Origin of the sequence: Streptomyces sp. NPDC047525 (assembly GCF_040643025.1) — a bacterium.
Taxonomy (GTDB): domain Bacteria; phylum Actinomycetota; class Actinomycetes; order Streptomycetales; family Streptomycetaceae; genus Streptomyces; species Streptomyces durmitorensis.
In genome coordinates this window covers 1-50,280 of record NZ_JBEYTL010000031.1, presented here as the reverse complement: position 1 = coordinate 50,280, position 50,280 = coordinate 1, and the positions used below count along the sequence as shown (strand labels likewise).

At 70.5% G+C, this 50,280-nt stretch carries 63 protein-coding genes; 22 read left to right on the top strand and 41 right to left on the bottom strand.

All coding sequences use genetic code 11. From position 1 onward, the window contains the following. The first annotated feature begins 88 nt into the window (after window positions 1-88). Both ABZ833_RS44090 and ABZ833_RS44085 read left to right on the top strand, forming a co-directional pair. Window positions 89-448 carry a hypothetical protein gene (locus tag ABZ833_RS44090; RefSeq protein WP_361059300.1) on the top strand — a complete coding sequence of 120 codons (360 nt, stop codon included), beginning with the start codon at window positions 89-91 and terminating at the stop codon, window positions 446-448. Window positions 449-852: 404 nt separating this feature from the next. Continuing rightward, complete coding sequence (locus ABZ833_RS44085; RefSeq protein ID WP_361059298.1) at window positions 853-948, top strand: DUF397 domain-containing protein; 96 nt, start codon at window positions 853-855, stop codon at window positions 946-948. Window positions 949-965: 17 nt separating this feature from the next. On the opposite strand, the gene ABZ833_RS44080 is transcribed toward ABZ833_RS44085, so the two are convergent. The 9 genes from ABZ833_RS44080 to ABZ833_RS44040 are packed head-to-tail and all read right to left on the bottom strand — an operon-like array spanning window position 966 to window position 5,600. Beyond that, the gene (locus ABZ833_RS44080; protein WP_361059296.1) at window positions 966-2,279 is read right to left on the bottom strand and encodes a 3'-5' exonuclease; all 1,314 of its coding nucleotides are present in this window, start codon (window positions 2,277-2,279) and stop codon (window positions 966-968) included. A 30-nt stretch (window positions 2,280-2,309) separates the two neighbouring features. Continuing rightward, window positions 2,310-2,498: a hypothetical protein gene (locus ABZ833_RS44075; RefSeq protein ID WP_361059294.1), complete on the bottom strand. Its 189-nt coding sequence runs from the start codon at window positions 2,496-2,498 to the stop codon at window positions 2,310-2,312. Beyond that, window positions 2,495-3,256: a hypothetical protein gene (locus ABZ833_RS44070; protein ID WP_361059292.1), complete on the bottom strand. Its 762-nt coding sequence runs from the start codon at window positions 3,254-3,256 to the stop codon at window positions 2,495-2,497. The genes ABZ833_RS44075 and ABZ833_RS44070 overlap by 4 nt, the downstream gene beginning before the upstream one ends. 2 nt (window positions 3,257-3,258) lie before the next feature. Then, the gene (locus tag ABZ833_RS44065) at window positions 3,259-3,633 is read right to left on the bottom strand and encodes a hypothetical protein (RefSeq protein ID WP_361059290.1); all 375 of its coding nucleotides are present in this window, start codon (window positions 3,631-3,633) and stop codon (window positions 3,259-3,261) included. Window positions 3,634-3,637: 4 nt separating this feature from the next. Continuing rightward, a complete protein-coding gene (locus ABZ833_RS44060) occupies window positions 3,638-4,012 on the bottom strand; it encodes a hypothetical protein (RefSeq protein WP_361059288.1) in 375 nt (124 codons plus the stop codon). Between the two features lie 4 nt (window positions 4,013-4,016). Next, entirely contained in the window at window positions 4,017-4,385 is a 369-nt protein-coding gene (locus ABZ833_RS44055; RefSeq protein ID WP_361059286.1) for a hypothetical protein, read from the bottom strand. After that, the gene (locus ABZ833_RS44050) at window positions 4,382-4,723 is read right to left on the bottom strand and encodes a hypothetical protein (RefSeq protein WP_361059284.1); all 342 of its coding nucleotides are present in this window, start codon (window positions 4,721-4,723) and stop codon (window positions 4,382-4,384) included. The genes ABZ833_RS44055 and ABZ833_RS44050 overlap by 4 nt, the downstream gene beginning before the upstream one ends. Continuing rightward, window positions 4,720-5,109, bottom strand: a complete 390-nt coding sequence (locus ABZ833_RS44045; protein ID WP_361059282.1) for a hypothetical protein — start codon at window positions 5,107-5,109, stop codon at window positions 4,720-4,722. The genes ABZ833_RS44050 and ABZ833_RS44045 overlap by 4 nt, the downstream gene beginning before the upstream one ends. Continuing rightward, entirely contained in the window at window positions 5,106-5,600 is a 495-nt protein-coding gene (locus ABZ833_RS44040) for a hypothetical protein (RefSeq protein WP_361059280.1), read from the bottom strand. Before ABZ833_RS44040 ends, ABZ833_RS44045 begins: the two co-directional genes overlap by 4 nt. A gap of 203 nt (window positions 5,601-5,803) precedes the next feature. Between ABZ833_RS44040 and ABZ833_RS44035 the strand changes: the two genes are divergently transcribed. The 6 genes from ABZ833_RS44035 (at window position 5,804) to ABZ833_RS44010 (ending at window position 8,964) form a co-directional block, all read left to right on the top strand. After that, complete coding sequence (locus tag ABZ833_RS44035; RefSeq protein WP_361059278.1) at window positions 5,804-5,992, top strand: hypothetical protein; 189 nt, start codon at window positions 5,804-5,806, stop codon at window positions 5,990-5,992. After that, window positions 5,989-6,336, top strand: coding sequence for a hypothetical protein (locus ABZ833_RS44030; RefSeq protein WP_361059276.1), 348 nt, complete (start codon window positions 5,989-5,991; stop codon window positions 6,334-6,336). The genes ABZ833_RS44035 and ABZ833_RS44030 overlap by 4 nt, the downstream gene beginning before the upstream one ends. Beyond that, entirely contained in the window at window positions 6,333-6,695 is a 363-nt protein-coding gene (locus ABZ833_RS44025; protein WP_361059274.1) for a hypothetical protein, read from the top strand. Before ABZ833_RS44030 ends, ABZ833_RS44025 begins: the two co-directional genes overlap by 4 nt. Before the next feature lie 76 nt (window positions 6,696-6,771). After that, window positions 6,772-7,452, top strand: a complete 681-nt coding sequence (locus tag ABZ833_RS44020; RefSeq protein ID WP_361059272.1) for a hypothetical protein — start codon at window positions 6,772-6,774, stop codon at window positions 7,450-7,452. 34 nt (window positions 7,453-7,486) lie between these two features. Further along, entirely contained in the window at window positions 7,487-7,711 is a 225-nt protein-coding gene (locus ABZ833_RS44015) for a hypothetical protein (protein WP_361059271.1), read from the top strand. Beyond that, window positions 7,711-8,964, top strand: coding sequence for a hypothetical protein (locus ABZ833_RS44010; RefSeq protein ID WP_361059269.1), 1,254 nt, complete (start codon window positions 7,711-7,713; stop codon window positions 8,962-8,964). Before ABZ833_RS44015 ends, ABZ833_RS44010 begins: the two co-directional genes overlap by 1 nt. A 254-nt stretch (window positions 8,965-9,218) precedes the next feature. Here the strand turns inward: ABZ833_RS44010 and ABZ833_RS44005 are convergent, their stop codons facing one another. The 17 genes from ABZ833_RS44005 to ABZ833_RS43925 form a co-directional block, all read right to left on the bottom strand. Beyond that, complete coding sequence (locus ABZ833_RS44005) at window positions 9,219-9,458, bottom strand: hypothetical protein (RefSeq protein WP_361059267.1); 240 nt, start codon at window positions 9,456-9,458, stop codon at window positions 9,219-9,221. Window positions 9,459-9,704: 246 nt separating this feature from the next. Further along, window positions 9,705-9,941: a hypothetical protein gene (locus ABZ833_RS44000; protein WP_361059265.1), complete on the bottom strand. Its 237-nt coding sequence runs from the start codon at window positions 9,939-9,941 to the stop codon at window positions 9,705-9,707. A 45-nt stretch (window positions 9,942-9,986) separates the two neighbouring features. Then, on the bottom strand, window positions 9,987-11,714 hold the full coding sequence (locus tag ABZ833_RS43995; protein WP_361059263.1) for a hypothetical protein: 1,728 nt from the start codon (window positions 11,712-11,714) through the stop codon (window positions 9,987-9,989). A gap of 863 nt (window positions 11,715-12,577) precedes the next feature. After that, window positions 12,578-14,128, bottom strand: a complete 1,551-nt coding sequence (locus tag ABZ833_RS43990) for a hypothetical protein (RefSeq protein ID WP_361059261.1) — start codon at window positions 14,126-14,128, stop codon at window positions 12,578-12,580. Window positions 14,129-14,394: 266 nt separating this feature from the next. After that, window positions 14,395-14,622 (bottom strand): hypothetical protein, encoded by a 228-nt coding sequence (locus ABZ833_RS43985; RefSeq protein ID WP_361059259.1) that lies wholly within the window; start codon window positions 14,620-14,622, stop codon window positions 14,395-14,397. A 144-nt stretch (window positions 14,623-14,766) separates the two neighbouring features. Next, a complete protein-coding gene (locus ABZ833_RS43980) occupies window positions 14,767-14,940 on the bottom strand; it encodes a hypothetical protein (protein ID WP_361059257.1) in 174 nt (57 codons plus the stop codon). Window positions 14,941-14,944: 4 nt separating this feature from the next. After that, window positions 14,945-15,559, bottom strand: coding sequence for a hypothetical protein (locus ABZ833_RS43975; RefSeq protein WP_361059255.1), 615 nt, complete (start codon window positions 15,557-15,559; stop codon window positions 14,945-14,947). Continuing rightward, complete coding sequence (locus tag ABZ833_RS43970) at window positions 15,556-15,834, bottom strand: DUF6211 family protein (RefSeq protein WP_361059253.1); 279 nt, start codon at window positions 15,832-15,834, stop codon at window positions 15,556-15,558. The genes ABZ833_RS43975 and ABZ833_RS43970 overlap by 4 nt, the downstream gene beginning before the upstream one ends. 238 nt (window positions 15,835-16,072) lie before the next feature. Beyond that, window positions 16,073-16,231 (bottom strand): hypothetical protein, encoded by a 159-nt coding sequence (locus ABZ833_RS43965; protein WP_361059251.1) that lies wholly within the window; start codon window positions 16,229-16,231, stop codon window positions 16,073-16,075. A 352-nt stretch (window positions 16,232-16,583) separates the two neighbouring features. Further along, the gene (locus ABZ833_RS43960) at window positions 16,584-17,138 is read right to left on the bottom strand and encodes a hypothetical protein (protein WP_361059249.1); all 555 of its coding nucleotides are present in this window, start codon (window positions 17,136-17,138) and stop codon (window positions 16,584-16,586) included. A gap of 78 nt (window positions 17,139-17,216) precedes the next feature. After that, window positions 17,217-17,636: a DUF6409 family protein gene (locus ABZ833_RS43955; protein ID WP_361059247.1), complete on the bottom strand. Its 420-nt coding sequence runs from the start codon at window positions 17,634-17,636 to the stop codon at window positions 17,217-17,219. Window positions 17,637-17,934: 298 nt separating this feature from the next. Beyond that, entirely contained in the window at window positions 17,935-18,600 is a 666-nt protein-coding gene (locus ABZ833_RS43950) for a hypothetical protein (protein ID WP_361059246.1), read from the bottom strand. Window positions 18,601-18,677: 77 nt separating this feature from the next. Continuing rightward, window positions 18,678-19,244 (bottom strand): hypothetical protein, encoded by a 567-nt coding sequence (locus ABZ833_RS43945; RefSeq protein ID WP_361059244.1) that lies wholly within the window; start codon window positions 19,242-19,244, stop codon window positions 18,678-18,680. An 88-nt stretch (window positions 19,245-19,332) separates the two neighbouring features. Continuing rightward, window positions 19,333-20,028 carry an LPD29 domain-containing protein gene (locus ABZ833_RS43940; protein ID WP_361059242.1) on the bottom strand — a complete coding sequence of 232 codons (696 nt, stop codon included), beginning with the start codon at window positions 20,026-20,028 and terminating at the stop codon, window positions 19,333-19,335. Window positions 20,029-20,224: 196 nt separating this feature from the next. Next, a complete protein-coding gene (locus ABZ833_RS43935; RefSeq protein WP_361059240.1) occupies window positions 20,225-21,907 on the bottom strand; it encodes a ParB N-terminal domain-containing protein in 1,683 nt (560 codons plus the stop codon). 88 nt (window positions 21,908-21,995) lie between these two features. After that, on the bottom strand, window positions 21,996-22,499 hold the full coding sequence (locus ABZ833_RS43930; RefSeq protein WP_361059238.1) for a hypothetical protein: 504 nt from the start codon (window positions 22,497-22,499) through the stop codon (window positions 21,996-21,998). A 70-nt stretch (window positions 22,500-22,569) separates the two neighbouring features. Continuing rightward, complete coding sequence (locus ABZ833_RS43925; RefSeq protein WP_361059236.1) at window positions 22,570-22,953, bottom strand: hypothetical protein; 384 nt, start codon at window positions 22,951-22,953, stop codon at window positions 22,570-22,572. A 1,264-nt stretch (window positions 22,954-24,217) separates the two neighbouring features. Here ABZ833_RS43925 and ABZ833_RS43920 point away from each other — a divergent pair. Continuing rightward, the gene (locus ABZ833_RS43920) at window positions 24,218-24,547 is read left to right on the top strand and encodes a hypothetical protein (RefSeq protein ID WP_361059234.1); all 330 of its coding nucleotides are present in this window, start codon (window positions 24,218-24,220) and stop codon (window positions 24,545-24,547) included. Window positions 24,548-24,613: 66 nt separating this feature from the next. Next, window positions 24,614-25,030: a transcriptional regulator gene (locus ABZ833_RS43915; protein ID WP_361059233.1), complete on the top strand. Its 417-nt coding sequence runs from the start codon at window positions 24,614-24,616 to the stop codon at window positions 25,028-25,030. Between the two features lie 113 nt (window positions 25,031-25,143). On the opposite strand, the gene ABZ833_RS43910 is transcribed toward ABZ833_RS43915, so the two are convergent. Both ABZ833_RS43910 and ABZ833_RS43905 read right to left on the bottom strand, forming a co-directional pair. Beyond that, window positions 25,144-25,428 carry a hypothetical protein gene (locus tag ABZ833_RS43910; RefSeq protein ID WP_361059231.1) on the bottom strand — a complete coding sequence of 95 codons (285 nt, stop codon included), beginning with the start codon at window positions 25,426-25,428 and terminating at the stop codon, window positions 25,144-25,146. Continuing rightward, complete coding sequence (locus ABZ833_RS43905; RefSeq protein WP_361059229.1) at window positions 25,425-25,754, bottom strand: hypothetical protein; 330 nt, start codon at window positions 25,752-25,754, stop codon at window positions 25,425-25,427. Before ABZ833_RS43905 ends, ABZ833_RS43910 begins: the two co-directional genes overlap by 4 nt. A 150-nt stretch (window positions 25,755-25,904) precedes the next feature. Between ABZ833_RS43905 and ABZ833_RS43900 the strand changes: the two genes are divergently transcribed. Further along, window positions 25,905-26,384 (top strand): DUF6233 domain-containing protein, encoded by a 480-nt coding sequence (locus ABZ833_RS43900; protein WP_361059227.1) that lies wholly within the window; start codon window positions 25,905-25,907, stop codon window positions 26,382-26,384. Between the two features lie 107 nt (window positions 26,385-26,491). Here the strand turns inward: ABZ833_RS43900 and ABZ833_RS43895 are convergent, their stop codons facing one another. Beyond that, window positions 26,492-26,911 carry a hypothetical protein gene (locus ABZ833_RS43895; RefSeq protein WP_361059225.1) on the bottom strand — a complete coding sequence of 140 codons (420 nt, stop codon included), beginning with the start codon at window positions 26,909-26,911 and terminating at the stop codon, window positions 26,492-26,494. Continuing rightward, window positions 26,904-27,833, bottom strand: a complete 930-nt coding sequence (locus ABZ833_RS43890; RefSeq protein ID WP_361059223.1) for an ATP-binding protein — start codon at window positions 27,831-27,833, stop codon at window positions 26,904-26,906. Before ABZ833_RS43890 ends, ABZ833_RS43895 begins: the two co-directional genes overlap by 8 nt. Before the next feature lie 538 nt (window positions 27,834-28,371). On the opposite strand from ABZ833_RS43890, the gene ABZ833_RS43885 reads away from it, so the two are divergent. After that, window positions 28,372-29,232, top strand: a complete 861-nt coding sequence (locus ABZ833_RS43885) for a helix-turn-helix transcriptional regulator (protein WP_361059221.1) — start codon at window positions 28,372-28,374, stop codon at window positions 29,230-29,232. Between the two features lie 5 nt (window positions 29,233-29,237). Next, window positions 29,238-29,474, top strand: coding sequence for a DUF397 domain-containing protein (locus ABZ833_RS43880; protein ID WP_361059220.1), 237 nt, complete (start codon window positions 29,238-29,240; stop codon window positions 29,472-29,474). A gap of 76 nt (window positions 29,475-29,550) precedes the next feature. Here the strand turns inward: ABZ833_RS43880 and ABZ833_RS43875 are convergent, their stop codons facing one another. The 4 genes from ABZ833_RS43875 to ABZ833_RS43860 all read right to left on the bottom strand — a co-directional run bounded on the left by ABZ833_RS43875 (window position 29,551) and on the right by ABZ833_RS43860 (window position 33,235). Beyond that, window positions 29,551-30,579, bottom strand: coding sequence for a hypothetical protein (locus tag ABZ833_RS43875; protein WP_361059218.1), 1,029 nt, complete (start codon window positions 30,577-30,579; stop codon window positions 29,551-29,553). A 158-nt stretch (window positions 30,580-30,737) separates the two neighbouring features. Beyond that, window positions 30,738-32,126 carry a hypothetical protein gene (locus tag ABZ833_RS43870; RefSeq protein WP_361059216.1) on the bottom strand — a complete coding sequence of 463 codons (1,389 nt, stop codon included), beginning with the start codon at window positions 32,124-32,126 and terminating at the stop codon, window positions 30,738-30,740. A gap of 174 nt (window positions 32,127-32,300) precedes the next feature. After that, the gene (locus ABZ833_RS43865; RefSeq protein WP_361059214.1) at window positions 32,301-32,627 is read right to left on the bottom strand and encodes a hypothetical protein; all 327 of its coding nucleotides are present in this window, start codon (window positions 32,625-32,627) and stop codon (window positions 32,301-32,303) included. Then, a complete protein-coding gene (locus ABZ833_RS43860; protein ID WP_361059212.1) occupies window positions 32,624-33,235 on the bottom strand; it encodes a hypothetical protein in 612 nt (203 codons plus the stop codon). The genes ABZ833_RS43865 and ABZ833_RS43860 overlap by 4 nt, the downstream gene beginning before the upstream one ends. A gap of 477 nt (window positions 33,236-33,712) precedes the next feature. On the opposite strand from ABZ833_RS43860, the gene ABZ833_RS43855 reads away from it, so the two are divergent. Next, window positions 33,713-33,940, top strand: coding sequence for a hypothetical protein (locus ABZ833_RS43855; RefSeq protein ID WP_361059210.1), 228 nt, complete (start codon window positions 33,713-33,715; stop codon window positions 33,938-33,940). Between the two features lie 110 nt (window positions 33,941-34,050). On the opposite strand, the gene ABZ833_RS43850 is transcribed toward ABZ833_RS43855, so the two are convergent. Genes ABZ833_RS43850 through ABZ833_RS43835 form a run of 4 tightly spaced genes read right to left on the bottom strand, consistent with a single transcriptional unit; the run spans window position 34,051 to window position 37,298 of the window. After that, window positions 34,051-35,172, bottom strand: coding sequence for a hypothetical protein (locus ABZ833_RS43850; RefSeq protein ID WP_361059209.1), 1,122 nt, complete (start codon window positions 35,170-35,172; stop codon window positions 34,051-34,053). 17 nt (window positions 35,173-35,189) lie between these two features. Beyond that, the gene (locus tag ABZ833_RS43845) at window positions 35,190-35,822 is read right to left on the bottom strand and encodes a hypothetical protein (protein ID WP_361059207.1); all 633 of its coding nucleotides are present in this window, start codon (window positions 35,820-35,822) and stop codon (window positions 35,190-35,192) included. After that, a complete protein-coding gene (locus tag ABZ833_RS43840; RefSeq protein ID WP_361059206.1) occupies window positions 35,819-36,835 on the bottom strand; it encodes an NlpC/P60 family protein in 1,017 nt (338 codons plus the stop codon). The genes ABZ833_RS43845 and ABZ833_RS43840 overlap by 4 nt, the downstream gene beginning before the upstream one ends. 7 nt (window positions 36,836-36,842) lie before the next feature. Beyond that, the gene (locus ABZ833_RS43835; RefSeq protein ID WP_361059204.1) at window positions 36,843-37,298 is read right to left on the bottom strand and encodes a helix-turn-helix domain-containing protein; all 456 of its coding nucleotides are present in this window, start codon (window positions 37,296-37,298) and stop codon (window positions 36,843-36,845) included. Window positions 37,299-37,461: 163 nt separating this feature from the next. On the opposite strand from ABZ833_RS43835, the gene ABZ833_RS43830 reads away from it, so the two are divergent. Genes ABZ833_RS43830 through ABZ833_RS43795 form a run of 8 tightly spaced genes read left to right on the top strand, consistent with a single transcriptional unit; the run spans window position 37,462 to window position 45,819 of the window. Further along, a complete protein-coding gene (locus ABZ833_RS43830; RefSeq protein WP_361059202.1) occupies window positions 37,462-38,091 on the top strand; it encodes a DUF6668 family protein in 630 nt (209 codons plus the stop codon). Beyond that, window positions 38,084-38,395, top strand: a complete 312-nt coding sequence (locus ABZ833_RS43825) for a hypothetical protein (RefSeq protein ID WP_361059200.1) — start codon at window positions 38,084-38,086, stop codon at window positions 38,393-38,395. The genes ABZ833_RS43830 and ABZ833_RS43825 overlap by 8 nt, the downstream gene beginning before the upstream one ends. Window positions 38,396-38,431: 36 nt before the next feature. Further along, window positions 38,432-39,190 (top strand): hypothetical protein, encoded by a 759-nt coding sequence (locus ABZ833_RS43820; protein WP_361059198.1) that lies wholly within the window; start codon window positions 38,432-38,434, stop codon window positions 39,188-39,190. Beyond that, window positions 39,190-40,533, top strand: a complete 1,344-nt coding sequence (locus ABZ833_RS43815; RefSeq protein WP_361059196.1) for a hypothetical protein — start codon at window positions 39,190-39,192, stop codon at window positions 40,531-40,533. The genes ABZ833_RS43820 and ABZ833_RS43815 overlap by 1 nt, the downstream gene beginning before the upstream one ends. Further along, entirely contained in the window at window positions 40,520-42,028 is a 1,509-nt protein-coding gene (locus ABZ833_RS43810) for an SCO6880 family protein (protein WP_361059194.1), read from the top strand. Before ABZ833_RS43815 ends, ABZ833_RS43810 begins: the two co-directional genes overlap by 14 nt. Before the next feature lie 16 nt (window positions 42,029-42,044). After that, on the top strand, window positions 42,045-43,508 hold the full coding sequence (locus ABZ833_RS43805) for an ATP/GTP-binding protein (RefSeq protein ID WP_361059192.1): 1,464 nt from the start codon (window positions 42,045-42,047) through the stop codon (window positions 43,506-43,508). Next, entirely contained in the window at window positions 43,505-45,313 is a 1,809-nt protein-coding gene (locus ABZ833_RS43800) for a TraM recognition domain-containing protein (protein ID WP_361059190.1), read from the top strand. Before ABZ833_RS43805 ends, ABZ833_RS43800 begins: the two co-directional genes overlap by 4 nt. Beyond that, window positions 45,310-45,819, top strand: coding sequence for a DUF4913 domain-containing protein (locus tag ABZ833_RS43795; protein WP_361059188.1), 510 nt, complete (start codon window positions 45,310-45,312; stop codon window positions 45,817-45,819). The genes ABZ833_RS43800 and ABZ833_RS43795 overlap by 4 nt, the downstream gene beginning before the upstream one ends. Before the next feature lie 69 nt (window positions 45,820-45,888). On the opposite strand, the gene ABZ833_RS43790 is transcribed toward ABZ833_RS43795, so the two are convergent. From ABZ833_RS43790 to ABZ833_RS43780, 3 genes are read right to left on the bottom strand one after another with little or no spacing between them, the layout of a single operon-like run. Then, complete coding sequence (locus ABZ833_RS43790) at window positions 45,889-48,066, bottom strand: hypothetical protein (RefSeq protein WP_361059186.1); 2,178 nt, start codon at window positions 48,064-48,066, stop codon at window positions 45,889-45,891. Between the two features lie 33 nt (window positions 48,067-48,099). Continuing rightward, on the bottom strand, window positions 48,100-49,581 hold the full coding sequence (locus tag ABZ833_RS43785) for a relaxase/mobilization nuclease domain-containing protein (RefSeq protein ID WP_361059184.1): 1,482 nt from the start codon (window positions 49,579-49,581) through the stop codon (window positions 48,100-48,102). Next, window positions 49,581-49,889, bottom strand: coding sequence for a hypothetical protein (locus ABZ833_RS43780; protein ID WP_361059182.1), 309 nt, complete (start codon window positions 49,887-49,889; stop codon window positions 49,581-49,583). Before ABZ833_RS43780 ends, ABZ833_RS43785 begins: the two co-directional genes overlap by 1 nt. Window positions 49,890-50,280 lie beyond the last annotated feature (391 nt).

Sequence of the window (50,280 nt, the reverse complement as noted above, 5' to 3'; positions counted from 1 at the left end):
CCTCTCGCAAGTGGTGACCTGTCACGACTGTGGTCCACTGCGGCGGTTGGCCTGGTGCTCCACCGCTCCGGCTCGCTACGCTGCGGGCATGGCTAAGGAACTGAATCCGGACAACGCGCGTTCTGTCGCCCAGGAACTGCTGAACGGACGCCTGGACGCGGTCGACCGGCACGCGGCGAACCTCCAGCGCGAGCAAGAACGGCGCGATGCACTGACGGCTGCACAGAAGGAAACGGCACAGAGCTGGGCCGACCTGCGTGCCCTGTGGAGCGTTGACGAATTGAGGCGGATGGGGTTCAAGGAACCGGCCGTAAAGGCGCCTGGACGTCCGCGCACCAGGACCGCCCCCACCGGCAAGGCGACGCCTCCCCCGCAGCGCAGCGAGGAACCTTCCCTCTCGCCCTCCGGCCCCCAGACAGAGGCCACCGAGCAGACTTCTGGGGTCTAGGTCTCGTGCACATGCGAAGTGCCCCGCCGAGCTCGGCGGGGCACTTCGCATGCGGCATCGGTGAGCGGTTTACATGGCGGCGATTTGGCCGTCCGTCGGCATCGTCGTTGCGCGCGTGGGAAGTCTGGCGGGGAGGGGTTGGGTACCCGGCGGGGGCTTGTACGGCCGTCTGCGGGGCCCGTGTTGGGCGGGGCGCGTACTCCTGCCGTCGTACCTGCGGGAGCGTGAGGAGACCCTCCACCGGCCGTGGCGGGCGGGGATCTGGATGCTGCCGCGAGGGGGCCGGGGCCGTCATGCTGGTCAGCCCCGCCCGCCTCGTCGTATCGAGCGTCCGTCCGCCTGCCCGAGAAACCTGCTAGCGGCCGTGTTCGCTGCCGCTGCTGCGGTGTGAGGGGGAGGTACGTGTGCGCGACTCCAAGGACCTCACCCGTCCGGCGCTGCGCATCGCCGCAGGACCGTGGGCTGCATTCCTGGGCGGGTCCGTGCACGGGCGCCGCTGACGGCGCCCGAACGCGCCTCACGGGTCGGGAGTTTCGGCAATCTCGCGGATGCGGTCCACGACCGCGAGACAATCGCCCACTGCCCGGTGTCCACCCCTCAAGGGCGGCCATGCCCAGTCGCCGAAGTACTCGTTCCATTCGCCGACGTGGACGGCGTAGGCCTCCATGGCGCACCGGTCCCACTGCTGGGCCTCCATCCACGCGGCGGCGGCCGGGTGCTTCTCGTGTGTCGGCTGCTCGATGCCGTCCAGTGGCGGGGCATGCACGCGGTGGTGACGGTCGAGCTCGTACGCCAGAACACCCGTGTCGTAGCTGCGGTTGTAGATGATGACGCGGCGGCCGCGCAGGGCCTCAGTCAGTCGGGGCAGGACCTCCCCGAACCGGGGGGCGTCGTGCACGTCCTGGTCGTGGATGCCGTGCACGGAACTGGCCTCGACGGGGATAGGCACGCCAGGGTGTACGAGAGTGTCGAGCAATACGCGACCGCTTCCGGTGGTGGCCCCGATTTCCACCACCTTGGCGTCACTGTCGAGCCCGGTCGTCTCGGTGTCGATCACCGCGAAACCCTCCGGGTCGGCGAGGACTTCGCGGGCCCACCGGCGGACCGGCCCGAGCTCGTCCCACCGGTTGCGCTCGCCCTGGCGGCGGACCTCCTCGGCGGCCTGCCGCAGGGCCTCGACGCACGGCTGGCAGGTGCGCGGGAATCCGGCCGCGTAGCTGTAGCCGTGCATCTGACTGTGCGGGTCGGCGGCCTGGGCGGCCTCGACCTCGGCGCGGGTGGCGGTCGGGGTCCAGCACTCGGGGCAGTGCCGCAGCAGCATGCGGCGCATGACTTCCTCGGCGCGCGCCCAGCGCTCGCGGCAGGCCCGGCAGGGCTCACCCTGGCACCACGTGTCACGGAACTCGGTGCGACAGTCGGGGCAGGTGTGCGCCCACTGCTGGTAGAGCCGCAACCGGCACTCTCCGCACAGCAGATGGGACGGCATGCCCGGCCAGGCGACGCCTGCCCGGCCGATCGGCGCATCCTGCATGGTGCCGCATTCTCCGCAGGTGCGGCGGGCCTCCCACGCGACCTGCTGCTTGGGGGACAGCGGCCGCATTGGGGCGGCCTCGGCGGGGTCGTACAGCCGCACGCGGGGCACGTAGCGGCTGGTGGTGTAGGCCCGTGGTTGCTGTCCTTCACTGAGTCTCAGGCGGCGGGCTCTCAGCGCGGTCTCGCTGAGCAGATGGGCGGGTGCCTCCCCGGCCCGGTAGCGCGGAATTCCGGTGATGTACTCCCGTGGCTGGGCGGCGGGGGCCGCCTCCTCCTGGCGGGTGGTGGTTTGGCTCATGCCCGGTTAACTCCGTCCGGTGGGCTGTGGCTACGGGCGGTCGGTGCGGCCGAGTTCGGCGGCCGCGTCCAGGGCGGCGCCGGTGAACGTGCGGTGGTCCTCGGGGGTGCCGTCCTCGACGAGCTGACGGTAGTGGCCAAGGGCCTCGTCAGGGTCGCCGCTGTCAAGTGCGGCGGCGGCCTGGTCGGCGTGGAATTGGGCGTTGGGGCTGAGGGTCATGGGGCGGGCTCCGGTGCGGTGTCGGGGGCGGTGCCGGTGATGCGGGCGACGGCGGCGGGCCACTGTCCGTGTCCGGGCGGTGGGGTGCCGGGGCGGCGCTCCTTGGCGGCGTCGAGCAGTGCGGCGACGGTGCCGCCGGTGAGCGCGTGTACGCGCTCCTCAAGCTCCGGCGAGGGGCGGGTGACGTAGCGGCCGTGTACGGCCTGTCGGGTCTGGTCGAGATCGGCGCCGATGGTGTCCCAGCTGACGGTGTGGGCACGGGCCCCGGCAACCGCGAGGAGTTCGAGGTGGTCGGCGAGCTCGCGCAATTGGCGGACCAGGACCAGGGCGGCGCGCGGGGCCTCGTCGGCGAGCTCACCCAGGGGCGCGGCGAGGGCCTCCAGGCGCTCGGTGTACCCGGGCGGCATCACGGACGACGTGGCGGCCATGTGGTGCCGGTGCCAGGCGGTTTGCGCCTCCTGGCCCTGCACGTCGTGCATCACCGTGCCGCCGGGCGGCGGGGCCGGTGTGCCGTGCGGGTCGTAGGGCACATCCGGGCCGCGCCATCCGCACGAGCAGGCGGGCACCAGGGTGGCGGGCTGTTCGGCGGGGCGGTCGGCCTCGGGCCCTTCCCACCGGCCGCCCGGCCCGGCCGCGTCGTCGGTGAACTGTCGCTCGAAAAGGGCCCGGCCCGCCCGGTAGACGGGGATGGTGCCGGCGGACAGACGGCCGTAGAGGGCGGGCTCATGACGGGGCGCCGGGCTGGGCTTGCGGAACATGCTCATGCCTCCTCGTCGGCGGGGCGGGCGGGCACGGCGCCCATGTCGCCGTCGCGCCACTCGAACTCGCCGCTGTCGTGCACGTCGGCCGGGTCGTGGCCTGGCTCGTCGGCGCACTGCTGCCACACGCCGAGCACATCGGCGGTCACCTGGTCGGCACGGTGCGGCAGATACAGCGCGGTGCAGGTGTCCGGCTCCGGGTCGAGCGGCGGCAGGAACACCCCGATGGCGGCGAGGGTGTCGGTGAGCGCGTCGGCGGGGGAGGCAACGGCGGGGTAGTCGACGTGGCCGCGCAGGGCCTTGAACGCGGCGTCGTACTCGGCGTCGCTGAGAACGCGCATGCCGTCGGGCAGGGGCACGGTCGGGTCGGTTGGCACGTCGTTATTCCTTGTCTGCGGGGTTGGCGGGTACGGCGCCGGGGTTGCTGTCGTGCCATCCCACGGTGCCGCTGGTGTGCTGCGATCCCTCGTGGCGGGGCTCGATCACGCAGGCCTGCCACACGCCGAGCGTCCCGGGTCCGTGCTCGCGGGCGTTTGTGGGCAGGAACTGCGCGGTGCACGTGCCGGGCTCGGGGGCGGGCGGCGGCACGAACACCCCGGCGGCCGCGAGGGCGTCGTAAGAGATCTCGTCGGCCTTGTAGCCCCAGACGCTGACCCGGCGGGCGGCGTCGCGTACCGCGTCGTGCACGGCCCGCATCTGCTCGTGCGTCATCACGCGCATGCCCTCGGGCAGGGTCACGGTCGGGTGTGTGGTCACGTCGTCATTCCTTGTCTGTGGGGTGGGCGGGTACGGCGCCCATGTCGGCGTCGTGCCACGCGAATTCGCCGCTGCCGTGCGCGTCGTCCTGGTGGCCGGGCTCGCCCTCGCACTGGTGCCAGACGCCGCACAGGGCGGCGGCCTCGGCGGTGTGCGGGAGGTACAGCGCGGTGCACGTCTCGGGGTCGAGCTTGGGGGGCGGTGAGTCGAACAGGCCCGCCGCCGCGAGGACGGCGAACGCGATGTGCAGGGGGGCCGTCGGCCCGGTGTGGTGCTGGGCGGTGTCTTGGGCGGCGGCTCGAACGCGGCCGAGTTCGGCGTCGGTGAGCACGCGCATGCCCTCGGGCAGGGGCACGGTCGGGTGCGCGGTCATCGCTCGTCCTCGGGTCGGTGGGTGTGGTTCTGGACGTCGGGTGAGGGCGGTACGTGCCTCCCTCCCAGGGTCTGCGCCTGGACGAGGAGATACGCCGTGACGGCGGCGCCGGTGACGGCGGCCAGGGTGCACAGCGAGGCGGCGGCGGGCGAGCCCAGGAAGGCCAGGGCGGCGGAGAGGGCGAGCCCGGCCAGGAAGACGATTGCGCCTCCGGCCGCCCGGCGCCGCTGGCGCGGGGAGAGCAGGGACCACCCGGTGCGGAGCTCTCCGGGCATCTGCCGCAGGCCTTCGCGGATGCGCTGCGGCCGGGACGGGGGTACCGGTTCCGGTGTCGTCACCGGCTGTCCATACCGTCTTCAAGGTCTGCCATGTTCGGGGGCTCCCGGTCGTAGTCGTCCGGGCTGGTGCATGTGCAGATGCCGCCCTCGTAGACAAGTCGCTCGCAGTGGTCGGCATGGTGGGGAGTGCGGGGCAGTTCCGGCGCGCTGGGGGTCGGCAGGCAAACGGGCACAACTGGTGTTCCGGCAAGTTCGCGTCGGATGTCCTTGAACGTGCGGCCTTCCCAGCCCTTGCACATCTCGCAGCCGCGTCCGCCAGGGAGGGTTCCCGGGCAGTCGTACATGTGCATCTCGGGGTCGATGTCCATCTCAGCTCCCTTCGGTTCACTGGCCGTCTCCGCCTCGTCGGACAGCACCACGCCCGGGACGGGCGGCTGTGTGGTCATCGCTCGGTCTCCGGCTTGCGCACGTCGAACTCGGTCCACTCGCGGCCGTGTTCGTCGGTCCTCGTCGTCTCTTCGAACGGGAGGCCTGCGGCGTGCCTCAGGGCCCGGTACAGGTCGGCCTGGTCGGTCTTGCCCCGCCAGGGCGTTCCGATGCTCAGGTCTGTGCCGCTGGTGCGGCCGGGCTCGGCGGCCTGCTCCCGGGGCTCGGGCTCGTGCGCCATCCACCGGGCGAGGGCCTCGGCGTCGGGCAGCACGGTGTGCGCGCGTCCGGCGCGGGCGATGCGGTCGAGCAGCTGCGGCCCGGTGATCCCGCGCCGCTCGGCGGCGGCGGCCAGTCCCGCGCCGATCTGCTCGGGGGTGACGCCGGGCCGGGCGAGCTCGTTGAGTTCGGAGGCGAGACGCTGCCACTCGTTGCGGGCCCGCAGGAGCTCGGCGGGGTCGGCGGAGGGGTCGGGCCCGTCAGGGTCCTTGTCTGTCGGATTGGTTGACATGCCGTCAGGCTGTCAGGTGATCTTGCGGAGTTCAAGCCTGTCAGCAAATCTTGCCAACACCCTGCGGTGTGGCGGTGTTTACCGCTACCGTGCCCTAGTCGGTAAACTCGCGGCACGGTCCGCGCGGACCCGGAATTGCCCGATCGGGTGGGGGATTCCGCAAGCGCCGGATACGGCCGCCGGAGGAGAGGAACACTCGACGCATGGATACCGGATCGCGTCTGTTCGCCTACGTCGGCTTTGGCTTCGCGCTCGGCTTCGGGGGCGGTGCACTGATCGCCTGGGCGGGAGACATCCCGCTGTTGGCGTGCAGCATCGGCGGCGCCTCCCTGGGCGCCCTCGCAGGCCTGGGGCGCGCCTTCCTCACGCGCGGGGAGAGGGCGGCGGCATGAGCGAGGACCGCATCACCCCGGCCGCCGCACCGCAGGGACCGGACCGCGACCGGCCGGGGGTGGCCCTGCTGGCGACCTACGGACCGGCCGGGCTCGGCCTGGCGCTGCTCTGGCTGTTCACGCAGTCCGGCCCGGCGCTCACGTCGGGCCTCGTGGCGGCCTCCGCCGTCTCCTCCGTGCTGGGCCTGGCGGTGGCGCTCCTGCTGGTGGCGGTCCTGCTGCCGCTCGCGGCGGGGACGGTCTTCTTCGTGATCCGCGCGGCCGTCTACACCCCGGTACTGGCCGTGGTGGTTCCCCTGGCGCTGGCCTCCGCCGTCCGGCGCCGCCGGGGAGCGGGCGCATGACGCCGGGCGGTGCGGGCGACGGCCCCGACTACACCCGCGAGGGCACCGTCTTCGCCTACCGGTGGATGCCCCACCGGGAGGCCGCCGACCCGGCGTCGGCGGAGGTCCAAGCCGTCCAGGCCGAGTTGGCGGCCGCCCTTGCTTTCCAGGCCGAGCGCGAGGGTGCCGAGCTCACCGGGGAGCCGGACCTCGACTTTCCCGATCCGGCCACCCTGCCGCCCGCCGTGCGCAGGGGACTGCTGCGCACGCTGCGCCGCCAGGAACGGCGGCCGTGGCGCTGGCCCGGCATGGTCCTGGTCCGCGCCTGGCAGTACTCCCGGCCCCACACCCCCGACCGCCCCGCAGAGGAGTCCCGGTGATCGACACCCCGGCCCGCGGTCGTCGAACTCGGCCCGCTCGCAGGCCTGTCCGCCCACACCAGGGAGAACCCGCCTCATGACCGAGACTCTGGCGCCTGCCCGGCGCCGCCGCCACGCGCGCGTGATCGCGCTCGCCGCCGAGCTGGTCGGCGAGTGCTCCCGCGCGGCCCTGGACGTCTACGGGCCCATCGCTGAGGCCCCGCCAGGGCAGCAACAGGTCCCGGTCTTCCTGGACGCCGTCAAGGGCCTGGCGGAGGATGCGGCGCACCGCTTCGACACGGCGGCCGCCGAGGACGCCGACCGCTGGCCCGGCGAAGTGGCGCGGGAGACCGCCGTCGACGAGGCCAGTTTTCACCGGCGCTGCGCGGCCCTGGAAGCGGAACGCATCGTGCACAACGCCGAGTTCGGCGAGCCCGCCCCGGGCCCGGCGACGCCGGGCACACTCCGGCTGCCGGACACCCCGCAACTCGCTGCCATGGGCCTGGTCGGCGCGGGGGTGGACTTCCTCGACGCCCTCGACCGCGACCCCACCGAAGCCCTGGACCTGGTCCAAGGGCTCACCAACGGGGAGTTCACCTCCGGGCAGATCCTCGACGACGCGCTGTCCACCGCGGTGGTGGGCGCCGTGCTGCTGCTGCGCAACGCTGCCCGCGAGGACGACCCGAGCACCGCGGCCGAGTACTGCCTGAATGCCGCGCGCGCGTTCGTCAGCGTGGTCACGGTGGCGTCCATCGACCTGGACGGAGAGGACGCATGACCGACGCCGCCCCCGGAACGGGGGAGCCCCACGCATGAGCGAGCACCGGCCCGGGGAACTGGGCCCCCTGCTGCCCCTCGACGCCTACCCGATCGGCGCGGCGGGCGGGCTGTGCCTGCTGGGCGCGCTGCTGGCCCGCAAGGCGGGCGCCGGGCAGACGGCCGCCGTCGTGCTCTACGTCGGCGTGGTGCTGCTGCTCGTGCTGCTGCCGCTGCGCATCTGGCAGTACCGCGCGGGCGGCGGACGGGGCCGGTACTGATGAGCGCGCACCTGACCGACCGCACCGCGCACGGCCTGGCTCCGGACGGGGCCGGGCGGGTGCGTACCCCCTCGGGCCGCACCATCTCGGCGGCCGCCGCCCGGCGGGTACATGATGCGACCCCGGCCAACACGGAGCGCGCACGGACCTCGCGCACCGATCTGTTCACCGCCTGGTGCCGCGAGCACGGGCGGATCGGCACGGACCCGGGCACGGTGCCCGACTACGCCGCGCACCTGGCAGATCTGGGCTACCGCGCGGAGACCGTAGAGACGTATGCCGGCGCCCTCGCCGCGAACCTCGCTGTCTCCGGTCACCCCCTCGATGATGAGGACCGCGCCTATATCCGCGCCATCGTCAACTCGCGGGCTGCGGAGGAATCACGGGACGAGAGCGGCGCCGGGGATGTCCTCCAGGCGAGCCCGATCACCCGCGCCGATCTCGCGGCGATGATCGCCACACGCGGCCGCGACGTCGCCGGGATCCGCGACCGGCTCGCGCTCTGCCTGCACTGGTACATGGCCGGACGGGCCAGTGAGCCCGCCTCCCTGAGCATCCGCGACGTGCGCGAGGTCGTCGCCGAGCTCCTCGACGAGAAGACCGGCGAGCTGCTGCGTGTTCCCGCGCTGGAAGTCACGCTGCGGCGCTCCAAGATCAACCCACACGGCCGGTCGGTCGACGTGATCCGGATCCTGTCGCAGCACGACGACACCTGCCCGGTGCGCTGGTACCGGGCCTGGTCGGCGGTTCTCGCGGCCGCAGAGGTCATCTCCGGGCCGCTGCTGCGGCGGGTGCGGAACAACAAGCTCACGACCGCCGGGCGGCCGCCTGGCGACAAGTCGCGCGCGGGTGGCATCGGTGATCGCAAGATCAGGAATCTGATCGCTGAATGCGCGCTCGCGGCCCGCCTGGCCGAGCCCCTTAGCGACGACGAACGCGCGGTGCTCTCGACCAAGGCCGAGCGCGAGGACCTCGCCCAGCTGCCTGACGATGCGGCCGTACGGGAGGCGTTCCGGGCCGAGCGGCGCCACGCGCGGCGCGAGCTGCGCCGACGGCGGCCGCGCCACAGCGGGCACAGCATGCGGCGCGGCTGCGTACGCCACCTGCAACAGCAGGGCACACCCCGGCATTTGATCGAAACGCACTGCCGCTACACCGCGGGGAGCCGGGCCCTGGCCCGCTACCTCGACGAGACGATCCCCTGGGCGGACAACCCGACCCGGCCCCGGCGTCAGGCGGCCGCCGGGGTCTGACTGCTCTTCCGCTTGGGACGGTCCGGCGTTGCCGGACGACAGAGACGGGGCGGGGGTGGTCATGCCCCCAGGATACGAGGGGAGCGAGCGCATGTTCGGGTACGAGGGACGGGCCGTGTACTGCGAGGCCCGGCGGCTGCTGGCCCGCTGGGCGCGACGCTGCCGACGAGGAGCAACCGGAGGCTGAGCGGTTCCGCGCCGGGCGCCAGACACGAGAGAGGGGCCCGCCCCGTAGGGCGGCCCCCCGGGCCGCGTCAGGTGACGTTGAGCCCGCACCCGGTGCACACCAGCACCGCGGCCTCGCCCTGGCCGATCCACTCGCCCGGCGCGAGCTCGGACACGGGGCACTCGGCAGGCAGCGCCGACCACGTGCGGCCGGGCACCACCAGGACGTACCGCCCGGGGGCCACGTAGCCGCCGCCGTGCGACGCGGTGGGAATCGAGTGGTTCCACGTGCACCCTGCGGGGGTTGCGTTCTGAGAGGTGATCGTCATGGCGGGTCCTCCAAGGGGGCCGGTGCGGTCGAGCTGGCGGGCTCTGCCCGATCACGGTTCTCGGGGGCCGTCCAGGATCGCGCTTGCGCGACCGCGTGCGGCGCCGTAGGCGTCCTGGATGGCCCCCGGGGTTCGTGATTGCCTCCGGCGTCAGGTCGTCCGTACCGGCCCCCGGCGACCGGCCCAGCCACCGCGATGAGAGGCCGTCACGGGCTACACCCCCACCCACCGCACCGCCGCCACGTCCTAGAAGAGGGTGAGCTCCACCATCGGCGCTGCCGACTCGGCGCCTGGCTCGGGCAATTCGTCCTGCCAGCCGATCGCGTCGCTGATCGGGACGTGCACCATGCTGCCCTCGCACAGGACCAGGGCTCGCGGCGTGCGCTTGTGGTCGTGGACGGAGACCATGCCGGTTCGCCGCGTGGGCACCCCGGCATAGGTGTCCTTGCACACCGGGCACTTCACTCGCGGGTTCCTCGCCATGCACTCCAGTGTCGCCGGGCGGGCGCGGCCGGGGAAGGGGCCCCATCACCCCTCTTGCCTGCCCCCAGCCTCGTCGACAGCGGGAGGCGTGCGGCGTTCCGCGTCGACGCGGGCAAGGTCGGCCAGCGCGTGCAGGAGGCGTTCCCCGACGGGATTTTGGGCGATTCCCTTCGGGGGGTGGGAATGCCAGAACTGGGCGAGTTGCAGCACGGCCACGCGGGCCATGCCCAAAGCCTCGACGTCACCCCCGCGGACCACCCGTACGAACTCGGCGAGGGTTTCCCGGGGCCCCTCCTTCATGCCGCGCAAGGTTCCCTGCACAGCCGGGACGGCGGCTTGGACTACCTCGTTCTCGGCGGCGGCCAGGGCGGGGCTGCCTGCCGACAGGGCCGCGAGCAACTGGCCGTGGAGCTCCTCGATGCGGGCGTGCGCCTTGCGTACGTCCTCCTCGTACGGCTGGGCGTGCTCTAGTGCCGCCTGGTCCTGGGCGCGCTGCTGCTTGAGCTTGGCCACCTCCTCGCGCAAGCCCGCGTTGTGCTCCGCCAATCGCTCTTTCTCGGCCAGGGCCTTCTTTGCCCGCTCTTCCTCCGTCCGCCGCTTCCGGTTGGCGTCCGTGAGCTGGTCTTCGGCTGCGCGTTGGGCGTCACGGGCGGTCTTCTCTGCGCGAGCGGCTTCGGTGGCCGCCTTCTTGAGCGCCTCGGCCTCCTCGCGGGCGGTGTCGGCGGCTGTGGCCGCCTCGTCGCGCAGTGCTTCGGCGACGGCGGCCCGTTCGGTCGCCTGCTTGGCCTCTGCCGTGGACCGGTCGTGAGCGTCGCGGAGAACAGTGTTCTGTTCGCGCAGGCTGGCGGCCTCGGTATCGAGCTTGTCCCGCTCGGTGCGCAGGCTCTGGTGCCTGCCGGTGAGTTGCGTGTGGGCGGCCTCGACGTCGGCGAGGCGGCGCGCGGTCACCTCGTGCTGTCCGGTGAGCGTGGCGTGTTGGGTGGTGAGCTCCGCGTGGGACGTCCCCAACGCCTCGTGGCGTCCGGTGAGTTCCGTGTGGGCGGCCTCGACGTGGGCGAGGCGGCGTGTGGTCGCCTCGTGCTGCCCGGTGAGCTCCCCGTGGGCGGCCTCCAACGTGCGGTATTGCGCGGCGAGGGCGGTGTGCTGTTGCGTGGCCGCCGTGGCGTCGCGGTCGGCGGCGGCGGCCTCCCGCAGGGCGGCGGCCGCGTCGGCCTGGGCGGCCTGTGTCTCCTGTTCCGCCTCGTGGGTCGCCGTAGCGCTGTGGGCGGCGGCGATGTGGGCGGCGCGGGCCTCGGCTTCGGCGGCCTCGCGCCGCTCGTCGGCGTCCCGGATCTGCTCGGCGGCTCCCCGCTCCACGCGCGCGATGTGGTCGGCCACGGCGTCCGCGTCGGCGGCGGCCTGGGTGCCGTGCGTGACCTCCTGCAGAGCAGCGAGGAGACGGGGCGCGAGTTCGGCGATGACGCCTTGGTTGTGGGCCCGCCGTGAAAGTACCCGGTCTACCGGGTCCGGCTGGGTCCCGGGCTCCTGCTCTCCTCCCGCCTGGTCTGCCTGGTGGGTCTTCTCCTCGGCCGCCTTGCGAGCCCGGTAGGCGATCTGAATGTCGCGGCGGTTGTTGTGCGTTGGGCAGAACTTGGGCGCCGGGCCCCGCTGGCCCGGCTTGCGCGGCTCGGGGGTGTCCGTGCAGTCGGGGAAGTCGCAGTCTCGCCCGCTGATCCCTTCGGCGAACTTCCGCTCTAGCCACTCATTCCCGGCGGCGGCGGTCTCGGTCGGCATCGGCGGTGCCCCTCACGCTCGGTTCTGCGCGCCCGGGGGAGTTCGCGGGCTTGGTCCGCACCCTATCGAACCCACTTCGCAAACTCAATTCAACTCACCTCTGAGTTTTGTTGAAGTTAATTGAGTGATGTTTTTTATGCTCTGGCGTGCATTGATTCGCTGGACGCCGTTTCTAGGTACGATGCATGTTTAAGCCACTGAAGTGCAGCATCGGCATTTGGGGCGCTTAGAAGCGCTTGTGTTGCGTCGCTGTTTGAGGCTGGGCGGGCGCCGGGGTTCGCCTTCCGCGTGGGTTCTCGCTCGGGGGCCGGGCGCCGTTCAGCGCTGGGCCGCCTGCTGGCACAGGCCGGTAATGGCGCTGTCCACCTGGCCGCGCGACATCCTGCACACCGTGCCCATGTCGTACGTCGGGCGCGGTTGAGTACGGGGAAGCCTGCTGCCCATGCGGGGGGCCGTGGTGTGCGGACGGTCCGGTGCCGGCTGCGGCCGCACTCGGCGAGGCTGCGGCGGCGGGGCCTGGCGAGGCGGGGGAGGTGCGGCCGCGCGGGAGTTCTGCGGTTGCCGTGGCGGGCTGGGCGCGTGGTCCGCCGACTCCGGCGGCTTGGGGCCGGTGCGGGCGAGGACATCGCGAATCTGCGGCTCGGGCACCGGCGGCCGCCGTGCTGTGGGTGCGGACGGCGTGTGTTCGGGGGCCGGGGCGGCTGGCCGGTGCGGGCGCGGGGCGTCGACTGTGGTGCACCCGCCGGTGAACACTGCGGCGGCCAGGAGGAGAGCGAACAGACGGGGGCGCATGGGGCCACCCTGCCGGGCCTCGCCGGCGGATCGGGACGGCTCGCGCGGAGTGCACCGGCACGGGTGATGGCTCACTCTGCGCCCTTTGCCCTGCGGCGGGCCAGTTTCTCGGCGCGGGAGCGTGCCAGAGCCGCGGCGTGCGTCGACTGCGGGGAGGACGCGGGCGCGGGGGCGGCTGGGTAAAGCGCCTCACGCTGGGCTGTCTCCGGCTCCTGGGCCCACCGGCGAAGCTGCCACCGTTCGGTGAGCTGGGCTCGCTCGGCCTCGGCCCTCAACAGCGAGGCCCCGCGGTCGGCCTGGGCCCGGCGCTTGCGCTCCAGCCGGGCGGCGATCTCGGCATCGGTGGAGTCATCCCACGCGGTGACGTGGCTGGCCTGCGGCCGCGTGGTACGGGGCGTGTATTGCGGGGCGTTGGGGTGTGCGTTGATCCAGGTCCAGAGCCGGTGGGCGGCCAGGCGGCCGACGTTGCTCGCCTTCCATGTGACCTTGCCCCACTGGTCATGGCGAACGATGTTCGTCGTCAAAAGCTCGATGAGCAGGGCCGGGGTCGCACCGCGTCGCAGGGCCACAGCGATCACATGCAGCAAGTCATCCCACGCCGAGCCCGTCAGTGACCGACTGGCGGCCTCCGGGTCTGGTTGAGTCAAAATCACCTCACCGTGGCCGAGTTGGGCCCTCCAGGAGTGCCACACGCGCCGCCTGACCCCTGCGGCGTCGGCCGTCAGGTCCTGCGGCAGCAAATCGAGCAGGCTTCTTGTAGGTGCCGCCGAAGGCGTCGTTTTGGTGGTTTCCATGCTTTCGAACCAGCTAAGCCCCCTACGGTCCGCAGAAGAAAGACCAGATAGCTGAAACCCCCTCGCGTAAGAGGGGGACGTTTTGCCATCTGCACCAATCCGCGACCTGACGCGCTCCTCGACGGCCTCGCCCGGGGTCGGGGTGGCGACCGCGAAGCAGCGCAGATCCCGGGGGCGGGCCTCGGGGGGCAGGATGCGGCCGCTCTCGCGGATCGTGCCCGCCACGGCGGCGGCTTTGGAGCCTGCCGGGTGCTCCCACCGGGGCAGGCCTGCGAGCTCGCGCACGGTCTCTGTGCGGGCGGGCACCGGGATGCGCTCGACCGGCACGGCCTGGCGGCCTGTCAGGCGCCCGTGTGCGGTGTCCTCGTGGGCGTCGACAGGCTCGGGGAGGGCCCACACGCGCAGGGCACGAGCAAGGTCCTCCGGGAGGTCCTGGGGGATGGCGTCGGCCCGCAGGCATAGCGCGTAGGCGGCGCGGCGGCCGGGCGCAGGCTTCACGACCTGCTCGGCCCATCCCCCCTGGTACAAGCCCTTGAGGTCGGTCCAAAACCGGTCGTCACCGACGCCGTGGGCGAGGGCGTAGCGGCGCGCGAGATCCATGCCCCCGCTGGTCTGGTCCGTCTGGCGCATGCCGATGACCCGACCGTCGTGCGGGTCGACGTCCTGCCGCTGCAGAAAGTCGAGCAGCCGGAAGCGTTCCGGGTCCAGCAGGCCTCGGGCGTGTGCGAGGGCCGCCACACGGAAGTAGACCGGAAGTGGCAGTTCCGGACATCGGATATAGGTGATTTTTCGGGCGGCGGCGGGGTCGACAAGTCGGCGGATAGACACACCGGTTGTAGGCACACGGGTACCGCCACCGCGGGTCTGCGCTACGATGGCGCTAACTCCTCGGTGCTATGAGGACGCACGAAGGCCCCCGCGCGACGGCCTAGGAAACCGGCGCATCGGTGGTCAGAGTGCTGATCTGTGGATCGGGAGTCTCAGCTAAGTGGCGTAGGAACCGAAGAGGCTGAGACCCCCAGTGACTAGCGCTGAACGATCCGGATAGGAAGTCCGGGCCCTCTCAGAGGGAAGAGTTCACGCAGTCCGTGAAATCAACTGGCCTCCTTCAGGGGAGCCGTGTCCCCGAACTGCTGCGCGTGCAAGGTCCTGAGGCCTTCGCGTAGTACCTCGGTTCCGGAAACGCCCATCTTGGCCAACAGGGCCTCATACATCGGGCGTTCCGCGTCGCCGGGCGCGAGCGGAAGACGCGGGTACACGGTCTTCTCGGGGCGGATGTCATCCGTCCTGCCGCGCTGCTGTGCTCCTCGTCGTCCTGCCATGATCGGATCCTAGACCCTTCCGGAGTTCGTGGTTCACGATATTAGGCGTGTCTCCGGAAGTTTCTTGAGATTCCTGGGGCGTTGTGACCGGTATGGGTGATCCGTTTTAGCGGCGGGGTTGCCCGTGGGCTGGCCGCTGTGCCGTCAGGGAGCCTTTACCGGCCACTCGTTGAGCGGGACGGGGGCGAGGCCTCGGGCGTCGCGTACGGCCTCGGCGGTGCCACAGGCCGAGCAGATCGTGAGGTTCCGCGCGGTGGTGGTGCGCGAGCGGGCGGCGCGGTCGCCGATGGGCCCGGTGCAACGGGGGCATGGTGACATGGCGTCAGTCATCCTCTTCGGTGGTGTGCCGGGCGGTGGTCAAAATCTTGGTCCAGGTCGAGCGGGAGGACGGCGCTTCGGCCAGGCGCTCCAGCCGGTTGGTCAGCTGTGAGTTGGTCTCGTCGGGGTGCTCGGCGAGGACCTGGCGGGCGAGGGTGAGCCGGGGGTCTCCGGCGTACATGTACGCCGGGCCGTTGGGCTGGCCGGTGCGGCGGCCGCGCCTGAGAGGGATCTCGTGCCGGCGTTCTGCGTACTGCTGGGCGGCGCCGCGTTTCCAGATGGGGCGCGGTCCGCGGGGGCCGTCCTCCCACCGGGGGGCGGGGAATCCCTCGGGCGGGGTGCTGGACTGGGCGGTCTCGGCCACCCATTTCGTGTGCTTGTGGTTGAGGATGCGGGCGAACTCGGCGGGGCCGATGTCGTCGCCGGGGCTCTGCTCGGGCGCGTGCCACTGGGCCCATTCCTCGGCGTCCCAGTGGAGCGTGCGGCCCTCGCGGTGGGCGGCGGGGTGGCCGTTGGTCTCGCGCTTGGCCCAGAGACGTTCAAGGGTGGGGACGCTGATGGCGTGCTCGTCGGCGAGCTCGCGGCGGGTGAGGAGTCGGCGGCCGTTACGTGTGATCACGGTTGTTCCTCGGTGAGGGGCGGATGCGTGGCGATGTCCGTGCGGATGATGTCGACGACGTCGGCGGCGGTGATGGCTGCGGCCCAATCCCAGTAGTCGGGGTGGCCCTTCTGGTGCCAGACCTCGAGTACGCCCGGGGCGTGCTCGGCGATGTCGACGACCTCGGCCCAGGTGCCGGCGGCGAGCCCGTGGCGGCCGCCGGGGCGCAAGCGCACAAAGTCGCCGAGCTCCGGGGCTCCGGGCTCGTCGGTGTGGGGCGCGCGGTCGTCTAGCATGGGTGGCGTCTCTTTCCGTGAGGGTGGTTCTGCTGCTCTTGCGGTGTGAAGGGAGATCGACGCCCGGCGGCGGTTGCCAATCCAGCTGCCGGGGGTCACTTGGGGCGGGTGCCATGCACCCGCCCCTCTTTCTATTGAACCACTTAATTCGATGCCTTGACGGAACTTCTGGGGTGCTCGGTGAGCTCCTCGACGACCAGCGGCCCGGCCGTGTGGCCGGGCCGCGGTGGCGGGTTGGTCAGTCCTGCTCGGCGTCGGGGCGCTGCTGACGGGGGAAGTGGACCAGGGCGGCGGCCGCGTCCCAGGTGTCGGCGGGTGGCGCGGGGCGCTGGCCGGGGATGGTCGGGATGGCGCGCTGGTTCCACTCGTCGCGGTCGGCGGGGGTGTTGCGGTCCATGGGGTGGCTCCTTGCTGCTCGGTGTGAAGGGGAGGCCTGGCGGTTGCCTCGCCAGGGCCCGGCTGTGGGCCGGGGGTTCTTGGGGTGCGGCGGCGCGGTCGGGGTCCGGTGCCGGCGGTCGCGGTGGGATTCCGGGCCGGGGCTTGGCCCGGCCTGAACTTGCGCACTTGGCGGCACCACGGGCCCGCGCCCGCCGCCGTGCGGTTCGGCCGCCTGCGGCCGGGCCGTGCGGTGGTGGTGAACGCGCGGGCGGCGGTGCCGCCGCCCCGTAGGGGTGTCCTTTGGCGCGTGCCGAGCCCCGGGGCGGGGGGCGGCCCAGGGCGGGGAGTGCCTCGGGCCGTCCTGCCGGGGGTTAGGCCTTCTGCTTGCGGTACCTGGGGTCGCGGTCGCGGACCTGGTCACGGACCTTGCACCCGGTGTGCCGGAAGAGTGAGGGCGGCTGGTGGTTGCGGCCTCTGAGGTGGGACCAGTAGAGGACTCCGCTCCATCCGTCCTGGCACTCGACCCATACGGGGTTGTCGGTGCCGGGGAAGCCGCTGCGCCGCGTCCAGAGGTGGAGCGCTAGCGACTGGTCGACCTCCCGCGCGTGGTCCCGGTTGGCCTTGGTGTCCTTCATGCGCGGGTGCAACAGCGGTGTGGATGCGAGGGGTTCGAAGGACGCAGGCGGCGGGACGTCGGTGGGGGTGATCAGGCCTTCGGCGGCGCGGGTGGCGAGGTGGGTGGCGGCTTTGTCCTTGCCGGTGACCTTGTCGTCCTTGCCGTTCTTCAGGTGGCGGGTCTCCGCGCTGGTTCCGGCCTCGACGGCCCACCAGTATTTGTGCCACCGGAACACGTACCCGATGTATCCGGCGGGGGCGAAAACCGGGTAGTGAACGAGTGCGTCGGGCTCGCCGAACGTGTATTTCATGGTCGCTCCGTGCGTGGTGTGAAGGGGGAGGTCCGGCGGGCGGGTTGCCGTCGCCCTGCCGGACCTGGTGAGGGTGGGTCAGTTGCGGCCGTAGCGGCTGAGGGTGGCGGCCGCGAAAGCCTCCTCCAGGCCGTGCAGGAAGCGGGCGGCCTGGCGCTGGTGTTCCTGGGCTCCGTTGGCCTTCCCTGCGTCCTGGGCGGCCTGGTAGTGCTCAGTCAGCGTCCAGTACGCGCCGTCGGGCATGTCGAGCAACGTCGTTTGTGCCCGGGTCACCTCGGACGGGAGGACGGTGCGGATGGTGTGGGTGAACTGCGGCTCGCCCTCGGTCCAGAACCAGACGAGACCGAGGTACTCGGTGCCCGACTTGATGGCGCCGATGACGATGGCGGTGCGGAAGGCGGTGCGCGTTGCGCGGGCGGCGCTGGTGGTGAGCTGTACGAGGGTTCCGGGCTGGAAGTCGGCGGGGATGGCGGGGGCCTGGTGGGCGGTCTGCTGCATGCCTGGTCTCCTTGCGGGGTGTGAAGGGGTGGGGTCCGGCGGGGCGGGTTGCCGTCGCCCCGCCGGGCCCGGTGGCGTACTACGCGGCGACGTCGCACGCGCACAGGGTGCGGAATCCGTCCCTGTCGACCTCGATCTCCTCGCCGCAGTCTTCGCATTCGGTGACGCGCATGGGCGTTCTCCTGTCGGTGTGAAGGGTCCGGGGCCGGTGGGCCTCGGGGGTGGTGGTGAGGGGGGTTGCCGTCCCCTCGACCAACAACTCTATTGAACCACGTGACTTGATGTTTTGGTGGGACTTTCAGGGAGTGTCGGGGGTCTTCTGCCAGGTGCAGCGTGTGATGTACGTCTGGGCGATGTCGCCGTGCCGGTCGTGGCACTGCACGGTGCCCGTGATGGTGATGGTGGCTCCCTCGTCGGGCAGGGTGCCGGTCTTGGGGCGGGCGGACCACACGAGCAGCCTGCCGAGCCTGGTGTTCAGGCGCAGGAGGTAGCGGGCCTGGTGCCTTCCCCCGTAGGTGCGGGGGTCCTGGCTGATGCGGGTGAGCACGTCGGCCGTGGTGGTCAGTCGCTGTCCGATGGTGCCGACGTGGTGGGAGCGGCGCCATCCCTCGACGGCTGCGGCAAGGGTGGGGATGTCTCGGCTGGTGACGCGGTCGGCGGCGGCGACGCGGGCGAGGCGGCGGCGGTAGGGGGTCACGGACTGCTCGTCGGCGGGCAGGGCGAGGGCCCATGTGTGCACGGCCGTGACGGTGGCCGGGGGGAGGTCGCTGGCGGCTCGGGCGAGGGCGGCCGCGTCGGGCAGGTGCCCGCGCATGAGCAGTGCCTCGGTCTCGACGGCGGTGGCGGTGCGGGTGGGGTGGGCCTGCGCGTCGAACGGGTGGAAGTGTCCGCGTGCCTGCACGACGGTGAGGGCGGCGCGGATGACGGCGGCGGGGGTGAGGTGGACTTCTGCGGGGGTGAGCATGGCGTCTCCTGACGGTGTGAAGGGGAGGCGGGGCCCGGCGGGGGCGGGTTGCCGTCGCCCCCGCCGGGCTGCGGGGGTCAGTTGAGTTCGCCCCGGTCGCGGAGATAGGCGAGGAACAGGAGGGCGAGGTGGTCGTCACTGACGGCGGGCACCCGGCGGGCGCCGAGGGCGCCGTTGCGGCGGCCGTCGCGGGTGACGGTGAGCGGCTGGCCCATGGGCGGGATGTGCAGGGCGTACAGGCCGTGGGTGGCGGCGACGCGGACGGCGGGGCGGCGGGCCTGCTCGTCGTAGACGGCGGAGCGCTGGGCGGTGGGGATGCCGAGGGGGCCGAGGGCGTCGGCGATGGCGCGGGCCTGTTGCAGGGCGGCCGCGCGGGCGGCGGGCATGGCCACGGGGGCGGCGGGGACGCATCCGCATCCGGCGGTCTCCTCGGTGTCCGTCTCGCGGGGGGCGCCGGTGGCGGCCTGCTGGGCGTACTCGACGGCATCGGCCTGGCTGGTCAGTCGCACGGGGCGGCCCGTGGCGGGGGTGATGGTCCATGACCCGTCGGGGTGGGCTTCGACCTGGCGGACGGCGCCGGTGATGACCAGCGAGCTGACCAGGTCGGGCATGGGCAGGGCGGGTGTGGTCTTGGTGCGGGGCATGGGTTGGTGTCTCCGTGGTGTGAAGGGGAGTTGCCCGGCGGGGCGGGTTGCCGTCGCCCCGCCGGGTGGGTCGTGCCTGCGCGTGGGGCTAGCTGCCGGTGGAGCGGTAGACGCTGAATCCCTCGACCTGCGGCCAGCCGGTGACCTCGCGGCCGTCGATGGTGACCGTGACCCGGTTGTCGGTCTTCTGCCAGACGGGCTCGTCCTCGGCGAAGCCGCGCAGGGGGGCGAGGATCTCCTCCATGTCGGCGCACGTGGGGCCGTCGGTCCAGGAGAGGCTGACCCAGTGCCGGGCGGTGCCCCTGCTGGTGCTCCGGACGCTGAACTTGTGGCCGGGGAACCGGGTCTTGAGCTGCTGGCGCAGGAGGGCGGCCACGGCCTTGGGCTCGATGCACTGGAGCCGGGGGGCGCTGAGTGCCGCGTGGATGAGGTCGGCGATCTTCCCGGTGCGCATGGTGTCGCTCAGGCTGGAGAGGTCGGGCAGGGGGACGGTGTGGCCATCCACGGTCATGGTCGGCTGGGCCTCGTCGCGGAGCTGGCGCACGATCACGCGGCGTCCGTCCACGAGGATCTCGTAGCGCCACGCGCGGTCGTGGGCGGTGGGCTTGATCCGGCCGGACTCGTCGGCGGGAAACTCGCGCGCGAAGCGCTCGTCGCTGGTGGAGTGCTGCCAGCATGCGCGGAGAAGCTGGGTCACACGGACGGCCTCGCGCTGCGGGGGCGGTGCGAGAAATGCGTTGTGGCTGGCGGGGAGGCCGTAAAAGAGGTCCGCGTACTGGCTCATGGTCGCTCCTGCTGGTGTGAAGGGTCCGGGGCCGGTGGGCCTCGGGGGTGGTGGTGAGGGGGGTTGCCGTCCCCTCGACCAACAACTCTATTGAACCACGTGACGTGATGTTTTGGTGGGGCTTTCATGCATGTCGGAGGGTGTTTCTCGGGCGCCCGGGGCGGCTGGATGCCGCCCCGGGGCAGGGGAGTTGGGCCTACTCGGCGGCTTCGTCGGCCTTGGGGAGTTGGGCGGGCTGGGGGGTCTCGGTGGTGGGCTTCGCCGGACGGGCTGCGGTGCTGGGGGCGGCGCTGGGGGTGTAGTCCTCGCCCGCGATCACTGCGGCCTCGATGGGGGTGGGTTCGTACCCGAGCTGCTGAAGAGTCATCAGGTAGCGGGCGGCCTGCTTGCGGTGCGCCCTGAAGGTGTACAGGTCGTCGATGTGGGCGGGCTTGTAGGCGGCGCGCCACACGGTGCGGGGGATCTCCAATTCGTAGCAGGCGGCGTAGTCGGCGAAGAGAAATGCGGGGCGGCGGCTGGCGGCGGCCTTCTCCAGGTGCGTGGTGACGGCGTTCATGTAGCGGCCGGACAGAACGGCGGGGTCGACGCGCTCGCCCTCGGCGGTGGGGGGCTTGATGCCGAGGATCTGGCCGAGCAGTACGGGCCTCCCGGCAACGCCGCGCTTCTTGGCGGGTACGGGGTCGCCGGTGAGCTGGGCCTCGACGGCGATCTTCAGGAACTGGTCACGCTCGGCGGCGGTGTGCTTGCGGGCGATCAAGGCCGTGAGCCACTGCTCGCGGGAGTCGGTGGCGTCGTCCCACGCCGAGTTGCCGGTGAGGATGCGCTTGCGCTCTTCGGGGCTGACGGTGCCGCGCGTGGAGTGACCGAAGGTGAGGGTGTTGGTGCAGTAGCGGGTGTAGGACGCGGTGTCGGCGCTCTCCAGAACCCAGGCGTCGCCCTGGCACTTGGCGTGGTCCTTGGCGCGCTCCACGTCGTCGAGATCGGCCACGGGGGCGGCCTTCTTGCTCAGCTCGCGGAGGGTGCAGATCCGGGCGCCTGCGGCCTCCAGCTTGGCGCGCTGCTTCTCGCGCTCGCCCCGGCGCCACAGCATATTTTCGGCCTGGTTGATCAGGTGCGCGCGGAACCCGTCTTCTTCGATCTGCTTTGCGATTTTGGTGAAGAGCTCGGGGTCCGCCTCCTCGATGGCGGCGAGGCGGGCGGCCTGCTCCAGGTCGAGCCCCTGGACGGCTACGGCCTTGGTGCCGGAGACCTTGACCATGCCCTTAGCGGCCTTCTGGGACACGCCTGCGGCGGCGGCCATCTGGGCGGTGGTGGCGCCCAGTTCGTGCATCTGGAAGAGCGCCTCCGCCTCCTCGGCGAGGGTGAGGCCTTCGCGGTGGCGGGCGGTGGTGATCATGTCGGCGAACTGGTCGGCCTCGCTGGCCTCGTCGTGCTCGATCGGCACGTGAGTGAGGCTGAGCTTGACGGCGGCGGCGAGGCGCCGGTGTCCGTCGATGACGGTGGTGCCCGTGATCTTGATGGGGATACGGATGCCGAACTGCCGGACGTTGGCGAGGAACTCGCGGGAGAGGGCGAGGTCACGGCGGACGTTGCCGGGGTGGGCGGTGAGGGCCTGGGTGCGGATGACCGGGCGCAGGGTGACCGGTACGGACTCCAGGTCGGCGGCGAGGGCGGCGGCCAGGCGCCGGTTTCCGTCGATGACGCGGTAGGTGCCGTCTTCCTGCGGGGTGACGTAGAGGGGGTCAATGATGCCGTTGGCCTGGATGTCGGCGGTCAAGGCGGCGTCCGCCTCGGCGGCGGGGGCGGGGAGGTCGGCGGTGGTGAGGGTCTTCCAGTGCATCGGGGTGACGGTGGCGGCGGTGGTCTTGGTGCGCGACATGCGGTGTCTCCTGGTGGTGTGAAGGGTGGGGCCTGGTGGCGGGGGCGGGTTGCCGTCGCCCCCGCCGGGGGCTGGTGAGGCGGTGAGGTCAGATGCAGCGCTCGAACCGGGCGATCATGATGTACGCCTGGTAGTCGGCTACGGCGGGTTCGGTGGCCGCGAAATCCGCCGGGATGATCACCATGCGGTCGTTGACGGCGGCGTGCACCCCCGGGGACACGTCGATCACTCCGCCGTCCAGGTGGCGGCGGGCGGACTCCACCGCATCCAGGGCATAGCCGTAGTTGCGGATGCTCGCGTCGTCGGCGCGGCGGCCGGGCTTGGTCGGCCGGTAGTTGGACATGTTGTGTCGGCAGTCCCAGCAGGCGGCGAGGTCGTGCTCGGTGGGCTCGGCAAGGTAGGGGAAGGCAAGCCAGCCATCGAAGGCGGCGCCGGTGGGAGCGTCGCCCAAGACGATGTCCCCGGGCTCGATGTCGACCGCGTGCGCGATGCGCACGTACGGGGTGACGGTGTCGGGCAGCTCGAACATGCCCCAGTCCTCCATGGGCTGACGGGGCCAGAGGGTGACGGGGAAGAACTCGACTTCGGTCACGGTGCGTCTCCTGGTGTGAAGGGTGGGGCCTGGCGGTGGGGGCGGGTTGCCGTCGCCCCCACCGGGGCGGCTACTTGGTGAGGGTGCGGTGGATCGCGTAGGCGATGCGGGCGCGGCGCTCGTCGGCGTTGTAGCCGTAGGGGTCGAGCATGTTGACGGGCTCGCCGTCGACGGTGGCCGTCACGGAGTCGGCGAGGCGGGCGGCACAGTGGTGCCGGATGATGACCTGGCGGCCGTCCACGGTGCACTCGGTGCGGCTGTCGGTGGCGCGTCCCCAGAGGGGCAGGCCATCGGCAAGGGGGATCTCCTCGACGTAGCGGGCGGCTTCGACGCGGTGCCCCCATGCCTGGATCGCGGTGATCTGCACGCGGGCGGCGACTGTCGCGCCCAGGGCTCCGATGGCGGCGGGAAGGGTCTCAGGGATCGCGATTTCCTGGTCAAGCGTGGCGGTCATGATCACTCCTGGTGGTGTGAAGGGCCGGGGGTCAGTGGGCCTCCGGGGTGCTGGTGAGGGGGGTTGCCATCCCCTTGACCAACAACTCTATTGAACCACATTGACTGATGGTTTCGTGGGAGGTTCCGCATATTGGACGGGGGTGTTTTGGCTGGTGGGGCTGGTTTTGACGGTATGTCAGGTGGCGGGCTGAGGCACGGTTGGTGTGTCGGAGCGCTCGCGCGCCACGGCGATGCCTGCACCGACGCGGAGCGACCTCACCGGGCTCGGCCACTTCGCGGCAGCTGGTAGCTCCCCGCCCGCCCCGGCCGGTGGGGGGTCTCCTCACGCTCCGGCATCCGTGACGGGGGGAGTACGGCGCCCGGCCCGGCGCTCGTGGGGCGGACGGCGCACCGCTCGCGCGCCGCCCCGCTCCTCCCGCCGCTGCCTGCTTTTGGGACCCCTGACGGGCTGCGGTCGGCCGTGGTGGCGGCTACGCGTGCCATGTGACCTTGGCCGCCCTACCGGTGCCGGCGGGGCGGGAGAGCTGACGGCATGCGGTCGGAGTTGACGGCCTGGTCTGGGGTGCTGGCGGGCGGCGGCCCCTGTCGGGTGATCGCGGCGTGGGGGCCGTGTCGGTCCCGACGCCGGGCCGTTGAGGCGGTATGCGAAAAGTGATCTCCTCGGCCGCTGTCGCGGTCGCCGCGGTGGCCGTTGTGCTGTCCGCTCCGCAGGCATCGGCCGCGCCCTCGGTGAAGCCCTTCGCGCACGCGGTGAGTGCGCCGGGCATCGTGGCTGCGCGGTGTGCCACGTACGTGGTGACGGGCGCGAAGGTGGCGGTGCGCAGGCCGCCGCCTAGCCGGGCCTCGGCCACGGTTCATGACCGGGTGGACCACTACGTGTACAGGGGGGATCGCATCCGCTCGTGTAGGACGACGTTCAACCGGGGCAATGCCCCCCGGTACTTCAAGTGCGGACGGTCCGGGGAGAATTGGAGGCTCACGCGGGGCGGTCAGATCCCGGTCACGTGCCTGAAACGTGCTTAATTGCAACGAAATGCGCGCGCCCGGCCGCGCGTATTGCGACTGAGCCCTCCGCCTGAGCGTGCGACGGGTGTGCCGCGTCTAGATGATCGATTCCTAGGGAGGGTCGGCGATCGCAGGCGGCCAGTGAGCGCAGGACGGGACGGTGGCGCACCCCCTCTTGCGTGCACCCTATTTTAGGGTGCACCATGGGGGAGTGAGGCCAGGGGAGCAGCCCCAGGCCCTTCCGGAGGGAACCGGACATGATCACCACGGGTTACGGCAGCTGGTACAACCACACCGGGTCCAACACCAGCCCCGAGGGAGACATCGCCGACTACATGAACGGCGGCGGCTCCGATTGGTGCGAGCGGATGGACAAGGCTGGTGCGACCGAAGCAATCGCGGACGAATATCGCGAGGCCGTCTGTACCGCGCTTCCCGCCGGGATCTATCTCACCGGCGACGAGTTCATCGGCCTGCACCACAGTGACCCCGACTACACCGACGAGATCGGGGACTTCGACATCCGTGCTGCGATCGAGGAGATCGATCTCGGCGGGATCGTCGCCAAGCACGACATCGGCGCCTGACGAGCCGCCGCCCCGGCCCCGGCGCAGTGCGCCGGGGCTTCCGTCTTTTCTCTTTCTGGAGGCGCAATGTCCGAGACCGAGTACACCGATCCGCCCGGCATGCCCGAGGACGAGCGCATGACGGACGCCGAATTCAAGGTCCTCCGTGAGTACCTCGGCCTGTCCGGCGACTGGCTCGCAGCTCACCTGAAGGTCAACCCTCGAACAGTCCGCTCCTGGGAACAGGGCCGCTACCCCATCCCCGATGGAGTCCGCCTGGCTATGGAAGACCTGGAGCGGCGTACCGGGGAGTGGGTCAACGGCATTGCCGAGAAGCTGATGGACATCCCGGAACCGATCGTCCTCACCTATCGCAATGACGCCGAGTACCACGCGCACCACCCCGAGGTGGAGTTCCCCGCTTCCTGGCATCGCGCCGTGGTCGCCCGGGTCGCCGAGCGAGTCCCGGCTCTGCCGATCGTGTACGCAGATTCCTTGGAATAGATCGTCTAGCGAGAATCATGTTGCCCATGCGTGGGCTCGGCGCCGCATTGCGAAGGAATAGTGCAGGGTCCGAACACTGCCGCTTCACCAGCCAAGCGGGTTTGATTCTGGGGCTAGGGCCCGGACATGACGAAGATGACCTCTACCCGGCCGGGCTCGTCCCCGGCTGGTGGGTGGATGCGGTAGAGGATCGTGATGCGGTCGCCGGTGTCGGCCGTGGGGGCGGTGCTGATCTGGCGGAGTTCGGCGCCCGCGATGGGCTCGCGGCTGCTACTGGGGTTGCGGGGGTCTAGGGCGAGCCAGTCGAGCACGTCATGGACGGCGCGGCGGCCGGGGCCGGAGAGGTGCGCGAACTCGTCGTAGAGCTGTGGGCCCACCTCGACGTTCCATAGGGTCACGCGGAGCTGCCCCGCCCGTCCAGGTGGGCCCACAGCTCCGCGACGGGCCGTGTCTCGGCGCTGCCGTCCAGGGAGGCGGCGATTGCGGTGAGGACCTCGGGGCGGGTGTGCGCGACGGTGCGGCGGGCCTCGGCGAGGACCTCGGCCTGTTCGCGGCCGAACCGGGCGTCGTCAAGGCGCGCGTTGAACGCGGTGAGGGCTACAGGGTCGATCACGGCGAGGGCGGCACGGAGTTCGGCGAGCGTCTGCGGGCCCTCGTGGGCCTCCAGTCGGTGCGGGTCGGCGTAGGCCTGGCGGGGGCTGGGCTCGTGCGGGAGCGCGGACATGGGGGACCTCCTCGTGATGCCGTGTCCACGGTACGCGGTCGGCCCCCCGCGGGGCAGGGCCTCGGGGAAGTACCGGCGCGAGGGTGCGGGCCGTGCTCGGTGGATCCCTCCGTGTATATGCGCTGAGCCTCGATCCCTAGAATCGTACATATGAGCGATGCCCCGGGGGTTGATGTGCTGCTGCCGGACGGGCAGGAGCTGCGGGGGCGTCTGTATGCGCGGGTGCAGCGCGATAACGGGGCGTGGGCGTATCAGGTGGGGTTGGTGCTGTGGCAGACGGCGGAGTCGGGGGATGCGGTGCCGGGGGAGTACCGGGTGTGGGTGGCGCCTGAGCGGTTGCGGCCGGTTCCGGGGGTCTCGTATGAGGCTGTGCTGACGCAGAGGCGGCCGCGGTCCCGTGCCGCTGCGGTGGCGGAGGCGGTGGCTCAGTGGCCGCCGACGTCGGATGAGTGGCGGATTCAGCGGGAGCGGCGGCGGCTGGGTACGCGGCTGTATCCGACGACGGTGCATCACGTGGCGTGTTTCGTGAGCGGCGGGGTGGAGGTGCTGACGGGTGAGCAGGCTCGCGAGGCGCTGGCCCGGCCGCTGGCGCGTGCCTGCGGTCTGTGTGGGGCTGAACGGCTCCTGTGATGCGGGCGCCGGGACGACATACAGCGAGGGCCCGCACCGGGGGAGATGGCCGGTGGGGCCCTCGCTTCCTGCCGATGGTCCGCGACGGGGGCGCGGGCCATCGGGGTCTAGTGCACGCCGTGGGCAGGTCCGTAGGCGGGCGGCAGGGCGCGGATCGCGTCGCGGTGCTGCTCGTAGAGCAGTGCACAGCAGCGGGTGTACTCGGCGAGCTCGGTGAGGTAGGCGAGCGCGTCGGGGGCTGGTGTGGTGGGGGTGGGGATGCGGCGCTCGGTGGTGAGGGCGCGGGCCTGGGCGTGGATGGCGTGGATCTGCGGCCGCTGGGACTGGCCGAGATCGGCCGCGAGCAGGGTGTGTAGGTGCGCGAGCACGGTGTGGGTGTGGTGGTCGACGGTGGGGCGGTCGGCGGCGCTGATGATGTCCAGGGCGGCCTCTATGTCGTGGCGGACGCCGGTGAGGTCGAGCGGTTGCGTAGTGGGCAGGCCGTGGGGCGGTACGCGGTAGAGCTCGGGCAGCAGGGGGTTAGGCATTGAGGCCTCCGGCCTGGGGGAGTGTGACGGCGGCCTCCACTGCGGTGCCTCGGCCTACGGGGCTGCTGGCCCATCGGGCGGCCAGGGCCTCGGCGAGGGCGAGACCTCTGCCGGTCTCCTCGGTGGGGGCGGGGCGTTGGGCGCTGAGCTGCTGGTGGGGTCGGGGCCCCTGGTCGAGCACGCCCACCAGGGCCTCGGTGTCGGTCACGTGCAGCCACACGAAGATCACTGAGCTGTGCGTGTGCCTGATCGCGTTCGTCGTGAGCTCGCTCGTGATCACGCACAGATCGTCCGCAGCGCTCGGGGGGATTCCCTGCTCGCAGGCGGCGCCGTAGACGTGCCTACGGGCTGCGGCGGGGGTGAAAGAGCTTGCCCCCGGGAGGTTCCATTGCGCCGAAAACTGACTGCGGCCTTTCCGAAGCAGGACGGTCATGGGTGGTCCTCCGGGGGTGCTGGTCGTGTGGGGGGCGGGGGCCCGCTGGCCGCCGAGTACGGCGGTGACGGCCTCGCGCAGGCGGTCCGGGTCGGTGGTGGGCCGGGCGCCGGGGACGGGCGGAGTGATCCAGGCGCGGCCGCCTGAGCCGGGGCGGGGACCGGGGCCGGTGGTGACCTCGGGGCCGGGGCACCGGAGTACGGCGTCGGAGACGCATCGGGCGCTGAGAAGGGACGGCCAGGTGTCGACGGTGCCGGCGGGCACGATGAACTCGACCGTCCCGCGGGCGCGTGTATCGAGGACCAGTCCCAGGGGGGTGCCCTCGGCGGCGAGGACGGCGAGCACCGCGGCGGCCAGGGATGAACTGATGCGCAGGACCTCGGCACCCGTGATGCGAACCTCGCCGCATTGGCCGTGGGCCCACGCTCGGCGCAGACCCTCCGGCGGGAGGCGGCCGGGTGCCCAGCACTCTGCCTCACGGGGGCTCACTGGGTGCCGCCCGTGTTCGCGTGGTGTCGGCAGACCTGCACCGGCCACGAGAGGCGGCCGCCCCCGTGGGGACCGCTGGCCGTCTTGGCCATACCTCCGGGCCGTAGGCCGTCGGTTCCGCCGCACCGCGCGCATGCCTGCCCGTACAGACGGCGGGTCTGGTCCGGTGTCATCTGCAAGGGGTCAAGGACGGCGGCCCGGATGTCGGAACCCGCAGGCACCCGCAACGGTGCGGCGGCCGAGGTCCCTACGGCCCGCACAAACGGTGACATGTGCAATCACTCCTGATCACCCGGCGGCCGTTGATCGACATACAGCAATGGGGCCGCTACCTACCGTGTCCAACTGCCCCTACAGTGACGCCGTGCGCACTATCTGCGCAAGTGCGCAGCAAAAATTGGGCAAGTCCCGCACTGCTGTGCGGGCGGACAGAGATAGGGGACCTGCGATGTGTGCAGCTCGGGAGACAGGTACGGCAGACTGTGGCCAGGCAAGTGCGCAAGTGCGAGGCAAGAGCAAGCGAAGGGGGCGGCGCCGCGTGGTGGGGGAGCCGAAGACGCCGACGGTCAACAAACGGCAGCTCGGCGCCGAGCTGAAGCGGCTGCGAACAGGTCGCGGCGTGCTCGCTGCCCAGGCAGCTGCCCACCTGGGCTGTTCAGAGACGCGTCTAAGCCGTCTGGAAACCGGCAAAGGGCGGGTAGCTCCCCGGCCTGACGAGATCGAAAAGCTGTGCGCGCTTTACGGCGTGACAGATGATTTCCAAATTCAGCGGCTCTTGGACATGCTGACCACCACCCGACAACCGGGCTGGTGGGACCCCTACAGGGAAGTGCTACCCAGTGGCCTTGAAGTCTATTTTGGCCTAGAGACCGACGCGCGCGCTGAACGGGTCTGGGAAGCCAGCCTCATTCACGGTCTCTTGCAGACACCCAAATACGCCCGTGCGGTCCTGGCGGCCTACCCGGGCAAGCTGTCAGACATTGACGACCTGGTGTCAGTCCGGACGAAACGGCAAGAGCTCCTGACGTCGTCGGAAATCCGGGACCCCTTGGAGCTTTGGGCAGTACTCGATGAAATGACGATCCGCCGCCCGGTTGGTGGCTGGCCCGTCATGAGAGAACAGATTGAGCACCTGATCGACATGGCCGCTTTGCCCAACATCACCCTTCAGATTGTCCCGGCCCGGAAGGGCGCGAACCCTGGTCTGGGTGGCGCTTTCTCCATTTTGGAATTCGAGGAAAACGACCCGGTTGTCTACGTGGACAGCCCGGCCGGAAATCTCTATCTGGAGAAGAGAACCACTGTGCGGGAGTTCGCCACTTCGTTTGACCTGCTGAGGGCTATGGCCCTTGATCCTGAAGAGTCGACGGCGCTACTCCGTGACGCCGCAGAGGAGTGAAAGAAATGACCAGCAACGCCGGGCGGCCCACGTCGCCCGAATTCCTGCCGGACCTCGACTGGTTCAAGTCGTCGGCGAGCTCCGCCAACGGCGGTTGCCTGGAAGTCGCGTTCATGGACGACGGCCGCGTTGCCTTGCGCGATAACGAGAACCTGACCAATCCGCCGTTCGTCGTCTCCCGGCACGTCTGGGAGTGCTTCCTCGACGGCGCGACAAAGGGTGAGTTCTCGATCCAGGACTAGAAGAGCGTTCACATGCCGATGGGCCGGGCACCCGCTTTAGGGTGCCCGGCCCATCGGCATGTAGTGCTGTGCCCCGTTAGCGGCGGCGGCCTCGGCTCTTCTTCTTGGGCTGGGCACGGACCTTGGGCCGTATACCGCTGGCGGGCGTCGCCTTCGGCACATCCGCTGTCTCGTGTGCCGGAGACTCCTCGATCTGTGCCGGGGTGTGTGCCTGGGCGAGCTGCTTGCGCAGGTTCTCGGCCTCACTCTGTGCCGTCTGTGTCTCCCCCTGTGCCGCCTCGACGCGGCCCGCAGCAACGGCACACGCCGTCATGGCCTCTGCGAGTGCCTCCCGTGCCGCGCCGTGTGCCTGCCGCTCTTCAGCGAGCTGCTCGCGCAGGGCCTCGGCCTCGCTCTGTGCCGTCTGCGCGGTGTGCTGTGCCTGCTCGGCGAGCCGCACCGCGGCGGCACACCGCTCGTCGGCCTGAGCGCGCTGGCCTGCCTCGAACTCGCTCCGCTCCTCGGCACGCCTCACGGACTTCCGCAGCGTCTCCCGCTCCTCGACGGCGGCGGCGAGCTGCTCGCGCAGGGCTGCGGTCTCGGCCTGTGCCGTCTGCGCGGTGTGCTGTGCCTGCTCGGCGAGCTGCACAGCGGCGACACGGCCGCCCTCGGCCTGCTCGCGTGCCGCGTGGTCGTGGCGGGCGCGCTCGTTGGCGCGCTGCTGTGCCTCGCGGAGTTCGGCGAGCTCGTGCTCTGCGGTGTCGAGCCGCTGCCGGAGTTGAGCAGCCTCGGCGTGTGCCTCGGCGCCCGTGTGCTGCGCCTGCCCGGCGAGCTGCACCGCGGCGGCACGGCCGCCCTCGGCCTCGGCGTGCGCGGCGTCGGCCTCGCGGCGTGCGGTGCGTTCTTCGGTGAACTGCTCACGTAGGGCGGCGAGCTGCTCGCGCAGGCGTGTGGCCTCCGTCTGTGCCGTTTTCGCCGCGTGCTGTGCGGCCTGTTCGGCGGCTCGCGCCTGGTGGGCCGCCTCCTGTGCCGTGTGGAGCGCTGCGGTGGCGGCCGTGGTCGTCGCTAACCGGCGCTCGGCGGCGGCCTGGCGCTCGGCCAGCTGAGCATCTCTCGGCGGCGGCACGGTCTTGAGCAGTCCACTCGGGCCTGGGCCGGTAGATGCCGGCTGCGGTGTGCGGGGTGTGTGGGTCATCGATCCCCCAGGGTCTGAGTCGGCACACGGCGTGTGCCGGATGTGTGCCGGGTGTGCGGCCGTGTGCCGCACACCCGGTGTGCCGTGTGTCAGGCGTCTACGAGCCACTCGGGGCGCACCGGGGTGGGCCGCAGTCCGCTGATGGCCTTGTTTGCCGCTCCCCGGTCGTAGGGCTCGCCGAACCACTCACGGAATGCCGTGGTGAGCTCCTGGGCGACGGCGTTGGTTGTGCGTGTGCCGTCGTCGTGGATGCGTGCCCGGTACAGAGCCTGTGCCGCCCTGGCCTTGGTCTCGTAGCTGGCCAGGTCCGCCGAGAGCTCCTCGACGTCCTCGGGGGCATCTGCCTGGTCGTACTGGGGCTGCTGCGGTACGCGGACGTCCACGCGGAGGAGTGTGCCGCCGTGTGCCGCTGCGGCCTTGTCCGCCTCGGCGGGCTCGTCCTCGACGCACGCGGCGGGCTCGTCGCCCTCGTGTGCGTGTGCCTCGGCACGCGCACCGGGCACCGGTGTGCCGACGTGTGCCGCGAGTACGTCGACTGCCTGTGCCGCGAGGCTCTCGATGTGCCGCACACTCTTCTCGGTCGGCCCGGGGATGTGCCACGGCGACTCGTCCGGGGTGATCTCCAGCGCGGTGGCGAACATCCTTTGTGCCACCCGGGCACGGTAGAGCTCGGTCTGTGCCGCGTCTGTGCCAACCCCCGCACGGTCCTGTGCCTTGGCCAAGTCCCGAGCGAGCTTCGGGCCCTTCTTGGCCATGTCCTCCTCGGCGAGCCGGTGGAAGCGGTCGGCCAAGTCGACGGCCTTGTCTAGGGCGCGGGCCTGGGTGATTTCCTGGGCCGTCTTACCGCGCTGTGCGAGTCCCATACGGGCCATGAGGCGCTCGCGCAGGTCCCGCGAGATCTGGGCCAGGGGTGCCTGGGACACGTCACCGCTGCGGTGCTTGAGCTCCAGGCCGAGCGCGGAGTGTGCCGCAAGCGCGCTGCCAAAGCTGCCGATGATGATGCGGAACGCTGTGCCCGTGGTCCAGCCGTTGCCTTCCTGCCAGGCTGGAACGGCGCTGAGGGCCGCGAAGATCCAGACGGCCCCGCCGTACCACCCGGGTGAGGGGTTGCGGGGGTCGGCCATCCGCTCGCGTGCGCCGAGTACGCACATGGCGAGCAACGACTCGAATGCGGCACACGAAAGCACACGCTCAGGCGTGCCGGTCATGCCGAGACCATCGGCAGTGAACCGAAACGAGGTGTTCAGGCTGACCGACGTGCACACGACGAACGCGACCGTGGCCGCGAGTGTGCCCGCGCTGAACTTGCGGCGTCTGGTCGCCGTGTCGGCGTCCTGGGGCACGCTCGCGGACTTCGGCGAGGCGCTGAGCCGTCGCACGGCCACCAGGCCGAGCAGTACGACACCGGCCCCGGCGACGGCGGACGTGACGGCCAGGTGTGCGGTGGTCCATTCGCTGACGGTGCTAAGCACGCTCATCGGGCACCGCCTGGCATCTGGCCGGTAGTCCCCCGGCTGGTGCCTACACGGCCGGTGTGGGCCTTACTGTGGTGGTACATGGGGAGTTCGCTCCTCGGTTCTGGGTGGCCCCGGGTCTTGCTGTGGAAGGCGGTCCGGGGTCGCTTTTTCTTCATGACTTCAAGAGTCTTGAAGTCATGAAATCTTGTCCTCTGGAACTCCAAGAGTCTTGAGGTAGTTCACACGAATGGCGTCCTCGTGGTCGCCCCCTAGCTGTTCTCGCTGGGCAAGAAGAGCGTCGATCGCAACGCGAATCAGACTGTTCGACGTGATCCGGCGGCCCTTCTCGCTCCGTGCGTCCATCAGTTCGCGGGCGAGCTCGTCAAGCTCCGCCCACTGGTCATCACGGATCTGGGTGTACTTCGGGCGGACCTTGCCACTCTTCAAGCTCGGTGCGCCCGCTAGTTGTGACGCTCCTTCACCGAAGAGATTGTTGAAGTCCTGCACTCCCCCGCCAGTCATCGCACGTACTCCTCAAAGCCCTTCCAACCCTCGAACTTCGGGACCTCGTGAGGGTCTCCGAGAGTCCTCAGCACTTCGTCACCGAACATGTAGGCGTCGGCGGCGGCCTTGGCTGCCTGCTCGTCCTGAAGCGCGTTGTGGAACACCGGGTAGCCGTTCAACATCTCGTGGGCGTTGTACATGCGCATCCACCCCGCGAAGACCGGCAACCCAAGGTCCTGAAGAGAGGTCTTCATGGCCCGAGCTCGGCTCTTGTCGATGTGCTTCACCATGGTCAGATGGATGCGGTAGTTCGTGCCGACGAGATGCTCGCGGATGCCGTGCATCACCGACTTCGAGTCGAGCCGCCGGGGCGGAATGGGCGCGATCGTCAGATCTGACTGAGCGGTTTCCTTGAGCTTCGCCGCGTCCCGGTAGGGACCGTGGTCCGTGACTACGTACCGGTACTGCTTGAGCTTGCGAATGCTGGCCAGATCCGCGGCCTTCTCCGTCGCGGTGTAGTCGAAGGGCGCCGGCTCCTTCAGCCCCTTCACCAGCTCATCCACTCCCCCCTCTTGCTGCTTCTTGTCGGCGTTGATCAGAAGCGTGGGACCAACCAGCGCGAGCATGTATGCAAGCTCGAACGCGTCCGTGCTCTTACCGATACCGCCCTTACCGCCCCAGATCGATACGGAGTAGGGCCCCTGAGTCCGGGGCCCAGCCAACCAAGTTGGGGACTCTTGTTGTTTCACTCTCTTGAACCTCCGAATATCAAGAGTCTTGAAGTCATGAACTCAGAAAGTATGAAACTCCCTGAGACCGAACCTCCGGGCCTTCAAGAGTCCCTGACTCCATGTCGCATGTCCCTACGGGAGCGGCATGCCGATGGGGCGAGTCTGGCAGATGTCGACTGAACGACACGCAACACAACCTAACTTCAAGACTCTTGAAGTTCAAGACTCTTGAAGTTAGGTTGTACCTGAGGCCAAGAGTCTCAACGTCCAAGACTGCGGGGCCGGGGTGTGACCCGGCCCCGCAGAGGCGGCCCACGCGGTGGCGGTTTGCGTCTCGTCGCCGGGGGCCTCGATCCCTGTGGAGGATCTGGCATGAGGGTAGTACGCGAAGTGGAGTCGGCGGCGGACTTGCTGCGGGAGGACGCGCAGGCGTCTGCGCTGCGGAATCTGGTGCACCTGGAACCGGGGGAGGTCGTGGACCTCGCGGCGCCGTTCGTGGTGGGGGATCCGCTGGTGACGGTGGCGGCGGCCATGCTCGGCGACCGCTACGTAGATTGGTACGCGGCAGGTCAGGTGCTGGGGGTCTCGACCTCCTCGTAAGGCCGGAGACGTACGAGGGGCCCGGACATCTGTCCGGGCCCCTCGTCGTGTCCCCGTGTGCCGGGCGCCGGTTCGCGTGGACACGTGAACGACGTTGTGTGGCCCCGGTGTCAGTGGGAGGCAGGGTGCCGCAGGCGGTCCAGGCGGCGGGCGGCCTTGCGGTAGGCGCTGCCTCCTGGACCGGGGATGTGGGTCCGCATCCTGACGATGGCCTCGCCGATGGCAAGGGCCTGGTCCCGGTCGGTGATCCGCAACCACAGGGCGTGGGCTCTCCCGGCTGCCGCGTCGGCGGCCTCGTGCTGGCCTTGCAGGGCCCACCGTTCGGCGGCGTCACGGTAGAGGGTGATGCCGCCGGGGAGGTCGCCGGACTCCACGGCGATGTGGGCGCGGATCTCCCGGGCCTCGATGGCGGCGCGGTGGCTGGGCCCGTGGGTACGGGCGGCGGCATCGTCGTAGGCGGCGGCCATGTCCAGGGCCTCGGCAAGCCGTCCGCTCTCGGCGAGGCTGCGAATGCGCAGGGCACTGGGAATGGGCGGCTCCTCGCTGGCGGCCGGTGCCGGCGCGGCTGGTGCTGGTCCAGCGGGGGCCGGTCGGCGGCACTGGGGGATCGGTGCGGCCTGGGCGGGGAGAGCCCTGGTGATGTCCTCGCCGGGGCGCTCGTGCTGTTCACTGACCGGCTGCGGGGTGATGCGCACGCGCATGGTCGGCGGCTCGTCCTGCTCGGCGGGCGGCTCCGGCTGCGGGGTGATGCGCACGCGCATGGTCGGCTCGTGCCGGTCGACGACGGTCGGCACCACGTAGGGCTGTTGCGGCTGAGGGACCGGCGCGGGCTGCGGCACGCTGACCTGCGGTGCCTGCGCCGGGGTCTTCTTCGTCTTCCGTCGCTTGGGGGGCGTCGGGGGAGCCGTCTTCGCCGTCGCCTCCCGCTTCTCGGCCCGTGTGGCCTTGCGGGGCTTCCGGGCGCTGCGCTGGGCGGGCCCGGCCTCCTCGATGGTGCCGTCGGGGTGGATCGCCAGGGGCCAGAGGGTGCCGTCGGCGTCGATGGCTTCGGCGCGGACCGCTCGGGGCGGGGTCAGTCGACCCGCGAGGGTGGCCACCGCGGTGAGGGCCTCGGCGCGGTGGGCGTAGGGGCCCGGCTGCGCGGCTGGGCCGGTGACGGTCACCGGCCCGTCATCGGCGGCGGTGAGCCGATAGCAGGGCCAAGGGGGCACGTCTGCGGGGGTGCGCGGCATGGTCGCTCCTCCTTTCGTCACTGCACGGTGACGGCGGCCAGCCGCCAGGGGTCGTCCGCTGCGGCGCGGGTGAGCGCCACGTATGCGGTGCTGATCTCGGGTGTGCCTTTCCATCCCTTGCGCCCGGTGGGCGTGACGGTGATGGTCCATTGCCGGTAGGCCTCGGTGTCGGTGTCGGCGGGCTGCCCTGACTCCTCAGTCCGTTGCATCGCGGGCTTGGTGTAGGCCTTGTGCTGGGCCCAGGTGGACCATGCCGCGCCGGGGTTGGACCGGCTGGCGGCCTCCCGCAGCTGGGCGGCGTAGGTGCCGGTGCACCATCCGGCGTCTGCGACACGGCGGCCCGCGTCGTTGCGGGAGGTGTCAATAGCCGTGTCGTAGCTGTGCATCACGGTGAGGGCGGCTTTGCTGACCGCGGTGGCATCCTTCTGATCGATGTCCTCCCGGGCGGGGAGGCTGCCGCGCGGTGTGCCCTTCTTGCCTGCGGGCAGCTGCTCCGCCTCGCCCGGGGACGGCTCGGGGCCGGTGCCGGTGGCGGTGGGCGGCTGTTTGGGCGGGGCGGCGTCCTGGCCGTCGTCGCTGCTGCCGCTGCATCCCGCCACCAGGATCACGGCGGCTGTGGCAGCGAGGAGAGTGTGCCTGGTCGTCCTCATGATCCCAACCTCCGGATTTGCATGGGGCGGTTCGCGTAATACGGCTCGTCGAGAGAACTGATCTTCACGACGTCTCCGGTTTTCGGAGCGTGGATGAACTGGCCGCCGCCGATCGCGATGCCGATGTGATCGTAGTTTCCTGCGCCGTTGAGGGCCCAGCCGACGAGATCGCCCGCCCGGACGTCGCGACTGCGTACGCCCTTGCCCTCCTTGATCTGCATCTGACTGGACCTAGGAAGCGTGATCTTTCCCTTTGAGCCCCGGTAGACGGCCCATTGGGTGAGCCCCGAGCAGTCGAACCCGACTGTGCTGGCGCCGTGCTGTATGCCGCGGCTGGGGCCGTGGATGCCGCCGCCGCCCCACGCGTACGGCTCGCCCAACTGCTTCTTGGCCTCAGCGGCGATCCGCTGGCCCATCGGGCCGGACGCCGGACTGAGTTCCTGGGTGTACTTCGGGATGAGGCCGGTGATCCGCTTCACGTACTCCTGCGTCTCGCGGTACGGCGGGATGCCGCCGTACTTCTTGACCGGCCAGGGGCCCGCGTTGTACGCGGCCAGCATCAACTCGACCGGATCGCCCTTCAGCTTGTAGCTCTTGACCTCCTTCATCAGGACGCAGTCATACGCGGCCTGCGTCATGATGTTGTCCGGCCCAGATCTCCAGCTCGCGCCCCCGCCGTCGGCGTCGACCTTGTGCGATTCCCAGGTGCCGGGGATGAACTGGCTGAGGCCTCGCGCCTTGGCCGGTGACTTCGCGTCCGGGTTCCATCCGCTCTCCGCCTCGATCTGAGCGGCAATCAGGGGCGCGGTGACGCCTGCGCACTGGCTGCCCGCCTTGATGACCCACTTGCGGTACTCCTTGGGGATCTTGCTGGTGTCGAGTTCCCCGGCGAAGCCCGCGTCGTCGCCGTTGGCTGCGTCTCCGTCTTCCGACCCGGCCCAGATGGTCAGACCGAACACCATTCCGAAGCACAGGGCGGCTACCGCGGCGGCCCCCTGGGCGGCGGCCTTCATCGCGGCCTCACGGCGTCGTGGGAGAGGGCCCGCCGTGCGCATCCGCCGGTGGCCAGTCCACCAGGGCAACGATCCGGCGCTTGTCGAACCGCCACACGCCACCGCCGTGGGCTGTCTTGAATGCCCCGGGGATCGCACCGGCGGCGGCCATGGCTGCGATCCTCGGCCGCTCGATGCGCAAGAGGTCGCTCAGTTCCTGCGCGGTGAGCACCGGCGGCAATCCCGCGAGCAGGGAGGTCAGTTCGGCGAACGGATCGCGATTCTCGATCACGGCGACGATGCGCCGCTTGTCGAATCTCCATCCCGCCTTGGGACCGATGCCGGCGCGGAAGGCGGGCAGTTCCCGGTTCTGGGCGAGCGAGGCCACGCGGCGCGGGTCGAGTCTGAGGATCGCGGCGACTTCCCCGCCCGTCAGGACGTCCGGGTACTCCGCCAATACTTGCTCTGGTTCGCGATCCGTCATGTTGGCGAATCCTAGCCACACAGTCCCCCCATGCCTCAACGTGTCGACATACCGTCAGGATCGCTATAGATACCCTAAGTTGATGGTCAATGACATCTTGCAACGAGACATGTACTTCGGTCTAGACTGATGCCACATCACGAAGGGTTAGGGGGGAACTACCGTGACGACAGAGACACTTGGCAATGGCAACCCGTGGATCCCGGGACGGCCGCCCACAACTGAGAACGCCACAGTAGCCCCGCCGGTTGCGCCCGCAAATAGGATTTTGGGATCCGTGCGGCCGCAGCCCGGCGCTGTGCCGCCTCCGGCATACGGCGGCCTGCCCATCTCGGCCGTGCCGACCCCGCCCGCACCTGGGTGGCTGTGGCTGGGCGTCCACGGCGGTGCAGGGGTGACCACTCTGCAAAGCGCGGTGCCAGGGGGGCGGGATGCCGGGCGCCTGTGGCCCGCACCGTACGGCGCCATCACGCACCCGGTGGTCCTGGTCTGCCGCTCGAGTTACGGCGGCCTGATGGCTGCGCGGGCGGCCATCGTCCAATGGGCCTCAGGCCAGGTACCGGGCATTGAGCTCCTGGGCCTGGTCGTCGTTGCTGACGCTCCCGGCAAACTGCCGCGTCCCCTGCGCGACCTGATGCGGCTCGTGGCCGGTGGGGTCGCCCGCACCTGGTCGGTGCAGTGGATGGAGGAATGGCGGCTCGGAGAGCCGCCCATGAACCACCCCACCCGCGAGCTCACGGCATTCGGCCGCGAGCTGGCCCGGCTCACAGAGAAGAGAGACCACCATGTCTGACCTTGTTTTCGCGGCGGCAGATGCCGCCCGGCCGCTCGTCGACCTCGCGGCGGACGTGCCCAACCCGGCCAACGGCGGCAAGCCGCTGCCCGGCGGCGCTCAGGACGACCTGATGACCATTCTGGGATGGGTTTTCAAGATCGTCATGATCCTGGCCGTCGCCGGAATCCTCGGCGTGGCCGCGAAGTTGGTTATCAACTTCCGGCGCGGAGAGGGCGGCGAGCACATGGGAGCGCTCGGCTGGGTCATGGGCGGCTGCATCCTCGCGGGCGGTGCCTCCGGCATCGTCAACACCCTGCTCTAAACGCTGCCTGACCAGACACAAGAAGGGGGATCCACCATGGCCCGCGACCAGCGGCCGCCGCACGAAGAGGACGCCCACCCGTTCCGTGCCCGGGGCTTCATCGCCTCGGCCATCGTCGTGGGCCTGGTGGCCGTGCTCGGCGGCGTCGTCCTCGTCACCGGTGACAGCCAGGACACAGACGACAACGCCGCCCCGACCCCCACAGCCAGCAAGACGACCGCCCCGGCACCCGATACCGGCGGGAGTAACGACGGCTGCCCCGCCATGTCCTCCTCGCCCTCCAAGGTTCCTGCGGTGGCACCCGAAGGCGTCACTTGGGAACTCATCGAGGGGTTCGCCGTGCCCGAGTCCAAGACCTCGGGCCCGGCCAAGATTGAGGGCGATGTGGCGCGCTGCTACGCGCATACACCGACCGGCGCGCTTACCGCCGCCGTACAGATCACCGTCCGCAACCTGACGGCCGACGACTGGAAGTCGATTGCCGAGAAACAGGCGGTGGGCGACGGCCGTCAGAACTACATCGACAAGCGAGCCAAGTTCGAGAAGGAAGAGGGCGACACACCAGCCGATCCCTCGCGCTCGAATGCTCAGATCTCGGGGTTCAAGTTCGTCACGTACTCAGCCGAGACCGCAGTCATTGATCTGGTGTGGCAGGCCAAGGGCGGGCAACTGAGCGCGGGTACCGTCACGATGAAGTGGCACGGTGGGGACTGGAAGAACGAGATTGCGCTGAACCCCGCACCAGGCGGCCCCATTGACGACATGAGCGGCTATGCCGCCTGGGGTGGTGTCTGATGCCGTCGGGCTGCGAGAAGATCGCCAATGGCAATCCCATCGATCTATTCAATCCGGCTACTCCGCTCGGGTGTGCGGCCGAACGGACTGCCGAGAAGATCGTAGATTCGGCTTTCTCCACCATCGTGGACAGTTTCGCCCAGGGTGCTGCCCTGGCCCTGAAGAGCATGACCACGGGGTGGATGAACCTCGACGCCCCGGACATCAGCCAGGCCGGGCCGGTCGGCGCCCTCCAGAATTCGCTGTCGTGGGTCACGGCCTGGGTGGCGGTCCTGGCACTGCTTATCGCGGCGGGCCGGATGATCTGGCAGCAAAGAGGGGAGCCCCTCAAGGAAGCGATGGGGGCCGTGATCAAGTTGGTCTTGGTGTCCTCCGTGGGCATCGTGGCCATCCAGACCCTCATGAGGGCGGGGGATAGCTTCAGTAACTGGATTCTGATGGATTCCTTGGGCTGCGGCGGCGAGACGCCAACTAAGGGGTGCTCCACCGCGTTCGGCAAGCGCATTATCAAGCTGGTGGCGAAGGACGCCGAGGCGTCAATGATGGCCATTACCTTGGTGACTGCCCTCCTCATCATGATCAGCAGCTTCATTCAGATGTGTTTCATGATGGCCCGTAATGCCATGCTGATCTTGCTGGTGGGGACGCTGCCGCTGTCGGCGGCCGCTGCCGGAACTGAGGCGGGAAGGGGCTGGTTCCAAAAGACGGCGGGCTGGATCGTGGCCTTCCTGCTGTTCAAACCGGCCGCCGCGATCGTGTACGCGGCCGCGTTCAACGCCATCGGGAAATCAAAAGTCGATGACCTGTGGTCACAGCTTTACGGCGTGCTGCTGCTGATCCTGGCCAGCCTCACGCTGCCCGCGCTCATGCGCTTCATCACGCCCATGGTGGCCGCTGCGGCCGCCGGTGGCGGCGCTGGTGCCGCCATTGCCGGGGGAGTCCGCGGAGCGGCTACCGGCGCCGTGGCCATCAAGTCCATGGGGGCGAGCAAGGCGGGCGGAGCCGCCGCCAAGGGCGCATCCGGTGCCGCACAGGCGGGCGGCGGCAAGTCCGGCGGCCAGCTGCCGGCGCAGCCCTCTCCCTCGTCCGGGCCGCCTGGCGGCGACTCTTCGGCCGGGAAACAGCCGGTCGGGGTCGGCGCGGGCCAGAGTGCACCGGGCCAGGGACAAGCGCACGGCGCCACGCAGGGCGCAGGGCAGGGTGCGGGTCAGGGCGGGAGCCAGGGACCGGGCCAGCAGACGGCGGGCTCGGGTGGCCAGCCCACCGGGGCGCCGCAGGGCGGGCGCGGATCCACCGGGCCCCAGCCGACCAACACCGGGGGAGGGCCCCATGGCAGTAGGTGAAAGCGCACCGCGTCAGCAGCGCACATACGGCAACTGGCGCCGTCCGCAACGCGCCGGGATCGGCAGTTTCGGCCTGGGCGTGACCGTCGTCCTGTTCGCAGGCCTGGTGATGTCCGTCCTGACACTGCTGATCTCGCTGTGGCTGACGCTGGCGGTGCTGGCCCTGATGGTGCTCCTCCTGGTGCCGCTCTCGGTCAAGGACCGCTACGGGCGCACTCTGATGGCGCGGATGGGGGCACGGATCGGCTGGCGTACGACCGTCCAGGCCGGAAGCCACCTGTACCGCTCGGGCCCGCTGGGCCGCACCGGCTACGGCACGTGCACGCTGCCGGGCCTGGCGGCCGCCTCCGAACTGGTGGAAGCGCAGGACTCCTGGGGACGGCCCTTCGCGCTGCTGTCCTACCCGACCACCGGCCACTACGTCGCGGTGCTCTCCTGCGAGGCCGACGGCGCCTCTCTGGTGGACCAGGACCAGGTAGACATCTGGGTCGCGCACTGGGGCCAGTGGCTCGCCAATCTCGCCAATGAGCCGGGTCTCGTGGGCGCCTCGGTGTCCATCGAGACCGCCCCGGACTCCGGTATCCGCCTCGCGCATGAGGTGAACACGAACGTAGTCGCCGACGCCCCCCAGCTGTCCAAGGACGTCCTTGCGGGGATCCTGGCGGAATACCCGGCGGGCTCCGCACAGATCACCACCCGGGTGACACTGACGTACTCCGCTGCGGCCCGTGCGGGGCACGAGCGGCGCACCGCCGACGAGATGGCCCTCCTGATCGGCAACCGGCTGCCGGGCCTGGCCGAACGGCTGGCCATGACCGGTGCCGGGGTCGCCCGTCCCATGACCGCGGTGGAACTGGCTGAGGCCGTACGCGTCGCCTATGACCCGTCGGTGGCCACCCTCGTGGAAGAGGCCCGCAACACCCCGGAAGGCAGCGGCCTGACGTGGGACAACGCGGGCCCGGTCGCCGCCGAGGAGAGCGCCGATCTCTACCGGCACGATGGCGCCTACTCGGTGTCGTGGCTGATGGCCGCCGCCCCGCGCGGCGCCGTCCTCTCCAGCGTGCTGACCGGCTTCCTGCAACCGGCGGAGGACATCGCCCGCAAGCGCGTCACTCTGCTCTACCGGCCGCACGATCCCGCATCGGCAAGCAAGGTCGTTCAAGACGACGTACAGCACGCGGAGTTCCGGGCCGGGCAGAACAAGCGCGGCAAGGCCAGCGACACCGCCGCCGTGAAGTCTGCGCGCCAGTCGGAAGAGGAAGAGGCCACCGGGGCCGGGGTGGTGCGCTTCTCCCTGCTGGCCACCGCCACCGTGATGGACCGGGACGACCTGCCGCGCGCTGAGGCGGCCATAGACAACCTCTCCGCCCCGGCCAGGATCACGCTGCGGCACGCCTACCGCTCGCAGTCCAGCGCGTTTGCCGCTGCCCTGCCGATCGGTCTCGTGCTCCCGCTGCACCTCATGGTGCCCAGCACCGTCCGCGACAGTCTCTAGAAAACGGGGGATCACCATGGCTCGCAGCACCCGCACCCGCACCGCGGCGCCGCGCTCGCGGCCCTCGATGCGCGGCTGGCCCGGCCCCGGCGGCGGCGCACAGCTCTACCTCGACCCGCCGCCGGAGTACCGGGGCACCTCGGTGCAGGTGTGCGGGCTGTGGCCGTTCGGCGCCGGGTCGGGCACCCCCACCATCGGGGTGCCGCTGGGCCGCTCCCTCCAGTCCGGGGCCACGGTCTGCTGTGACCCGATCAGCTGGTTCACCCGGGCCCAACTGATCCTCAACCCCTCGATGTTCGTGCTGGGACAGCCCGCCCTGGGCAAGTCGACGATCACGCGGCGGATGGCGCTGGGCCTGGCCGGGTACGGCGTGCTGCCCATGGTGTTCGGGGACCTCAAGCCCGACTACGTGGACCTGATCCGGGCGTTGGGCGGGCAGGTCATCACGCTGGGCCGGGGGCAAGGGCACCTGAATGTCCTGGACCCCGGCGAGTCGGCAGCCGCCGCCGCCCAACTGACCGGCAGCGCCCGCGAAAGCCTCCTCAAACAGGCCGCCGGGCGCCGCCTCAACATGGTCTCCGCCCTGATCACCGTTCTGCGCAGGGAGCCGCCCACCGAACGCGAGGAGAACATCCTCGCCACCGCACTGGAAGTCCTGGACGACCGGCACACCGGCGTGCCGGTCCTCGGTGATCTGCTCCAGGTCATCACAGAGGCCCCTGACGCAGTGCGGGCCACCGCCCTGGACCGGGGCGACATGGACCGCTACCGGGACATCACCGAGGGCCTGGAATCCTCCCTCACGGGCCTTCTGGGCAAGGGGAAACTCGGCGAGACGTTCGCACACCCCACGACCGAACCGATGCACATGGACCGCCCCGTCTGCTTCGACATCAGCTCTATCAGCGACTCGGAGGAGCAGCTCCAGGCGGCGGCGCTGCTGGCCTGCTGGTCCTACGGATTCGGCGCCGTGGATGCCGCGCAGGCTCTGGCAGACGCCGGACTCGCGCCGCAGCGCCACTATTTCCTCGTCCTCGATGAACTGTGGCGGGTCCTGCGGGTGGGGCGCGGTCTGGTCGACCGGGTGGACGCCCTGACCCGCCTCAATCGGCAACGAGGCGTGGGCATGGCGATGATCACGCACAGCATCAAAGACCTCTTGGCGCTCCCCTCGGAAGACGACCGCATGAAAGCCAAGGGGTTCGTAGAGCGCTCCGGCATGGTCATCAGCGCGGGCCTGCCCAAGGAAGAGATGCCCCGGCTCGGCGAGGTCGTCAACCTCACGGCGAGCGAACAACGCATGATCACCGAGTGGTCCACGCCTCCGGGCTGGTCCACCGCCTCCGGCCCGGAAGCTGCCCCGCCCGGCCGGGGCAATTTTCTGATCAAGGTCGGCGGCCGCCCCGGCATCCCGCTGCACGTCGAGCTGACCGCCGCCGAACTGCACATCAACGACACCAACCGGCGGTGGCACCAGTGAGCGTCACCTCGAAACGGCGCGGCCCCGGCAACGACCTGGGCCCCTACCTGGGGGTGGCGCTGTGCGGCCTGGTCATCGCCGGGGTCGCGGCGGCGTGGACTTCGGCCGCTGCCGGCGCCGCGCTCGGCGGTCAACCGGCGCCCTCGTCCAATCCGTTCGACCTGGTCTTTGCCCTGGCCTCCGGCGCCTACCGGTGGCCCGGCGCCTGGGCGACGGCGGTCCTGGTCGCCGAGCTGCTCGTGCTGGCCGTCGCCGCGGTGTTCATCGGCCGCCTCATCCGCAAGGCCAAGGCCGAGCGCAAGCCCATCGATGCCGCCGCCCGACACCTGGGGCGCGGCGCGGACATCGCCAAAATCACGGAGCGAGGCGCGCGGGCGACCGCCGAACGCCTGGGCACACAGGGCGGCTCGATCGGGGTCTTCCTGGGCCGTACGGTCATCGGCAACACCCCCGTCTATCAGGGCGTGGAAGACACCCAGGTGGCGATCTGGGGCACCCGGACCGGCAAGACGACCAGGGTGGCCATTCCCGCCGTGATGGAGCACCAGGCGGCCCCGTGCATCGCCACCACCAACCGGCGTGACCTGGTCGACGCCACCCGCCTGGGCCGCGCCGAGTACGGCACGGTGCGGGTCTATGACCCGCAGCAGATCGTAGGGGAAGAGCCCACCTGGTATTGGGATCCGCTCTCCTACGTCACCGACGTGACGACGTCGGTCAAGCTCGCCGGGGTCTTCGCCACCAACAGCCGCGAGCAAGGCTCCTCGACCGACGCCTATTTCGGACCCGCGAGCAAACGCCTGGTCGCGAACCTGCTGCTGGCCGCCGCGCTCGACCAACAGCCCATCACCCAGGTCTACCGATGGGTGAACGACTCAACCGAAACTGAGCCGGAACGCATCCTGCGCGCGGCCGGGCCGGAGTACGAGATGGCCGCCGAAAGCCTGAGCGGCGCCCTCAACCTCACCGAACGCCAACGCAGCGGCGTTTACGGCGGCGCACAGACCATTCTCGCGTTCCTGGAAGAACCGAAGATCACCCGGTGGGCCGTCGCCCCAGTCGCTGCGGACCTGGGCAAGCGTCAGCCGTTTTCCCCGCAGGACTTCGTACGCTCCACCGACACGCTCTATCTCGTCTCCCGCGAGGGCGAGGGATCCGCCGCCGCTCTGGTCACGGCCCTGACCGTGGCCATCTGCGAGGCCGCCGAGCAGTACGCGATGCGCTCCCCGAACGGACGGCTGCCGCGCACCCTGCTCGCCGTCCTGGACGAGGCCGCGAACATCTGCAAGTGGGCGGACCTGCCGGACCTCTACAGCCACTACGGATCACGCGGAATCCTGCCCATCACCATCCTGCAGAACTGGGATCAGGGCATCACCACCTGGGGCGAGTCCGGCATGAAAAAGCTGTTCGGCTCGGCCAACGTGGCCACCTACGGCGGCGGTTCCAGAGACCCCGGTTTCCTGGGTCACATGGTCTCGCTGCTGCCGGAGTTCCATCCCCTCGCGCGCTCGGTCAGCCGCCAGGCCGGGACGTCGGGAGCCTTGACCTCCAACCGCTCCACCAGCATCAGCAGCACCAAAGAGGACCTCGTCAACATCTCGGACCTCGTCCAGGTACCCGGCGGCCGGGCGCTCCTCTTCGCCTCCCAGACACACACCACCCTCGTGCGGACCATCCCCTACTGGGAACATCCCTGGGCCGACAAGGTGCGGGCCTCCCTGGACCGCTATGACCCGGGCGGCCAGAGCGCCGACAGCCTCGCCCTGGATGAGCCCGAAGACGACGAACCGGGCACCCCATGACCAGCATCACCGACGAGTGGGCGGAGGACGCCCCCGCCTCCGCCGAAACCACTCCCGCCCCGCCCGCCAAGCCCAAGAGCAAGAAGCCCAAGAAGCCCAAGAAGAAGCCGGACCCGCCGCCGCTGGAATTCCCCACGGTAGATGCCTTCGTGACGGAGTATCTGGCCCCCACCATCCGTCGCAACCTGCTCAAGAACACCCTGACCTGGTGCCCCGACTGGTGGCGTCACCCCGAAGCCGTCTCCCGGCTGACGGCCATCTGGCGGGCCTGGGAAAACCTGCGCCTCGATCCGGCCCTGGGCATCTCCACATGGTGGCTGCACCACTGCGATCCACACCTGCGGGTGCTCATGGACCCCGACACCGGGCCGCTGTCCGGCTGCAACCCGAAGAAGGGGCATACGCGCCACGCATTGGGGCCACTGCCCATCACACCCTCGGACCCGGCCCTGTGGCTCACTCCGGCATTCAGCACGGAACCTGAGCACGAGGACAACGGCGTCTGACGCCAGTACGAAGCGAGAGGGGCGGCCCCGGATCTCCGGGGCCGCCCCTCGTGCGTTCTGCCGCTCAGGTCACCGGCCGAGCTCGGACGTACGCTGCCGTCCCGGAACCTCTGGCGCCGTGCCTGCCCGGCGGCTGTCCGGGGCCTGCGCGGTGGCCGCCTCGGCACCCTCCGGGAATGACCTCTCCGTGAGCCGGATCGCCTCGGCCGCCTCCTCGTCGGCGACCGTATCGAGCGCGGCGAGCCCGGATTCCCGCCGTGCCTCGGACCGCTCCACGGCGCCGTCATCCGTCGCCGCCTCGGCCGCTGAGGACAGCCATTCCACTGCCTTCGCCCCCGGCGCGGCCACCTGTCCCATCACTTCGCCGACACCGGACGCGACGGGCCCAGACTCCGACTGTCCGGTGGAAGCCTGAGCCGTGGTCTCCGCCTCCGGAACACCAGCGGACCGCTGTACGAACTGGCTCGGCACCGAGGTAATCGAAACCGGCTCGGTGGATCCCTTGCCGACCGTGACGACCCACGGCTTGACGCTGTCCGCCTGCTCCTGGACTGCCTGCGGCAACAGGTCGGCCGCCGCGGGGGAGAGGGGGCGCCCCCAACGGGCCTCGAACTCTGCCGCCAACGCAATGACGGCCTCGGCGCTGTTGTCCCGGTACAGCGCCCCTACGGTCTCCGCGCTCTGGCGATCGAGCCACGTCCCCTGATCGAGCAGCCGTGTGCCCTGCTGGCCTCGCTGCTCGGCGCGCTCGATCAACTCGGACGCCGTCTTGTCCAGCTCCTCCCCGTAGCGTGTGCCCGCGTGCTGCTGCCGTGCCTCGTCGGCGAGCCGGGTAGCCCGCGAGAAGTCCTCAAACGCGTCCTCGAAGTGCCCCTGTGCCTGGTCTCGGAGCTGTGCGCCGAGCCCGGTGATCGGGACCGCCGGGCCGGGCATCTCACGGCCGCCGAACAGTGCACTGACCATCTCCGGGGTGGCATCCCGGGGGATCAGCAAACGGTGTTGCTTCTCGATCGCCTGCCGCAGAGTGTCCTGCATCTCCGTGCGGGCCTGCCCCGCCTCCCACTGCCCCACGTGCTCCCACACGCCTGCGATCTCGCCGGCGCTCGCGGTCTGCCACCATCCGTCATCCAGGCTGTCGCTGAGGCGGGCCGCCTCGTGCACGTGACGCGGGTTCTCTCCGCGGACCTCGGCCGCCGTGGCGGCGACCCGAAGGGCCGTGTCCGCCTGCTGCTGGTGCAGCACCGGCAGACCCGCATCGATAGCGGCGATGTTGCCCTCAAGACGCGTGCGATCGGCAGGGGACAGATCCGCGTCCTTGAGCCGGTCGGCATACTCCTCGCGCCGGGTTCCGCGCTGCTTCTCCTCCTCCTCTAGCCGGTCCAGTTCACCGCCCAGGGCCCGCAACAGCTCCGCAGGGCTGCCGGTCTCCGAGCCGTCCACCAGCGCACGCTGACGGGCCTCGGCGGCCTCCAAGACCTCCTGTACCTGCTCGCTGCGCAGGACCGCGGCGGGCACCTGGCTGCCCGGCTCGGCCCCGGTGTTCTCCATCACCTCGACGACGAACGGGCCCGCTCCGGCGGCGCTGTCCGTGCCGTCCCAGACGACAAAGGCGCGGGCCGCTACCTCTTCGGCCCCCACACCCGCCGGGGCCGTCATCTCCGACCGGTGCACGACCCCATAGGGCTCGTTCACGTTGCGGATCAAAATGGCGTACGAGGTACCGGCCTCGGGCCCGGCCCCGAGTGCTGAGCGGGCCTTCTCCAGTAGCTTCCGGTAGGCGGGATCGGCCACCGTGACCATCCGGGCAAGCTCCGCGCCGCCCACCGGCCATGACGGCACCTCAAGGCCGTAATCCTTCTTCAGCCGCTCACGCATCACATCCAGGGTGTGTGCGGCATACGGGTCACCGCCCGCCCATTCGCTCGCGGCCTGCCAGGCCAGGCCCAGCCGTCGGCGATCCTCTTCACGCCCCACATCGAGCGATCGCCAGAAACGCTCTTGGTGCACGGCTCGCAACAGGGGCTCCGCGGCGGCCCGCTGAGCCCGCAGGTGCTCGACGTTCAGCCGGGCACGCTCCTCGGAGTTCGCCCGCTCCGCATCGAGCCTGCGTTCACGGGCTTCGATGACCGCCTCGGCTGTCAGCGTCGCCAGGGTGAGCGCCAGTGCGATCGACTCGGCAACGATCGCCGAAATCTGCCCCGTACCGACGCTCTGAACCTCGTCCGAATCCCGGTCGTACTGAACCATGTCGTTCCCCCTCCAAGGGTGGATGCGAGCGGCCTACCGGCCGTCATCGGGACCACCCCGCTCCGGCCCCTGGGCAGGGCCGGGCCGGTCGTGGTCAACACCCGGCGCCGGGAACGCACCGGGACTCTGCTGGATGGTCTGACGGGCCTGTTGCAGTCGCGCCAGGTCACCGCGGGCCACTTCCTCGATCTGCCGTGCCTGGTCGCGCTCCTGACGTGCCTGGTGCATGTTGTGAATGGCCCGCAGCGTGTTGCGGATAGCCTGAAGGAACGCGGCCTCGCCGTCCGAACTGGCCCCGCCCGTCCGGGAGTACCTGGCAACCATGGCGGCCCCTCTCAACTGGCCGGGCCGCTCTGCGGTATCCCGGCGGGTGACGGTGGTGCGCTGCGCCGACCGTGCCAGCACATCGGCCGCCCGCGCTAGTGGGCCGGGCCGCTGTGGCTCCATGCGGGCGCTGAGAACCGCCATCACCCCGGCGGCATCCTGGGCGGCCTGGGCCCATCGCACCGTGTCGCCCGCCGGAACGGCCGCCAGCCGCTCGCGTACCTGCTGGATCTGCTGAGCCGCCACCTGCCATGCGGACTCGTCCTGAAGCATCACGTTGCCCACGCGGCGGGTGCCCGCACTCTTCTCGCCCCAGACGGTTACGGCCTGCTCGGGATCGTTCTGCGGCCATTGCCCGCGGAGTTTCGACAGGGTGAGATCGCGAGCGAGTTTCCCGCCGGGATACCAGACGGGGGAGTCGCCGCCGTTGCTGTGCAGTGCGACCGAATACCCGACCACTTCCGTACGTCCGCCCTTGCCGTAGCGGGGGCGCGCGATCACACCGGACTCTCGCAGGCCTCGCACGAAATCGCTCTCGTTCTCGGCGGTCGCCGCTGCCGCACGTACGCGGCGGGCGAGCGTCAGGCGGGCGGCCTCAGGCTGCCCTCGCCGGGTGGCCGCCTCCATCTCGCCGCGTTTAATGCCGGGCATACTGCGGCCGTTCGCGCGGCCCTCCACGACGCGCAGGCCCATGTCCCGCTCGATCTGTCCGCACACCTGCTGGGAGCGCCGCTTGAACTGCCACAGATCTGCCTTGGTCCCGTCCGTGCGCACGGCGTCAACGACCAAGTGAATGTGGTCGTTGCCCTTCTTGCTGAGACCGTGGTGGACCGCAACCCAGCGGCACGGCGCCTGGCCGTCGGCGTCGGAAAACCCCATGCCCTCGACCATGCGGGCGGCTACCTCGGCCCACTGCTCGTCGCTGAGCCGCCCCTCGTCCGCTGCCATGGACAGCGAGCAGTGCCAGACATGGCCGTCCCTGACCTCGGTCCCGAAGAGTTTCCGCGGGGCATCGAGTTCGGCGGCCAGGTGCGCGAGGTCACCCGGCTCGGTGCAGTGCGGGCTTCCTAGAAGAACCACATCGTCCGAAGCGGCAATGACCCGTTGGTCAGTGTGCTCGTTCTCCTCGCCGGGCCCGAAGAGGTACCGGATCAACCCGGGCGCGTCCTTGCCCTGGGTGACGTTGGGCATCACCGGAGACCGAGCCGCTCGGTGAGCTCCTCGACCCGTCCGGCCGCCGCCTCCGCGCGGGTGAGTACGGCCTCGATCAGTTCGGGCCGTACGTCCACGTCGGAGTTCCGCGCACGGGCGATCTGGTTCACGTTGTTCGTCAGATTCCCGAGCAGCCGCTTAAGGCCCAGTAGCTCGGACGTGATCGCGTTGCGTTCGGTCTGGGTGAGCGGAGGGACCCCCATGGCGGCCTCGATCAGCACACGTTGCACGCTGATTTCGAGCACTCGGCCGCGCCCCTCGATCACAGCGAACTCACCATCACTCATCCGCACGAATGCCTTATGCGGCCGCCCGCCGGCCTTCCGCTTGTTCCGTCCCCCGGGTGGTACCCGGCGACGCTGGCCGGAGTCCTGACTCACCCTCAATACCCCTCTCAGCGAAGCGACCCCGCATGGGGACCCACACGCACAGTGTGGCAGCAGTCGCCGCCGCCAGGCGACTGCCAAGCGAGATCAGATATCTGATCTACCAGCTTGCTCCCGTAGTGACCTCATCTGACTACCCGTGGAAACCCGGTCGATCACCGGTGGTCCCGGGAGAGCGCGAGAGGGCGGCCTGAGCGCCTCTCGCAAGTGGTGACCTGTCACGACTGTGGTCCACTGCGGCGGTTGGCCTGGTGCTCCACCGCTCCGGCTCGCTACGCTGCGGGCATGGCTA

Coding starts and splice junctions, on each gene's coding strand:
- ABZ833_RS43825 (WP_361059200.1), top strand. CDS start 38,084: ATGTCTGACCTTGTTTTCGCGGCGGCAGATGCCGCCCGGCCGCTCGTC.
- ABZ833_RS44080 (WP_361059296.1), bottom strand. CDS start 2,279: ATGAGCCAAACCACCACCCGCCAGGAGGAGGCGGCCCCCGCCGCCCAG.
- ABZ833_RS44040 (WP_361059280.1), bottom strand. CDS start 5,600: ATGTCAACCAATCCGACAGACAAGGACCCTGACGGGCCCGACCCCTCC.
- ABZ833_RS43795 (WP_361059188.1), top strand. CDS start 45,310: ATGACCAGCATCACCGACGAGTGGGCGGAGGACGCCCCCGCCTCCGCC.
- ABZ833_RS43970 (WP_361059253.1), bottom strand. CDS start 15,834: ATGCTAGACGACCGCGCGCCCCACACCGACGAGCCCGGAGCCCCGGAG.
- ABZ833_RS43785 (WP_361059184.1), bottom strand. CDS start 49,581: ATGCCCAACGTCACCCAGGGCAAGGACGCGCCCGGGTTGATCCGGTAC.
- ABZ833_RS43815 (WP_361059196.1), top strand. CDS start 39,190: ATGCCGTCGGGCTGCGAGAAGATCGCCAATGGCAATCCCATCGATCTA.
- ABZ833_RS43940 (WP_361059242.1), bottom strand. CDS start 20,028: ATGAGCCAGTACGCGGACCTCTTTTACGGCCTCCCCGCCAGCCACAAC.
- ABZ833_RS43870 (WP_361059216.1), bottom strand. CDS start 32,126: ATGAGCGTGCTTAGCACCGTCAGCGAATGGACCACCGCACACCTGGCC.
- ABZ833_RS44010 (WP_361059269.1), top strand. CDS start 7,711: ATGAGCGCGCACCTGACCGACCGCACCGCGCACGGCCTGGCTCCGGAC.
- ABZ833_RS43845 (WP_361059207.1), bottom strand. CDS start 35,822: ATGAGGACGACCAGGCACACTCTCCTCGCTGCCACAGCCGCCGTGATC.
- ABZ833_RS44025 (WP_361059274.1), top strand. CDS start 6,333: ATGACGCCGGGCGGTGCGGGCGACGGCCCCGACTACACCCGCGAGGGC.
- ABZ833_RS44055 (WP_361059286.1), bottom strand. CDS start 4,385: ATGACCGCGCACCCGACCGTGCCCCTGCCCGAGGGCATGCGCGTGCTC.
- ABZ833_RS44015 (WP_361059271.1), top strand. CDS start 7,487: ATGAGCGAGCACCGGCCCGGGGAACTGGGCCCCCTGCTGCCCCTCGAC.
- ABZ833_RS43950 (WP_361059246.1), bottom strand. CDS start 18,600: ATGCTCACCCCCGCAGAAGTCCACCTCACCCCCGCCGCCGTCATCCGC.
- ABZ833_RS43905 (WP_361059229.1), bottom strand. CDS start 25,754: ATGTCCGCGCTCCCGCACGAGCCCAGCCCCCGCCAGGCCTACGCCGAC.
- ABZ833_RS43995 (WP_361059263.1), bottom strand. CDS start 11,714: ATGCCGACCGAGACCGCCGCCGCCGGGAATGAGTGGCTAGAGCGGAAG.
- ABZ833_RS43860 (WP_361059212.1), bottom strand. CDS start 33,235: ATGCTCGCGCTGGTTGGTCCCACGCTTCTGATCAACGCCGACAAGAAG.
- ABZ833_RS43880 (WP_361059220.1), top strand. CDS start 29,238: ATGACCAGCAACGCCGGGCGGCCCACGTCGCCCGAATTCCTGCCGGAC.
- ABZ833_RS43790 (WP_361059186.1), bottom strand. CDS start 48,066: ATGGTTCAGTACGACCGGGATTCGGACGAGGTTCAGAGCGTCGGTACG.
- ABZ833_RS44075 (WP_361059294.1), bottom strand. CDS start 2,498: ATGACCCTCAGCCCCAACGCCCAATTCCACGCCGACCAGGCCGCCGCC.
- ABZ833_RS43835 (WP_361059204.1), bottom strand. CDS start 37,298: ATGACGGATCGCGAACCAGAGCAAGTATTGGCGGAGTACCCGGACGTC.
- ABZ833_RS44035 (WP_361059278.1), top strand. CDS start 5,804: ATGGATACCGGATCGCGTCTGTTCGCCTACGTCGGCTTTGGCTTCGCG.
- ABZ833_RS43810 (WP_361059194.1), top strand. CDS start 40,520: ATGGCAGTAGGTGAAAGCGCACCGCGTCAGCAGCGCACATACGGCAAC.
- ABZ833_RS43920 (WP_361059234.1), top strand. CDS start 24,218: ATGATCACCACGGGTTACGGCAGCTGGTACAACCACACCGGGTCCAAC.
- ABZ833_RS44020 (WP_361059272.1), top strand. CDS start 6,772: ATGACCGAGACTCTGGCGCCTGCCCGGCGCCGCCGCCACGCGCGCGTG.
- ABZ833_RS43945 (WP_361059244.1), bottom strand. CDS start 19,244: ATGCCCCGCACCAAGACCACACCCGCCCTGCCCATGCCCGACCTGGTC.
- ABZ833_RS43855 (WP_361059210.1), top strand. CDS start 33,713: ATGAGGGTAGTACGCGAAGTGGAGTCGGCGGCGGACTTGCTGCGGGAG.
- ABZ833_RS44000 (WP_361059265.1), bottom strand. CDS start 9,941: ATGGCGAGGAACCCGCGAGTGAAGTGCCCGGTGTGCAAGGACACCTAT.
- ABZ833_RS43820 (WP_361059198.1), top strand. CDS start 38,432: ATGGCCCGCGACCAGCGGCCGCCGCACGAAGAGGACGCCCACCCGTTC.
- ABZ833_RS44045 (WP_361059282.1), bottom strand. CDS start 5,109: ATGACCACACAGCCGCCCGTCCCGGGCGTGGTGCTGTCCGACGAGGCG.
- ABZ833_RS44030 (WP_361059276.1), top strand. CDS start 5,989: ATGAGCGAGGACCGCATCACCCCGGCCGCCGCACCGCAGGGACCGGAC.
- ABZ833_RS43960 (WP_361059249.1), bottom strand. CDS start 17,138: ATGAAATACACGTTCGGCGAGCCCGACGCACTCGTTCACTACCCGGTT.
- ABZ833_RS43980 (WP_361059257.1), bottom strand. CDS start 14,940: ATGTCACCATGCCCCCGTTGCACCGGGCCCATCGGCGACCGCGCCGCC.
- ABZ833_RS43865 (WP_361059214.1), bottom strand. CDS start 32,627: ATGACTGGCGGGGGAGTGCAGGACTTCAACAATCTCTTCGGTGAAGGA.
- ABZ833_RS43780 (WP_361059182.1), bottom strand. CDS start 49,889: ATGAGTGATGGTGAGTTCGCTGTGATCGAGGGGCGCGGCCGAGTGCTC.
- ABZ833_RS43965 (WP_361059251.1), bottom strand. CDS start 16,231: ATGGACCGCAACACCCCCGCCGACCGCGACGAGTGGAACCAGCGCGCC.
- ABZ833_RS43805 (WP_361059192.1), top strand. CDS start 42,045: ATGGCTCGCAGCACCCGCACCCGCACCGCGGCGCCGCGCTCGCGGCCC.
- ABZ833_RS44090 (WP_361059300.1), top strand. CDS start 89: ATGGCTAAGGAACTGAATCCGGACAACGCGCGTTCTGTCGCCCAGGAA.
- ABZ833_RS44070 (WP_361059292.1), bottom strand. CDS start 3,256: ATGTTCCGCAAGCCCAGCCCGGCGCCCCGTCATGAGCCCGCCCTCTAC.
- ABZ833_RS44005 (WP_361059267.1), bottom strand. CDS start 9,458: ATGACGATCACCTCTCAGAACGCAACCCCCGCAGGGTGCACGTGGAAC.
- ABZ833_RS43985 (WP_361059259.1), bottom strand. CDS start 14,622: ATGGCAGGACGACGAGGAGCACAGCAGCGCGGCAGGACGGATGACATC.
- ABZ833_RS43900 (WP_361059227.1), top strand. CDS start 25,905: ATGAGCGATGCCCCGGGGGTTGATGTGCTGCTGCCGGACGGGCAGGAG.
- ABZ833_RS43925 (WP_361059236.1), bottom strand. CDS start 22,953: ATGACCGCCACGCTTGACCAGGAAATCGCGATCCCTGAGACCCTTCCC.
- ABZ833_RS43850 (WP_361059209.1), bottom strand. CDS start 35,172: ATGCCGCGCACCCCCGCAGACGTGCCCCCTTGGCCCTGCTATCGGCTC.
- ABZ833_RS43935 (WP_361059240.1), bottom strand. CDS start 21,907: ATGTCGCGCACCAAGACCACCGCCGCCACCGTCACCCCGATGCACTGG.
- ABZ833_RS43955 (WP_361059247.1), bottom strand. CDS start 17,636: ATGCAGCAGACCGCCCACCAGGCCCCCGCCATCCCCGCCGACTTCCAG.
- ABZ833_RS43840 (WP_361059206.1), bottom strand. CDS start 36,835: ATGAAGGCCGCCGCCCAGGGGGCCGCCGCGGTAGCCGCCCTGTGCTTC.
- ABZ833_RS43895 (WP_361059225.1), bottom strand. CDS start 26,911: ATGCCTAACCCCCTGCTGCCCGAGCTCTACCGCGTACCGCCCCACGGC.
- ABZ833_RS43915 (WP_361059233.1), top strand. CDS start 24,614: ATGTCCGAGACCGAGTACACCGATCCGCCCGGCATGCCCGAGGACGAG.